Raw genomic sequence first — 56196 nt, 5'->3', positions numbered from 1 at the left:
TCAACTCCCTACGGGGCTATGCCTTCTGCCTGTTGCGGCGGTTTCCGGCAACCATGGAAACCAGGACGAACAGTACGGCGACGACGAACATGGTCGTGCCGATGACATTGATCTGTACGGGCGTTCCGCGCTGCGCCGAACCCCAGACGAACATGGGGAAGGTGACGGTCGAGCCGGCGTTGAAATTGGTGATGATGAAATCGTCGAAGGACAGCGCGAAGGCGAGAAGCGCACCCGCCGCGATTCCCGGTGCGGCGATGGGCAGGGTCACCCGGACGAAGGTCTGGAACGGGCCCGCGTACAGGTCCCGGGCCGCCTCCTCCAATTTCGGGTCCATCGACATCACACGCGCCTTGACGGCCGTGACGACGAAACTCAGGCAGAACATGATGTGCGCGATGAGAATCGTCCAGAAGCCCAGCTGGGCGCCCATGTTGAGGAACAGGGTGAGCAGCGAGGCTGCCATGACGACCTCGGGCATCGCCATCGGCAGGAAGATCAGCGAGTTCACGGCGCCGCGGGCGCGGAACCGGTAGCGGACCAGGGCGAAGGCGATCAGGGTGCCGAGGAGGGTGGCGCCGAGTGTCGCCCAGAGGGCGATCTGGAGGCTGAGGGACAGTGACCCGCACAGCCCGGAGACACCGCACGGGTCCTTCCAGGCGTCCAGGGAGAACTGCTGCCATTCGTAGTTGAAGCGCCCCTTCGGTTTGTTGAAGGAGAACACCGTCACGACGACGTTCGGCAGCAGCAGATAGCCGAGGGTCAGCAGTCCCGCCAGGACGACGAGATTTCTCTTGAGCCAGTTGACGAAGGGCATTTAGACCAGATCCTCCGTCCCGGACCTGCGGATGTAGAGGGTGACCATCAGCAGAATGGCCGCCATGAGGATGAAGGAGAGCGCCGCGGCCGTCGGATAGTCGAGGACTCTCAGGAACTGCGTCTGGATGACGTTTCCGACCATGCGGGTGTCGGTGGAGCCGAGCAGATCGGCGTTCACGTAGTCACCGGCCGCCGGGATGAAGGTCAGCAGCGTGCCGGAGACGACACCCGGCATCGACAACGGGAAGGTGACCTTGCGGAACGTCGTCCAGGGCCGGGCGTACAGGTCTCCCGCGGCCTCGTGGAGACGTCCGTCGATGCGCTCCAGCGAGGTGTAGAGCGGCAGGATCATGAACGGCAGGAAGTTGTACGTCAGACCGCACACCACCGCGAGCGGGGTGGCCAGGACGCGGTCGCCGGCGGTCATGCCGAGCCAGTTGGTGACGTCCAGGACGTGCAGCGTGTTGAGCGCGCCGACGACCGGTCCGCCGTCCGCGAGGATCGTCTTCCAGGCGAGGGTGCGGATCAGGAAGCTGGTGAAGAACGGCGCGATCACCAGGATCATGATCAGGTTCTTCCAGCGGCCCGCCCGGAAGGCGATCAGATAGGCCAGCGGGTAGCCGAGCAGCAGGCACAGGATCGTCGCCGTGCCCGCGTAGAGCACCGAGCGGACGAACTGCGGCCAGTACGCGGACAGCGCGTCCCAGTACGTGGCGAAGTGCCAGGTGACCTTGTAGCCCTGCTCCAGGGAACCCGTCTGCACGGACGTGGAGGCCTGGTAGATCATCGGCAGCGCGAAGAAGACGACCAGCCACAGGATGCCGGGCAGCAGCAGCCAGTACGGCGTGAAGCGGCCCCGGCGCTTGGGGGGCTTGGATTCGGGCGCCTCAGGCGCGAGAGGCGGTGGCGCCTCGGTGAGTGTCGACATCAGGCCGCCTCTTCCACTCCGGCGTCGGCGTCCTGAGCGGCGTCCAGGCCGAAGGTGTGGGCCGGGTTCCAGTGCAGGACGACCTCGGCACCGGGCACCAGGCGGGGGTCGCGGTCGATGTTCTGGGCGTAGACCTCGAAGTCGGAGCAGACCGGGCTGTCGACGACGTACTGCGTGGAGACGCCGATGAAGCTGGAGTCGGCGATCCGGCCCGTGATGCGGTTGCGGCCCCCGGGTATCTCGCCGGCGTCTTCGGCGTGGGTGAGGGAGATCTTCTCCGGGCGCACGCCGACCAGCACCTTGCCGCCGGTGCCGGCGGGCGCGGAACATCGCGCCTCCGGCAGGACGAGCTTGCCGCCGCCGGCCTTCAGCACGATCTCCTCGCCGCTCTTGGAGTCGACCTCGGCCTCGATGAAGTTGGAGGTGCCGAGGAAGTTCGCGACGAACGTGGTGCGCGGGTTCTCGTAGAGCTCGGTGGGCGCGCCCAGTTGCTCGACGCGGCCCGCGTTCATCACGGCGACCGTGTCGGCCATGGTCATGGCCTCCTCCTGGTCGTGGGTGACGTGGATGAAGGTGATGCCGACCTCGGTCTGGATGCGCTTGAGCTCCAGCTGCATCTGGCGGCGCAGCTTGAGGTCGAGGGCGCCGAGCGGTTCGTCGAGCAGGAGCACCTTGGGGTGGTTGATCAGCGCGCGGGCGACGGCGACGCGCTGCTGCTGGCCGCCGGAGAGCTGGTGCGGCTTCTTGCGGGCCTGCTCGCCGAGCTGCACGAGCTCCAGCATCTCCTCGACCTGCTTCTTCACCGACTTCCATCCGCGCCGGCGCAGGCCGAAGGCGACGTTCTCGAAGATGTCGAGGTGCGGGAAGAGGGCGTAGGACTGGAAGACGGTGTTCACCGGCCGCTTGTACGGCGGGAGGGCGGTCACGTCCTGGTCACCGAGGAAGACGGTGCCGGCGGAGGGTTCTTCCAGGCCGGCGATCATGCGCAGGGTGGTGGTCTTGCCGCAGCCGGAGGCGCCGAGCAGGGCGAAGAAGGAGCCCTGCGGCACGGTGAGGTCGAGCGGGTGGACGGCGGTGAAGGCGCCGTAGGTCTTGGCTATGCCCGTGAGGCGGACGTCGCCGCTGGGGTCGGTCTTGTTCGTCATGGTGGTCACGCCCCCGTCAGCTTCGCGAACTTCGCTTCGAACTCGGTCTCTTCCTTCGAGCTCAGCGAGCGGAAGGCGTGGGACTTGGCGGCCATGGCCTTGTCGGGAATGATCAGCGGGTTGTTCGCCGCGTCCTCGTCGATCTTCGCGAGTTCGGCCTTCACACCGTCGACGGGGCACACGTAGTTGATGTACGCGGCGAGTTCGGCGGCGGCCTTCGGCTCGTAGTAGAAGTCGATGAGCCGTTCGGCGTTGGTCTTGTGCCGGGCCTTGCTGGGGATCAGCAGGTTGTCGGTGGACGTCACGTAGCCACTGTCCGGGATGAGGAAGTCGATGTCGGGGCTGTCCGCCTTGAGCTGGACGACGTCCCCGGCCCAGGCGACACAGGCCGCGAAGTCGCCGCTGGTCAGGTCCGAGGTGTAGTCGTTGCCGGTGAAGCGGCGGATCTGACCCTTGTCGACGGCCTTCTGCAGACGGGCGATGGCCGCGTCGTAGTCGTCGGCGGTGAAGTCGGCCGGGTCCTTGCCCATGTCGAGCAGCGTCATGCCGATGCTGTCGCGCATCTCCGACAGGAAACCGACCCGGCCCTTGAGTTTGGGGTTGTCCAGCAGGTCGGATATCGACGTCACCTCGACGCCGTCGAGGGCCTTCTTGTTGTACGCGATGACGGTCGAGATGCCCTGCCAGACGTACGAGTAGGCGCGGCCCGGGTCCCAGTCGGGGCTGCGGAACTGGGCCGACAGGTTGGCGTAGGCGTGCGGCAGGTTGCTCGGGTCGAGCTTCTGCACCCAGCCCAGGCGGATGAGGCGGGCGGCCAGCCAGTCGGTGAGGACGATCAGGTCGCGGCCGGTGTCCTGGCCCGCGGCGAGCTGCGGCTTGATCTTGCCGAAGAACTCGTTGTTGTCGTTGATGTCCTCGCTGTACTTGACCTTGATGCCGGTCCGCTTCGCGAACTGGTCCAGGGTCGGGTGGTGCTTTCCGCTGTCGTCGACGTCCATGTACTCGGTCCAGTTGGAGAAGTTCACCGTCTTCTCCTTGGCCGAGTGGTCCTCTGCCGAGACGCCGCCCTTCGACTGGCCTGCCGCCGGGATGCCGCAGGCGCTCAGCGTTCCCAGTCCGCCGGCCGCGAGCGCCCCGCCCGCCGAGGCGCGCAGCAGGGACCGCCGGGTGAGGGAGGCCCTGCCGTTCTTGAAACTGCGCCTCATGGCGGCCCTTTGGGCCGCGGACAGGCGGTCGGGCTCGTACTGCTCCATGCGCGTGGTGCCCTTTCGGAGGGTGGACGGCCGTTGGTCAGGCGGCCTGCATACGGCTAGGGGGCTTCTGATGGATGTCCGTGGAAGAAGGAGCGGCGTCCGGTGCGTGCGCTCGGCGTGCGCCGTGGACGGTCATGTGGCGGAGCCACCTGTCCGTCCACGGCGTGCGGCGCGCGTGCGCGCGTGCCGGACGACGTGACGCCGCGGAGATCCATCAGGAGCCCGCCCGGTCCCCGAACACGGTGCGGTGCCAGTCCTTGGCCGCCACCGCGGTGTTGTCGAACATGACGTGCTTGATCTGGGTGTACTCCTCGAACGAGTACGCGGACATGTCCTTTCCGTAGCCGGAGGACTTGTGGCCGCCGTGCGGCATCTCGCTGATGATCGGGATGTGGTCGTTGATCCAGACGCAGCCGGCCTTGATCTCGCGCGTGGCCCGGTTCGCCCGGTACACGTCCCGGCTCCAGGCGGAGGCGGCCAGGCCGTACGGGGTGTCGTTGGCGAGCGCGAGGCCCTCGTCGTCGGTGTCGAACGGCAGCACGACCAGGACCGGGCCGAAGATCTCCGACTGGACGACCTCGCTGTCCTGGGCCGCGTCGGCGATCAGGGTGGGCCGGTAGTAGGCGCCCTTGGCGAGCTCCCCCTCGGGTGCCTCGCCGCCGGTGACCACGCGCGCGTAGGCCCGCGCCCGGTCCACGAATCCTGCGACCCGGTCGCGCTGTACGTGCGAGATCAGCGGGCCGAGGTCGGTGCCGGCGGCGAAGGGGTCGCCGAGCCGGACCGTCTCCATGAGCGCCGCGGTCCGCTCCACGAAGGCGTCGTAGAGCGGCCGCTGCACATACGCGCGCGTGGCGGCCGTGCAGTCCTGCCCGGTGTTGATCAGGGAGCCCGCGACCGCCCCGTGGGCGGCTGCCTCCGGGTCGGCGTCGTCGAAGACCACGAAGGGTGCCTTGCCGCCGAGCTCCAGGTGGAGGCGCTTGACGGTGGCGGTGGCGACCTCGGCGACGCGCTTGCCGACGGCGGTGGAGCCGGTGAAGGAGGTCATGGCCACGTCGGGGTGGCCGACGAGGTGCTCTCCGGCCTCCCTGCCGGTGCCCGTGACGATGTTGATCACACCGTCCGGGATCCCGGCGTCCGTGGCCGCCTGGGCGAAGAGCAGCGAGGTCAGCGGGGTGAGCTCGGCGGGCTTCAGGACGACGGTGTTGCCCGCGGCGATCGCCGGGAGGATCTTCCAGGCGGCCATCTGGAGGGGGTAGTTCCAGGGCGCGATCGACCCGACGACCCCGATGGGCTCGCGCCGGATGTACGACGTGTGGTCGCCGGAGTACTCACCGGCGGACTGCCCCTGCAGGTGCCGTGCGGCACCGGCGAAGAAGGCGGCGTTGTCGATGGTCCCGGGGACGTCGAACTCGCGGGTCAGCTTCAGCGGCTTGCCGCACTGGAGCGACTCAACGCGGGCGAAGTCCTCGGCCCGGTCGGCCAGCACCGCGGCGAACCGGTGCAGGGCGTCGGACCGCTCGCCGGGGGTCGTTCCCGCCCAGCCGGGGAAGGCCGCGCGGGCGGCGGCGACGGCCCGGTCGACGTCGGCCGTGCCCGCCAGTTCGTAGGTGAGGACCTCCTCGCCCGACGCCGGGTCGACGACCGCGTGGGTGCGGCCGGAGGTGCCCCTGGTCAGGCGCCCCGCGATGTACTGCGCGCCCTCCGCGAAGCGCTCCTCGGCCGGAAATCGGTCCGGGGTGGCAATGCCCGGGTTGTGCATGTCGCTCTCCTCCGTGTCCCCTGGTGGGGCCGGCGTGGCTCAGGCTCGATTTGAGTGCCGATCCTGACAGAGGTATGCCACTCCAACAAGTGATTCCGTTGTTGATTTTTGGTTACGCGACGGAATCTGTCGACCAGGTGTCGAGTTCACCGCGAAGAGGCAGGACGCTGTGTCAGTGGTGCGTGCCAAACTCGCGTGCATGGAGAAGATCACGGGGGCGGTCGGCTCGCAGGAGGCCCTGATCAGGGCGGTCCGCGAGGGGGCCAGGGTCAGGTATCTGCACTTCTGGGGGCACCGGCCGCGGCCGGACGGCCGGATCGGGGCGAGCTGTCTGAGCCAGTGGTGGCCGGCGCCCTTCACCGTGGACGGCGTTCTCTACGCGACGGCGGAGCACTGGATGATGGCCGGCAAGGCCCGGCTCTTCGGGGACGCGGCGGCGGAGCGTGCCGTCCTGGCCGCGGAGCATCCCGCCGAGGCGAAGAAGGCCGGGCGGCTGGTGCGCGGGTTCGACGAGGCGGTGTGGGCGCGGGAGCGGTTCCGGATCGTCGTGGAGGGCAGCGTCCACAGGTTCGGCGCGCACCCCGAGCTGCTGGGGTATTTGCTGGGCACGGGCGACCGGGTGCTGGTGGAGGCGAGCCCCGTGGACCGGGTGTGGGGCATCGGGCTGGCCGCGGACGACGAAGCGGCGGCCGATCCGCAGCGGTGGCGGGGACCGAATCTGCTGGGCTTCGCGCTGATGGAGGCGCGGGAGCGGCTGCGGGCGGGAGCATGAGCAAGGGACCGGTCCTCGGGACCGGCCCCTTCCGTGGCGCAGGGAGCCGCGTCAGGACGCCGCGCCGAGACCGCCCATGATGCTGGCGAACAGCAGGAAGCCCAGCAGCGGAAGGATCACGGTGGCGATGATGCCGCACACCAGGCCCGCGGTCGCCGCACCCTTGTTCGTGGCCTCACCGCGGGTGGCCCTGCCGCGGCCGATGGCGCCGAAGATGATCGCGAGAATGCCCAGGATCACGCCGAAGAACCACATGATGAACGTGACGCTGCACACCACACCGATGATGCCCAGCACCAGTCCCGTGGTGCCCATGCCGTTGCTGGGCTGCGCGGGCATCCCGTAGCCGGGCGCCTGCGGGTAGCCCACGGGCGGCGCGGCCGGGTAGCCGGGGCCCCCCTGGGGGTAGCCGTATCCCGGGCCGGGCTGCTGCGGATAGCCGTATCCCGGGGCCGGCTGCTGCGGCGGCTGGGCCGGTGGGCCGAAACCACCCGGGGGCGGGTTGGTGTTGGACATGGACGAACTCCCCTCCGTTGTCAGACCAAGGCATCGTAGTGGCCAACTCGGCCGTGACGAGGCCCGGTTTCAGCGGTGGGACGCGGCGGTGGCCACCGGGCCGAGGGTCCCGTAGTACGGGTCGTCGTCGTAGCTGCCGCTGTTGATCGCGGCCGTGATGCCGACAGCGATCAGCACGATCACCGCGATGCCGAGGATGATCCCGATGATGCCCATGATCAGACCGGCCTGGGCCTGCCCGTGGTTGGTGGCCACTCCGGCCTCGGCGCGCTTGCGGCCCTTGATGCCGAAGACGACGGCGAGGATGCCGGTGACCAGGGAGACCACGCCGTAGAGGCAGAAGAGGGTGCAGGCGACGATGCCGAGCACCATCGCGGCGATGCCCAGGCCGTTCTGGGGGGCCGGGGGCATGCCGGGCCAGCCGTAGCCGGACTGGGGGTAGCCCGGGTAGCCGTAGCCGCCGGGCGCTCCCGGGCCGGTGGGGGCCACGGGCGGGGGCGGGACGGCGCCGGTGCCGGTGCCGGACGAGTTGTACTGGGGCGTGCCGGTGGGCGGGGTGAAGCCCGGCATCGACGTGACCGTGGCCTGGTCGTGCACGGACGGCGGCCCCGCGGTGGGGGGCTGGTGCTTGTCGAGCGAGGGTGTGTGCTCCGGGGGTGCCCACGGGTCGTGGCCGGCGCCTCCGCCACCGTCGGGCTGCGTCGCGTCCGTCATCCTGTTCCCCCCTGGGTCGATCGTGTGGTCATGCTACGGGGCGGTTCGGTGCGTGCCACAGTGCGGGTGCGCGGGGGGCTGGTCGCGCCCCTCGGAGCCGCCTGTCGACAGCGTCCCGCGCCCCTGCAAAAGAAGGGCGCCGGACCGCGGCATACGATGAATTCCGAGTCAACGATCAGCCGATCACCCGCGCCCCGCCCGCCTCACGCCGGCAGCGGCGCCGTTCCGGGGAGGAACCCTTGACCGAGCATCTTGTCGACCCCCGTGCCCCACGCGACCTGAAGGCCTTCATCACCGGGCTTCCCAAGGCCGAACTGCATGTGCACCACGTGGGATCCGCCTCCCCCCGGATCGTCTCCGAACTGGCCGCGCGGCACCCCGACTCGAAGGTGCCGACCGATCCCGAGGCACTGGTCGACTACTTCACCTTCACCGACTTCGCGCACTTCATCGACGTGTACCTGTCGGTCGTCGACCTGATCCGCACCCCGGAGGACGTCCGGCTGCTCACCTACGAGGTGGCCCGGGACCTGGCCCGGCAGCAGGTGCGGTACGCCGAGCTGACCATCACGCCCTTCTCGTCCACCCGGCGCGGCATCGACGAGCGGGCCTTCATGGACGCCATCGAGGACGCCCGCACGGCCGCCGAGGCCGAGTTCGGGACCGTGCTGCGCTGGTGCTTCGACATCCCCGGCGAGGCGGGTCTGGAGGCCGCCGAGGAGACCACCCGGCTCGCCACCGACGACCGGCTGCGCCCGGAGGGCCTGGTCTCCTTCGGTCTCGGCGGGCCCGAGGTCGGTGTGGAGCGGCCGCAGTTCAAGCCGTACTTCGACCGGGCGATCGCCGCGGGGCTGCACTCCGTACCGCACGCCGGGGAGACGACCGGCCCGCAGACGGTGTGGGACGCGCTGACCCACCTGCGGGCCGAGCGCATCGGGCACGGCACCAGCTCCGCACAGGACCCGAAGCTGCTCGCGCACCTCGCCGAGCACCGGATCCCGCTGGAGGTGTGCCCGACCTCGAACATCGCCACCCGCGCGGTGCGCACCCTCGACGAGCACCCGGTCAAGGAGTTCGTGCGGGCCGGGGTCCTCGTCACCGTCAACTCCGACGACCCGCCCATGTTCGGCACGACCCTCGAGAACGAGTACGCGGTCGCCGCCCGGCTGCTCGACCTCGACGAGCGGGGCCTGGCCGAGCTGGCGAAGAACGCCGTCGAGGCGTCCTTCCTGGACGCCGCGGGCAAGACACGGATCGCCGGCGAGATCGACAGCTACACCGCGCAGTGGCTCGCCCGGTGACGCCCTTCCCCGTCGCCGTGGCCCACCGGGGCGATCCCTACCGCGTCCGCGAAAACACCGTGGCCTCGCTGCGTTCCGCCCTGCGCCGGGGCGCGGACGCGGTGGAGGTCGACGTACGGCTCACCCGGGACGGCGTGCCGGTTCTGCTGCACGACGCGTCGCTGAAGCGCCTGTGGGAGCACGAACGGCCGGTGAACGCGCTGTCCTTCGAGGAGGTGCGCGGGCTGAGCGGCGGCGGGGTGCCGGCCCTGGCCGAGGCACTGGCCGCGACCGGCGGGCACCGGGTGATGATCGACCTGCCCGGGTCTCCCGATGTGCGGGCGGTGCGCCGGATCATGGGCGTGGTGGAGGAGGCGGGGGCGGCGGAGCGCGTCTACTACTGCGCGGGCGCCGACGCCATGCTCGCCGTGCGCGCGGCGGACGCGGGCGCCGAGATCGCCCTCACCTGGACGACGCTGGCCCCGCCGCGGCCCGTCCTGCTGGAGGCGATCCGCCCGCGCTGGCTCAACTACCGCTTCTCCCTGGTGGACCGCCCCCTCGCCGAGCGCGTGCACGCCGACGGCTACCTGGTGTCCGTCTGGACCCCCGACACCCGCCGCTCCATGCGGCGGCTGCTGGAGGCGGGCGTGGACTCGATCACGACGAACCGCGTCGACGTGCTGCGCGCTGCACGCGCGGGCGCTGCGGCACCGTCGCCGGATCGGCCGGAGTCGCACGCGTGACGTACTGCGGCACCGGCGCGCTGTCCATGCCGGTGTCGCGGACGAGGCCGAAGCGCAGGGCGCCCCGGCCGGGGCCCGTGTCGATGTCCTCGACCGTCACCCCCGTCCTGCCCGGCCGCCCCGCCCCCCCCAGCGCCCCGAGGCCGTCCGGGCCCCCGGCGAGGAGCACGGGATCGACGGCGGCACCGCGTGCCCCCGGTGTGCCACGCGCAACCGCCCGGAGCGGCACTTCTGCGCCCGGTGCGCGATGCCCATGGCCGGTGACGGACCCGCCCCGGTCCAGCTCCCCTGGTGGCGGCGGCTCGGCCCGTTCGGCAGCCGGGAGACGCCCTGGGCGGGCGACCGTCCCCGGCTGCGCCGCACCTTCGACCGTGTCCTGTCCTGGCTGGGCATCGCGATCGTGCTCGCCCCGCTGATCGCGCTGGTGGTCAACATTCCGCAGGGCGTCCAGGCCACCCGGGACCACTTCGCCAAGCGCGCCCCGGTCTCCCCGGACCGCTACAGCGCCTCGCGTTCCTACCCGGGCCACAAGCCCGGCCTGGCCTTCGACAAACTGAACGACACCTGGTGGGGCCCGGGCGTCTCCGAGTCGGCTCAGGGCCAGTACATAGAGGCCCGCTTCGACGAGCCCACCCGGCTGCTGGACCTGATCATCACGCCGGGCACGTCCACGCGCGCCGACCAGCTCTCCAAGTCGGCACTGCCGCACCGCCTCACGGCCACGGTCACCGGCAAGGACGGCCGGACCACGACCCGCAGCCTGACCCTCGACCAGGGAGCGGGCCCGCAGCGGCGCGCCTTCCGCGTCGGCGAGGTGACCGCCGTCCGCTTCACCATCGACTCCGCCTACGGCACCTCGGCGAAGAAGCAGGTCGCCATCGCGGAGATCGAGTTCTTCGGCCCGTCCAGCGCGAACAACACCTGAGCACACGGCGGCCCCGGACGGATCCTGCCGTCCGGGGCCGCTCGCTGGTGTCCGGCGCTTACGCGTCCAGCGACGTCATCACGTGCTTGATCCGGGTGTAGTCGTCGAAGCCGTAGCCGGAGAGGTCCTTGCCGTAGCCGGACTTCTTGAAGCCGCCGTGCGGCATCTCGGCGACCAGCGGGATGTGGGTGTTGATCCACACGCAGCCGAAGTCGAGCTTCTTGGACATCCGCATGGCGCGGCCGTGATCCTTGGTCCACACGGAGGAGGCCAGCGCGTACTCGACGCCGTTGGCCCACTCGACGGCCTGCTCCTCGTCGGAGAAGGACTGCACGGTGATGACCGGGCCGAAGACCTCGTTCTGGATGATCTCGTCGGTCTGCTTCAGGCCCGAGACGACGGTCGGGGCGTAGAAGTAGCCCTTGTCGCCGACCCGCTTGCCGCCGGCCTCCACGCGCGCGTGCGCGGGCAGCCGGTCGATGAAGCCCTCGACCTGCTTGAGCTGGTTGGGGTTGTTGAGCGGGCCGAACAGGACGTCCTCGTCGTCCGGCTGCCCGGTCTTCGTCTCGGAGGCGGCCTTGGCCAGCGCGGAGACGAACTCGTCGTGGATGGACTCGTGGACGAGCACGCGGGTGGCGGCGGTGCAGTCCTGGCCGGCGTTGAAGTAGCCGGCGACCGAGATGTCCTCGACGGCCTTGGCGATGTCGGTGTCCTCGAAGACCACGACCGGGGCCTTGCCGCCCAGCTCCAGGTGGACGCGCTTGACGTCCTTGGCGGCGGACTCGGCGACCTGGATGCCGGCGCGCACGGAACCGGTGATGGAGGCCATCGCCGGGGTGTCGTGCTCGACCATCATGCGGCCGGTGTCGCGGTCGCCGCAGATGACGTTGAAGACGCCCTTGGGGACGATCGAGCCGATGATCTCGGCCATGAGGACCGTCGAGGCCGGAGTCGTGTCCGACGGCTTCAGGACGACGGTGTTGCCCGCCGCGATCGCCGGGGCGAACTTCCACACGGCCATCATCATCGGGTAGTTCCACGGCGCGACCTGCGCGCAGACGCCGACCGGCTCCCGGCGCACGATGGAGGTGAGGCCCTCCATGTACTCACCGGCCGAGCGGCCCTCCAGCATCCGCGCCGCACCCGCGAAGAAGCGGATCTGGTCGACCATCGGCGGGATCTCCTCGGAGCGGGTCAGCCCGGTCGGCTTGCCCGTGTTCTCCACCTCGGCCGCGATCAGCTCCTCGGCGCGCTCCTCGAAGGCGTCCGCGATCTTCAGCAGGGCCTTCTGCCGCTCGGCGGGCGTGGTGTCGCGCCAGCCGGGAAAGGCCTCGGCGGCCGCCGCCATGGCGGCGTCCACGTCCGCCTGCCCGGACAGCGGAGCGGTCGCGTACGCCTCACCCGTCGCGGGATTGACCACCTCGGTGGTCCGTCCGTCGGCGGCGTCCCGGAACTCACCGCCGATGTAGTTGCGCAGACGACGAAGCTCGGTGCTCACTGCCGGCCCTCCAGTTCGGATGTCCAGTACTTGAGACACCCACCCTAGTCGGCCGACCCACGTTTTCAACACCCCCAATCCCTTCGATCGTACGGAATCCGCAGGAGTGGAGGACTCAAACAACGGATTTCATCGATCCAGGCTTGCGGAAGTGTCGAGACCTCGTGCACAGTGACCTCGTGGCCAGTCGAAGCGCAGAACAGAAGGCCTCGCGGGAGTCCCGCGAGCCCTCCCGCGAGTCCAGGAACGGCAGCTCGCCGCAGCTGGACGCCGTCTCCCTCGCCATCATCGAGCAGCTCCAGGAGGACGGCCGCCGGCCGTACGCCGCCATCGGCAAAGCCGTGGGCCTGTCGGAGGCGGCCGTGCGCCAGCGCGTCCAGAAGCTGCTCGACCAGGGCGTGATGCAGATCGTCGCCGTCACGGACCCGCTCACCGTGGGCTTCCGCAGACAAGCGATGGTCGGCGTCAGCGTCGAGGGCGACGTGGAGTCGGTCGCGGACGCGCTGTCGACGATGTCCGAATGCGAGTACGTGGTGATGACCGCAGGCTCCTTCGACCTGATGGTGGAGATCGTCTGCGAGGACGACGATCACCTTCTGGACGTCATCAACAAACGCATACGGGCGGTGCCCGGAGTGCGCTCCACCGAGAGCTTCGTCTACCTCAAGCTCAAGAAGCAGACCTACATGTGGGGAACCCGATGATCGTGAGGACCCGATAGCCGTGAGCAAGGACCTCTCCCAGACCGCGTACGACCACCTGTGGATGCACTTCACGCGCATGTCGTCGTACGAGAAGGCCCCCGTCCCCACCATCGTCCGGGGCGAGGGCACGTACATCTACGACGACAAGGGCAAGCGCTACCTGGACGGCCTGGCCGGCCTCTTCGTGGTGCAGGCCGGGCACGGCCGGGTCGAGCTCGCCGAGACCGCCTTCAAGCAGGCGCAGGAGCTCGCGTTCTTCCCGGTGTGGTCCTACGCCCACCCCAAGGCCGTCGAGCTGGCCGAGCGCCTCGCCGGGCACGCCCCGGGCGACCTGAACAAGGTCTTCTTCACCACCGGCGGCGGTGAGGCGGTCGAGACCGCCTGGAAGCTCGCCAAGCAGTACTTCAAGCTGACCGGCAAGCCCACCAAGCACAAGGTCATCTCCCGCGCGGTCGCCTACCACGGCACCCCGCAGGGCGCCCTGTCCATCACCGGTCTGCCGGGCCTGAAGGCCCCCTTCGAGCCGCTCGTCCCCGGCGCGCACAAGGTGGTCAACACCAACATCTACCGCGCGCCGATCTTCGGCGACGACCCGGAAGCCTACGGCCGCTGGTGCGCCGACCAGATCGAGCAGCAGATCCTGATGGAGGGCCCGGACACGGTCGCCGCCGTCTTCCTGGAGCCGGTGCAGAACGCGGGCGGCTGCTTCCCGCCCCCGCCCGGCTACTTCCGGCGGGTCCGCGAGATCTGCGACCAGTACGACGTGCTGCTCGTCTCGGACGAGGTCATCTGCGCCTTCGGCCGTCTGGGCACGTACTTCGCCTGCGACAAGTTCGACTACGTGCCGGACATGATCACCTGCGCCAAGGGCATGACCTCGGGCTACTCCCCGATCGGCGCGTGCATCATCTCCGACCGCCTGGCCGAGCCGTTCTACAAGGGCGACAACACCTTCCTGCACGGCTACACCTTCGGCGGCCACCCGGTCTCCGCGGCCGTGGGCCTGGCCAACCTCGACCTGTTCGAGCGCGAGAACCTCAACCAGCACGTCCTGGACAACGAGGGCAACTTCCGCGCCACCCTGGAGAAGCTCCACGACCTGCCGATCGTCGGCGACGTCCGCGGCAACGGCTTCTTCTACGGCATCGAGCTGGTGAAGGACAAGGACACCAAGGAGTCCTTCAACGACGAGGAGACCGAGCGCGTCCTGTACGGCTTCCTCTCCAAGGCGCTGTACGACAACGGCCTGTACTGCCGGGCCGACGACCGCGGCGACCCGGTGGTCCAGCTGGCCCCGCCGCTGATCTCCGACCAGTCGACGTTCGACGAGATCGAGCAGATCCTGCGCGCCACCCTCACGGAGGCGTGGACGAAGCTCTGACGCCCGTCGCTCAGATCGTCTTCCTGGATGATCAACACCGGCCCCGGTGCCGCCCGTTCGAGTGAGAAACGGCGGCCCGGGGCCGCGTGCTGTCCGGCGTCCCGCCGCCTTCTGCCTAGCGTGCCCAGTGACCGATCGGCCCTGCCTTCGTTCCCCCGCACGGGGGATGGCACGGGAACTACGGATCTGAACCGAGGTGTACGCGCATGGAGGCCCCGCCGGACAACGACGTGCTCTGGGCACGCGCCCTGCACTTCCAGCACGACGACGGCTCGCCCGCGCTCTGCGGCGTCTCGCTCGGTGTGCGCGAGGGCGAGATCCTCGCCCTGAGCGGCCCGCGGGGCAGCGGCAAGACGACCCTGCTGCGGTGCCTGTCCGGCCTGGTGCCCGTGCGGCGCGGCGAGGTCTGGTTCAACAGCGTGCCCGTGCACACCATGGGCCCGCTCACCCGCGAGCGGCTGCGCCGCGACCGCTTCGGCTGGATCGACCCGGCCCCCTCCCTGGTGCCGGAGCTCAACGCCTGGGAGAACACCGCCCTGCCGCTGATGCTGCGCGGCACCAGCCGGCGCCGCGCCAGGACGGCGGCCCTGGAGTGGCTGGAGCGCCTGGACATCGGCGACAGCGCCCGCAAGCGGCCGCACGAGCTGGTGCAGGCCGAGCGGCAGCGCGTCTGCATCGCCCGCGCCCTCGCCCCCGCGCCGTCGGTGCTGTTCGCCGACGAGCCCACGGCGCCCCTGCACCGCGCCGACCGCGCCCATGTGCTGCGCACCCTCACCACGGCCGCCCGCTCCCACCGCATCACCGTCGTCCTGGCCACCCATGACGCGGACACCGCGGCCCTCGCCGACCGCACGGTGTCCCTGCTGGACGGGCGGCGCGTGCAGACGGTGCACCTGCCGCCGGTCGCCGAGCCCCGCGAGCCGGAAGGCCGGGCCGCGTGCTCGCTCTCCGTCTGACCCGCGGCGCCCACCCCGCCGTCCAGCTGCGCCGCCTGTCGGTCGCGGCGGCCTCGGCGGGCACGGCCTTCCTGCTGCTCTGCGCCCTGGGCTACGCGCTGGGCCACCCCGGCTCCCCCGGCACCGCCCTGCTGCGGCTGGCCTGGTGTGCGGCCCCGCTGGCCGCCACGGTGCACTTCGCGGTCGCCGTGGCCCGTACCGACCCCGGCACCAAGCCCCGCGCGGGCCTCTCGGTGATCGGTCTCGGCCCCGTGCGCATGATGGCCGTCTCGGCGACGACGACGGCCCTGTCCTGCACGCTGGGCGCCATGGTGGCCCTGCTCGTCTTCCTGCACCTGCGGGGCGACCTGACGGGCATGCCCTTCGACGGTGCCGCGGCCGAGTCTCTCGCCGCGGACCGCCCCCTGCCGCTGCCGGGCGCCCTGACCCTGCTGGCGCTCGTGCCGGTCGGCGCGTCGGTGGCGGTGGCGCTGGCCCTGCGTCCGCGCGAGGCGAGGGCCGCCGGGCCCCGGTCGGCCCGCTTGTACGGCCGCTTCGGCGCGTACCGGCGCACCAGCACCCGCGAGACCTTCGGGGCGTACGGCCGGTTCGGCCGGCAGATCATCCGGCCCGCGAACGGCCGCGGCGCCGAGCCCGCCGCAGCGAGTGGTTCCGAGCCCGCCGCCAAGAGCGGCCCGCCCGCGGCCCGGGCCGGCGGATCCGCACCGGCGGCGGTCACGGCTCCCGGCGGCGCCGTGAGCGCGGCCGCGGACCCGCCGGTTCAGCCGCCCGGCCACATGCCGGACGGCCACGCTCAGCCGGGCGCCCCGGAGACGGGCACCGGGGACCCGACCGAGCTCCCCTCAGCCCCTCACCCGGCCTCGCCGGCAGCGGCGGACGCGCACGGCCCGGGCCCCGGCGATCCCGGTCAGTGGCCCAGCCCGCGCGCGGCGGCGCCGGACGCGCCCGGCGCCATCAGTCCCGCCGGTGCCCTGGCCGGGCACCCGGGCCCGCACGAGGCGGCGTCCGACGGCCCCGACGACTCCGCGGCCCCCGACGCGGCCCTGCCGGACACCATCGCCGCCCCCACCGGTCTCCCCTGGGGGATCACCGTGCTGGCCGCGGGCCTCGCCGTGGAGAGCTACACGAGCCGTACCTCCCCGACGCCGCCCGACCTCTCCTTCTCCGGTGCCTCCCCGGGCGTGATGGCGGGCTGGGCGCTCGCCGTTGTCGGCCTGGCGCTGGCCGGCCCCGGCCTGACCCACCTGTGCGGACGGCTGCTGCAGGCGGCCCGCCCCGGTGCTCTGCGGCTGCTGGCCGGCCGCATCCTCATGGCGGAGTCCGTCCGCATCGGGCGTCCCCTGGGCGTCGTCTGCGCGGTCCTGTCCGCCGCGTGGGCCATGGCGCTGCTGCACGCCCCGGACGGGCTCTCGCTCGGCCCGCTCACCACCCTCGGCGTGCTCCTCGTGACCGGCTGCACGACGGCGACGCTCCTCACGGCCGCCGTCGAGGCCCGGCAGGCCCGCGCCGGCACCACCGCCGCACTGCTGCGCCTCGGCGCCCCCGCCACGATGCTGCGCAGCGCCGCCGCTCTGCGCGCCGTCGCGCTGCTCGCCCTGTTCGGTCCGCTCACCCTGACGGTCGCGGAACTGGCGGCGCTGCCCCTGGCGCGCTGAGCCCCGCGGCCCCGCAGGAAAACCCGGACGAGAAAGATCTCCGTACGGCGATGAGTTCCGGACCTGCCCCCGGTCTATCCCCGCGTAACGACACGGGCTTGATGGGAGCAACCTCGCATGTACCAGCAGATGATCTTCGTGAACCTGTGCACCGGCGACCTCGACGCCTCGAAGAGGTTCTTCACGGAGCTGGGCTTCACGATCAACGAGCAGTTCAGCGACGACACGACCGCCTCGGTGGTGATCAGCGAGACCATCGTGGTCATGGTGCACACCAAGGAGAAGTACCTCCAGTTCACCAAGAAGGAGGTCGCGGACTCGACGAAGACCAGCGAGGTGCTGATCGCGCTGAGCTCCGAGAGCCGCGAGAAGGTCGACGAACTGGTCGAGAAGGCGGTCGCGGCGGGCGGTTCCGTCTCGGGCGAGACCCAGGACCACGGCTTCATGTACGGCCGCGCCTTCGACGACGTGGACGGCCACACCTTCGAGGTCGTGTGGATGGACCCCGCGGCCGTCCAGGGCTGACGGCGTGCGGCCTAGCATGGGCGGGTGCAGACGATGCCCGCCCATGCGGCCCACCATGACGACCGTGAGATAGAGACCCTCGAGGAGTTCGACGCGACCGTCTCGGCGCGCGGCACCCTCGCCGGATACCGCGTCCAGGCCGTCGACCTGACGGACCGTACGCGCGAGCTGCTCACCACGGACACCGCGGGCGCGGTCTTCCTCGGCTGCGCGATGCGCGAGGACGCGGACGCGAAGGTCCGGGCGGACGGCGCCCTGGTCTTCCCGCCGGTCCCGGGCCTGCCGTTCGACCCCTACCGCGGCCTGGTGTACTCCCCGGACGAACTGTTCGCGTCGCTGGCCGAGGGCTACGAGGCCACGCCCGACGCCCTCGCCTACGCCTGGTTCCAGCGCACCAAGGCCGACCGCGACATCCACGCGTCCATGCTGCGCTCGGTCCACGACGACTCCGTCTCGGACGCGCTCGACGAACTCCTGTCCGGGGCCCGGGTCGTGGGCGTCATGGGCGGCCACGCGATGGCCCGCGGCACCGAGGAGTACGCCGGCGCCGCCCGGCTCGGCCGGGAGCTGGCCCGCGCCGGCTTCACGATCGCCACCGGTGGCGGCCCGGGCGCCATGGAGGCGGCCAACCTCGGCGCGTACGCCGCCCCCTTCGACGACGAGATGCTCACCGAGTCGCTCGAACTCCTCGGCAAGGCCCCGCACTTCACCCCGTCGATCACCCAGTGGGCCTCGGTCGCCTTCGAGATACGCGCCCGCTGGCCCCAGGGCGGACGTTCGGTGGGCATCCCGACCTGGTTCTACGGCCACGAGCCGCCGAACGCCTTCGCCTCCCACATCGCCAAGTACTTCGCCAACGCCACCCGCGAGGACGGCCTGCTGGCCCGGTCCGACGCGGGTGTGGTGTTCCTGCCGGGCGCCGCGGGGACGCTGCAGGAGATCTTCGACAACGCGACGCCCAACTACTACGAGTCGCGCGGCGAGCCGAGGCCGATGGTGCTGGTGAACCGCGTGCACTGGACGGAGAAGCTACCCGCGTGGCCGCTGCTCCGGTCGCTGGCGGCAGGGCGCTCGATGGAGGCCCGGATCGAGCTGGTGGACCGGATCGAGGAGGCGCCGGAGGCCTTGAAACGTCTCGGCGGTTAATAAGAAGGCAAAGCAAGTGCCCGCACGCTGCATATGCGTTGACACTACTTATGCGGCGCTTATAGACCTGTGAGCCTCACGGTAGTGCTGATATTCAGTCAACACTGCCACAGCCCCCCGCTTTAGCAATCCTGTAAAGGACAAACGTGGCAGTTCTGTCCGTATCCCGCCGCGCACGTGCCGTGCGCGTCCTCGGTGTCGTCTCCGCCTCGGCCGCGCTCGCGCTCGGTACCGCGGGCAACGCGCTCGCCTGCAACATCAGCGAGTTCTCCGCCGAGGCGAAGTGCGATGGCGACAAGGGCGTCATCACCGTCACCGACGTCGACCCCGCCGGCATCCCGGCCACGGTCACCGTGTACCTGCAGAACAACGGCGCCGACGCGAAGAAGGTCGGCACGCAGGTGGTCAAGGGCTCGCGCGAAGGCACCACCATCACCTTCGCCGACGACTGGCAGCCGAACGCCGAGTACCGCATCCACGTCAAGGCCGCCCGCTACGTGGACGAGGACATCAAGCCGAACCTCGTCACCCCGGCCACGGCCTGCAAGAAGGAGGAGGAGCCCCCGGCTTCGGCTCCCCCGGCGACCCCGACCCCGTCGGCCTCCCCCTCCAAGCCGGCGGAGGAGACCGAGACCCCCGCTCCGGAGCCGTCGGAGAGCCGGAGCACCTCGCCGGCGGGCAACGTGCCCGCCCCGGCCGGTGACTCCAACCTCGCCGAGACCGGCGCCAACTCCAACACCGGCCTGATCGCCGGCATCGCGGCGGCCCTGGTCGTCGTCGGTGGCGGCGCGGTGTTCTTCGGCATGCGCCGTCGCGGAGCGAACAGCGACAGCTGACACCCGCGCAGACCGCGGCGTGGCCCGTCCCCCACCAGGGGGCGGGCCACGTCCCGTGGCAGGGGGCAAAGTCCCGCGTCAGGGGGCCACGTCCCGTACGAGGGGGCGGGCCACGCCCCGTCTCACCCGAACGTCGCCCCCTCCAGCCGGAACTCCAGCAGCTCCCGCTCGCCCGCCAACGGCGTCATGCCGCGCACCCTGGGCGGCGGACGATCAGCCGAGCACCGCGATTTCGGCCGCGTCGAACTCCACGCCGACCACGTCCCCGGCCTCCGGCGCGTCCCGCAGCGCGCACGCCGCCTCCAGACGCGGGGCGTCCGGGGGCTGGAGGTGCACGGCGACATGGGTGCCCCGGAAGGTGCGCGCGGCCACGGTGCAGCGCAGGCCCGCGCCGGCGGGCACCAGGCGCACCCCGGCGGGCCGCACCAGCAGGGTCCGGGTGCCCTGCGGGGAGTCCTCCGGCACCGGCACCTTGCCCCACGGCGTGTCCGCGGCCTCGGTCCCCACCGTCGCCTCGACCACGTTCTCGAAGCCGAGGAAGCGGGCGACGAACGCGTCGGCGGGCCGCTGCCACACCTCGAGGGGCGTACCGGACTGGGCGATCCGCCCGTCCCGCATCACCACGACCCGGTCGGCCAGCGCGAAGGCCTCCCCCTGGTCGTGCGTCACGGCGAGCACGGTCGTGCCCAACCGGCCGAACAGTTCCTTCAGTTCGACGACCAGCCGCTCCCGCAGCGACCGGTCGAGCTGCCCGAGCGGCTCGTCCAGCATCAGCAGCCGGGGGCTCGGCGCGAGAGCCCGGGCCAGCGCCACCCGCTGCTGCTCCCCGCCGGACAGTGCGGCGACGGCCCGGCGGCCCGCGCCCGGCAGCCCCACGAGGTCCAGCAACTCCTGCACCCGCTCGGCCTGTCGCCGCTTCGGCTCACCGTGCATCCGCAGCCCGAAGGCCACGTTGCCGCCCACGTCCCGCTGCGGGAACAGCTGGTGGTCCTGGAACATCAGCCCGACGCCGCGCCGGTGCGCCGGCAGGCCCGCCTGGTCGTGTCCGTCTAGCATCACCCGCCCGGCGTCCAGGGGTTGCAGCCCTGCCACCGCCCGCAGCAGGGTCGACTTGCCGCTGCCGCTGGGTCCCAGCACGCACACGATCTCGTGCTCGGCGACCTCCAGATCGACGGCGTCCAGCACGGCCCGGCCGCCGAAACGGACCGTCGCCTCCCGCAGGGCCAGCAGCATCAGAACTCCCCCGTCCGGTCCGTGCGGAGCCTCTCCAGCACCAGCAGGGCCACGGCACACACCACCATCAGAATCGTCGAAAGAGCCATCGCCTGGCCGTAGTTGAGGTCCCCGGGCCGCCCGAGCAGCCGGGCCACGGCCACCGGCAGCGTCGGCCGGTCGGGCCGTGCGATGAACACCGTCGCCCCGAACTCCCCGAGCGACACGGCGAAGGCGAACCCGGCGGCGATCAGCAGTGCCCGCCGCACCATCGGCAGGTCCACCTCGCGCCACACCCGCCAGGGCGAGGCCCCGAGCACCGAGGCCGCCTCCCGCAGCCGCACGTCCACGGCCCGCAGCACGGGCAGCATGATCCGTACGACGAACGGCACACCCACCAGCGCCTGCGCGAGCGGCACCAGGATCCAGGAGGACCTGAGGTCCAGCGGCGGCTCGTCGAGGGAGATCAGGAACCCGAAGCCGACGGTCACCGCGGACACCCCGAGCGGCAGCATCAGCAGCGCGTCGAAGCCGCGCACGAACCGCCCGGCGTCCCGGCGCGTGAGCGCGATGGCGGCGAGCCCGCCGATCAGCACGGCGATGAGCGTGGCGGCGACGGCGTACGACAGGGAGTTGCCGATCGCCTCGATCGGCGGGACCAGGAACACTCCCCCGTCCTCGCTGGTCAGCGCCCGGTAGTAGCCGAAGCCCGGCGCGTGAAGGGACCGCTGCACCAGCACGGCCGGCGGCAGCACCAGCAGCACGGCGACGGTGACGAGCACGCCGCCCAGCAGCGCCCACTGTCCCGCTCCGCGCGGCCGGCGCGCGGTCACGGACGCGTCCACCAGCCGCAGTGCGGTCTCCCGCCGCCGTACCGTCCAGGCGTGCACGGCGAGGATCGCGCCCACCGCGACGAACTGGATCAGCGTCAGCACGGCCGCGGTCGACAGGTCGAAGATCTCCGAGGTCTGCCGGTAGATCTCCACCTCCAAGGTGGAGAAGGTGGGCCCGCCGAGGATCTGCACGACACCGAAGCTGGTGAAGGTGAACAGGAAGACCATGAGCGCGGCGGCGGCCACGGCCGGGGCGAGGGCGGGCAGGGTGACCTGCCGCCAGGCCTTCAGCTGCGACGCCCCGAGCATCCGCGCGGCCTCCTCCTGCCGCGGGTCGAGCTGCGCCCAGAGCCCGCCGACGGTCCGGACGACGACCGCGTAGTTGAAGAAGACGTGCGCGAGCAGGATCGCCCACACCGTGGTGTCCAGGCGCACGCCCCACAGTTCGTCGAGCAGCCCGCCCCGGCCGACCAGCGCGAGGAACGCCGTACCGACGACGACCGTAGGCAGGACGAACGGGACGGTGACGACCGCGCGCAGCACCTGCTTGCCCGGGAAGTCGAAGCGCGCGAAGACGTACGCGCCGGGGAGCGCGACGAGCAGCGTGAGCGCGGTGGAGACCAGCGCCTGCCAGGTGGTGAACCACAGGACGTGCCGGACGTCGGACTGGGTGAGCACCTCCCCGATCCGCCCGAGGTGCCAGGTCCCGTCGGCCTTCAGGCCGCGCGCGACGATCGCGGCGACGGGGTAGGCGAAGAAGACCGCGAAGAACGCGACGGGCGCGGCCAGCAGGCCGAACCGCGCCGCCACGCCCCGCCGCCGGGCGGCTACTTCAGTACGAGTGAGGTCCACGACTTGACCCACTGGTCACGGTGGTCGGCGATCTTCGCCGGGGCCATGGTCTCCGGGTCCTTCGCCTGCGGCCCGTACTTCACGAACTCCGGCGGCACCTGGGCACCCTCGGTCACCGGGTACACGAACATGTTGAGCGGCATGTCCTCCTGGAACCTCTTGCTGATGAGGAAGTCGAGGAGGGCCTTGCCGCCCTTGGAGTTCTTGGCGTTGCCGAGCAGCCCCGCGTACTCGACCTGCCGGAAGCAGGTGCCCTCGGCGACGCCGGTCGGTGCCGCGCTCGGCTTCGGGTCGGCGAAGACGACCTCGGCGGGCGGCGAGGAGGCGTACGACACGACGAGCGGCCGGTCGCCCTTGGCCTTCTTGCCGCCGGCCGAGCCGGAGAACTCCTCGTTGTAGGCCTGCTCCCAGCCGTCGACGACCTTCACACCGTTGGCCTTGAGCTTCTTCCAGTAGCCCTCCCAGCCTCCCCCGCTCTCGGCTGCGCTCGAGCGGGAGGTGTCCCCATCGCCGTACCGGGCGGCGGTGCCGAGCAGGAAGCCGAGGCCGGGCGAGGAGGCGGAGGCGTTCTCGGTCACCAGCAGGTTCTTGTACTGGGGCTTGACCAGGTCGTCGAAGCTCTTCGGCGGCTTCAGATCGTGGTCGGCGAAGTACTTCTTGTCGTAGTTGACGCAGATGTCGCCGGTGTCGATGGGCGTGACCCGGTGCTCGTCCTGGTCGACGCGGTACTCGGCCTTGATCGTGTCGGAGCCCTTCGGCTCGTACGACTGGAACAGCCCGTTGTCGAGCGCCCGCGAGAGCAGCGTGTTGTCGACGCCGAAGAAGACGTCGCCCTGCGGGTTGTCCTTGGTCAGGATGGCCTTGTTCACGGCCTGCCCGGCGTCGCCGTCCTTCAGGACGGCGACCTTGTAGCCGGACTGCTTCTCGAAGGCCGCGATGACGTCCTTGGACACGGCCCACGAGTCGTGGCTGACGAGCGTCACGGTCTTGGAGTCGCCGGACCCCTGACCACCGCCGGACGATCCGCACGCGGCGAGCGTGCCGGCCATGCCGAGCCCGACGACAACAGCCGTCAGCCGCTTCTTCTTGGTGCTCACTGGATTCCTCCTGGAGTGACCAGGAGAAGACGCGGCCCTGCCCGGGACTTCCGTGGTCCCGGGCAGGGCGCAACAGCTCGAGTGGTGACCGATCTCCCTACCCAGAATGACCTGGGCCAGGTTCGGAGGGTCTGCGGCCGTGTGCCGCACTCTCAGCGCTGTGGCGCTCCCCTGTCGGAATATGCAGGTGTGGATGGTGCAGGTGTCGCATATGCAGATGTGCTTACGACAGTCAGACTACCGTTCGGTGGCCGCGAGCTGACCACACGCCCCGTCGATCTCCTGACCACGGGTGTCCCGGATCGTCACCGGCACACCATGGGCGGCGATGGCCTCCACGAACGCCTTCTCGTCCTCGGGCCGGGAGGCGGTCCACTTCGACCCGGGCGTCGGGTTCAGCGGGATGAGGTTCACGTGCACGGGCCTGCCCTTGAGCATCCGGCCGAGCCGGTCACCACGCCAGGCCTGGTCGTTGATGTCCCGGATCAGCGCGTACTCGATGGACAGCCGCCGCCCGGACTTCGCGCTGTACTCGAAGCCGGCGTCCAGCACCTCGCGGACCTTCCAGCGCGTGTTCACCGGCACGAGGGTGTCGCGCAGCTCGTCGTCGGGCGCGTGCAGCGAGATCGCGAGGCGGCATTTGAAGCCCTCGTCGGAGAACCGGTGGATGGCCGGGACGAGCCCGACCGTCGAAACGGTGATGCCGCGCTGCGAGAGGCCCACACCGTCGGGCTCGGGGTCGGTGAGCCGCCGGATGGCGCCGGCGACCCGGTTGTAGTTGGCGAGCGGCTCGCCCATGCCCATGAAGACGATGTTGCTGAGCCGCGCCGGACCCCCGGGCACTTCCCCGTCTCGCAGCGCCCGCATGCCGTCCACGATCTGGTGCACGATCTCGGCGGTGGACAGGTTCCGGTCCAACCCCGCCTGTCCGGTCGCGCAGAACGGACAGTTCATCCCACACCCGGCCTGCGAGCTGATGCACATGGTCACCCGGTCCGGGTAGCGCATCAGCACGGACTCGACGAGGGTCCCGTCGAACAGCCGCCACAGCGTCTTGCGGGTGGTGCCCTGGTCGGTCGACAGATGCCGCACGACGGTCATCAGCTCGGGCAGCAACGCCTCCCGCAGCTTCCCCCGGGCACCGGCCGGAATGTCCGTCCACTGCTCCGGATCATGCGCGTACCGCGCGAAGTAGTGCTGCGAGAGCTGCTTGGCACGAAACGGCTTCTCCCCGACAGCGGCTACGGCCTCCTTGCGCTCGGCAGGGGTGAGATCGGCAAGATGCCGCGGCGGCTTCTTGGCTCCGCGGGGGGCTACGAAAGTGAGTTCTCCGGGCTTAGGCATGGCCGTACCAGTGTCGCAGATCCAATCGGGTGACTCGGGGCCGCCGCTCGCGATGACCGTCGGGACGTTGATGACGCGCCCACCTGAAAGGATGAGGCGACCATCACACGAAATGAGGGTTGAGCATGCTCGTGCTCGTGCTGTCGGTCGTCGTCCTGCTCGTCATCGGCGGCTGCGTCTGCGTGTTCCTGACAGCGCGGGGCGACGCCCCGCGCTGGGCACGTGGTGTGGCCAAGGCGACGCTGCTCGGGAGCGGACTGGCCCGCAGCGCGAGCCGGAACTCTCGCTCACGACGGAGCGGCGGGGACGACTAGTCGTCCGGCGGAACGGATCCAACGAACCTGTTCGACGACCGGGCGCCAGTCGGCGGAACCGGGTGTTCCTGCCGTAGCACCGGGCACGCGCGAGGGATGACCTTCTTCTACGCGGCGCCGGTGCAGCTCGCAGAAGAGTGGCAAGGTCCCCCGTGGTTCGAGTGGGCCTTCCTGGGCGTATGGGCGCTGTGTGGAGTGTTCGTGCTGTTCAAGCTGCGGCAGAACGGCTGGAAGTGCCCCCGGCGGCGGTGAGGGATCCGGCCTGCGCCGTCGGGGGAGCGTGACGTCCTACTCGCCCGTGTGCTCCAGCCGGTCCTTGAGGAGCTGCTCGTTGCGCGGGAGTTCCTTGCGGACCTGGGGGCGTACGACGAGCGGGACCAGAACCTTGCCCATGCCGTGGCCCTCGAAGTCGATGTCGATCGTGACGTGGGAGCGGCGGCCCTCGTCATAGGGCTCGACCTCGCCGTGCACCTGTGCCCGCACGGGGCCGTCGACGCCGCGCATGCCCCAGCTGTGCGGCGCGTCGTACTCGGTGACCTCCATGGTCATCGGCATGACACGACGGCCTACGTGCCGGGTCACCCGGACCCTGCTGCCGATGCCGACGGGCCCCTCGTCCAAGCGCTCCGCGGACACGGCGCTCAGTTGCCACTCCGGCATGTGACCGGCGTCCATGACGTACTGGTAGACCTCCTCGGGCCGGCGGTCGACGTCGATGCTCTCTCGGATGATGGCCATGACGGCCTCCTTTGGGAGGTACACCTGAATCGTCCCACTTCGGCCCCTCGGGGTCTCCCCCAGACGTCGAAGAGCCCCCGCCCGGTCGGGACGCAGCGTCCGGTCGGGACGCAGCGTCCGGTCGGGCGGGGGCTCTCCGGCAAGGCCGGTCGGATCAGCCGGATCCCACGAACAGCACGAGCAGCAGCCACACCACCGGCGCCGTGGGCAGCAGCGAGTCGAGGCGGTCCATGATGCCGCCGTGGCCGGGCAGCAGCGTGCCCATGTCCTTGATGCCGAGGTCCCGCTTGATCATGGACTCGCCGAGGTCGCCGAGCGTGGCGGTGACCGCGACCGCGAGGCCCAGCACCAGGCCCTGCCACCAGGCCCCGTCGGCGATGAGGAACTGCATGCACAGCGCCCCGGCGACCATGGCGAAGGAGACCGCGCCGAGCAGGCCCTCGCGGGTCTTGCCGGGGCTGATGCGCGGGGCGAGCTTGTGCCGGCCGAACCGCCAGCCGACGGCGTAGGCCCCGGTGTCGCTGACGACCGTGAGCAGCAGGAAGGTGAGCACCCGCTGCGGCCCGTCGTCCGCGGTCAGCATCATCGCGACGAAGGTCGCCAGGAACGGCACGTAGAACGCCGCGAAGACGCCCGCGGTGACGTCCCTCAGGTAGCCCTCGGGCGGTTCGGTCATGCGCCAGACCAGGACGGCCAGCGCCGTGAGCGCCATCGCCACCCACGCGCCCTCGGCGCCCCGGACGTACCCGGCGACGACCATGGCGGCACCGCCGAGCGCGAGCGGCACGAGGGGCGCCCGGATGCCCTTGCGCTCCTCCAGCCGCTTGGTCAGCTCCCACAGGCCCACCACCACGGCCACGGCCACGACACCCACGAACACGGCCTTGACGACGAACAGCGACGCGACGATCACCGCACCGAGCCCGGCACCGACCCCTATCGCGGCGCTCAGGTCGCGACCCGCGCTCTTCTTCGGCGGCTTGGGCGCCGGCTGCGAGGCGTCGGGCATGGGCTCCGGATTCGTGTCGTTTCGGACCGGGGTGCCGCTCAGCCGAGCAGCCCCCCGGTCGTCATCCTGGTTTCCGCCGAATTCGGTCACGTCGGGCACGATGGGCATGGGGCGAGTCTGAGGCGCTTCATACGCATCGTATGCGGGACCCGCCGGAGCGGCCCCTTGGACGTGCCCGTGGCCCGGCCCCTGGACGTGCCCGTGACCATGCCCTTGGTCGGTGGGCCCCCAGTACCCGGCCTGTGGCGGCGCCCCCCAGGAAGAGTCGTTCATCAGACCTCGAGCAGCTCCGCTTCCTTGTGCTTCAGGAGCTCGTCCACCTGTGCGACGTACTTCGCGGTGGTGTCGTCGAGCTCCTTCTCCGCACGGCGGCCCTCGTCCTCGCCGACCTCGCCGTCCTTGATCAGCTTGTCGATGGCTTCCTTGGCCTTGCGGCGCACGGAGCGGATCGAGATCTTCGCGTCCTCGCCCTTGCCCTTGGCGACCTTGATGTACTCCCGGCGGCGCTCCTCGGTGAGCTCGGGGAACACCACCCGGATGATGTTGCCGTCGTTGCTCGGGTTGACGCCCAGGTCGGAGTCGCGGATCGCCTGCTCGATGTTGCGCAGCGCGCTCTTGTCGAAGGGGGTCACCACGGCCATACGCGGCTCGGGCACGGAGAACGAGGCCAGCTGGTTGATCGGCGTCGGCGCGCCGTAGTAGTCGGCCACGATCTTGTTGAACATCGCCGGGTGCGCACGGCCGGTGCGGATCGCGGCGAAGTCCTCCTTGGCGACCACGACGGCCTTCTCCATCTTCTCCTCGGCCTCGAGGAGGGTCTCTTCGATCACCACTTGCTCCTGCGTGTCTTGAGTAGGCCCGGCTGCGGTTCCATGTGGGGCGGCGGCCGGCTGCGTCGCGTCTTCTTCTGAACGGTTCCCGACCGGCAGGACATTGTCCATCCCCCGGCCCGGCACCGTCCCGTCCGTCCCCCGGACGGTGTTGCACCCGGGATGTCAGTCCCGGCTGCCGGGGTCCCCCACCAGCGTGCCGATCTTCTCACCCTTGACGGCGCGTCCGATGTTGCCCTCGGCCAGCAGCTCGAAGACGACGATCGGGAGCTTGTTGTCGCGGCACAGCGTCACGGCCGTGGCGTCGGCGACCTTCAGATCGCGTGTGATGACCTCGCCGTAGCCGAGGTGATCGAACTTCACCGCGTCCGGGTTGGTCCTGGGGTCGGAGTCGTAGACCCCGTCCACGCCGTTCTTGCCCATCAGCAGCGCCTCGGCGTCGATCTCCAGGGCGCGCTGGGCGGCGGTGGTGTCGGTGGAGAAGTACGGCATGCCCATCCCCGCGCCGAAGATGACCACGCGGCCCTTCTCCAGGTGCCGCACGGCGCGCAGCGGGATGTACGGCTCGGCGACCTGGCCCATGGTGATGGCGGTCTGCACCCGGCAGTCCACGCCCACCTTCTCCAGGAAGTCCTGGAGGGCGAGGCAGTTCATGACCGTGCCGAGCATGCCCATGTAGTCGGAGCGGGCCCGGTCCATTCCGCGCTGCTGGAGTTCGGCGCCGCGGAAGAAGTTGCCACCGCCGATGACGATGGCGATCTCCGCGCCGTCGCGTACGACGGCCGCGATCTCGCGGGCGATCTTGTGCACCACGTCGGGGTCGACGCCAAGGCCGCCGCCACCGGAGAAGGCCTCTCCGGACAGCTTCAGCAGAAACCGGCCGCGCACTTTGCCGTCGTCGCTCTTCTGAGCCTTGGTCGTCATGGGGGATCCCGCCTCTTTCACGTGTTGCACATACCAAGAAGGCCATTGCCGGTGGGGCGTGTTTCGCATCCCATACGGCAATGGCCTCCTCGTCAGATCTGCTGCCGTCCGCCACTCATGTGACGGCGTACGCGGACGACTGCTGTCGACCCTATAGGGGTCGGGCGTCGATCGCGGTACGGACTCAGATGCCGACCTTGATGCGCGTGAAGCGCTTCAGGGTGACACCGGCCTCGTCCAGAACCTTCTGGACCGACTTCTTGTTGTCGAGCGCGTACGGCTGGCCGAGCAGCGTGGCGTCCTTGAAGAAGCCGTTGAGGCGACCCTCGACGATCTTCGGCAGGGCGGCCTCGGGCTTGCCCTCGGCGCGGGTGGTCTCCTCGGCGACGCGGCGCTCGGACTCGACGACGTCGGCCGGCACGTCCTCCTTGGAGAGGTACTTCGGCGCGAAGGCGGCGATGTGCTGGGCGACGCCCTTGGCGATCTCCGCGTTCGGCTTGTCCAGCTCGACGAGGACACCGATCTGCGGGGGCAGGTCGGGCATCGTGCGGTGCATGTACGCCGTCACGAAGCCGTCGGCGTACTGCGCGAAGCGGTCCAGGACGATCTTCTCGCCCAGGTTGGCGTTGGCCTCGTCCACGAACGCCTGGACGGTCTTGCCGGCCTCGATCTCGGAGGCGAGCAGGGCCTCGAGGTCGGCCGGGGAGGTCTTGGCGACGTGCTCGGCGATGGTCTTGGCCACGGCCTGGAACTTGTCACCCTTGGCGACGAAGTCCGTCTCGCACTTCAGCTCGACGAGGACACCGGAGGAGTTGTCGTCGGCGATGATCGAGACGACGGCACCGTTCTCGGCGGAACGGCCCTCGCGCTTGGCGACGCCCTTCTGGCCCTTGATGCGGAGCGCCTCGACGGCCTTCTCGACGTTGCCCTCGGCCTCGTCCAGCGCCTTCTTGCAGTCCATCATGCCGGCGCCCGTGAGCTCACGGAGCTTCTTGACGTCGGCGGCGGTGTAGTTCGCCATGAGTCTGTGAATCTCTCTCGAAGTCTGGAAGATCGAAGATCTGCGGATGCGCCCCCCATGGAGCCGGAAGGCGCTGTCCTACCGCTGACCTACGGGTCAACGGCGGGAGCGGACTTCACCGCGCCGAAGGCGCTGGTGAGTGCGGCCGCTCCCGCCGTCAACTCGGACTGACGGGTCAGGCCTGCTCGGCCTCGGCCGGCTTCTCGCCCTCGGCGGCCGGGGCAGCCTCGGCGGCCGGGGCAGCGTCCTCGGCCGGCTTCTCGGCCTCGGCGGCCGGAGCGGCCTCAGCGGCGGGGGCGGCCTCGTCGGCCTTCTTCTCGCCCTCGAGCAGGTCGCGCTCCCAGGCGGCCAGCGGCTCGCCGGCGGCCTTGTCGCCCTTGCCCTCGGTGGCGACACCGCTGCGGGCGATGAGGCCCTCGGCGACGGCGTCGGCGATGACACGGGTGAGCAGGGTGACGGAGCGGATCGCGTCGTCGTTGCCCGGGATCTTGTAGTCGACCTCGTCGGGGTCGCAGTTGGTGTCGAGGATCGCGACGACCGGGATGTTCAGCTTCCGGGCCTCACCAACGGCGATGTGCTCCTTCTTGGTGTCCACGATCCAGACGGCGCTGGGCACCTTCTGCATCTCGCGGATACCGCCGAGCGTCTTCTCCAGCTTGGCCTTCTCGCGCGAGAGCACGAGAAGCTCCTTCTTGGTCAGACCGGACGCGGCGACGTCCTCGAAGTCGATCTGCTCGAGCTCCTTGAGGCGCTGCAGACGCTTGTAGACGGTCGAGAAGTTGGTGAGCATGCCGCCCAGCCAGCGCTGGTTGACGTAGGGCATGCCGACGCGGGTGGCCTGCTCGGCGATGGCCTCCTGCGCCTGCTTCTTCGTGCCGACGAACATGACCGTGCCGCCGTGGGCGACGGTCTCCTTGACGAACTCGAAGGCGCGGTCGATGTACGACAGCGACTGGAGCAGGTCGATGATGTAGATGCCGTTGCGCTCCGTGAAGATGAAGCGCTTCATCTTCGGGTTCCAACGACGGGTCTGGTGACCGAAGTGGACGCCGCTCTCCAGCAGCTCCCGCATCGTGACGACGGCCATGGCCGCATCTCCTTGAATTTCTCGGTTGTGCCGCGGATGCCGGACGGCTTCCGCGCCTGACGCCCACTGCGCGCCGTTCCACGAGGGACCGAGGGGCGCTGATACGGGCCCGTTGCCGGGGTTCGTATCGGGGCGTGCGAAGTCGACCCGATGACTCGGGTCGCCACCAGAAGTGTACGGGACCCGTGGGGTGCCGGGTGACGCCGATGTCCACAAGCGGGCGCCCGCCCACAGCCGCGAGCGGCGACACCGTCACTCCGGAACGCTTTCCGCATGCGAGCGAACCGATGTGTGCGTGTCTGTGCACGCCTGATCCTGCTGGTGATCGTCACGGCGACGGCCCTGCTGGCCCCGCCGCCACCGCTGTTCGCGGCGGGTGCGCCCCCGGCCGACGCCGGCCCACCGGTCACCGTGCCGGCCATCGGCCGCGCCTGGCCACTCGGCTCACGCCCCCGTGTCCTGCGGGGCTGGGAGCCCCCGGCGACGGTCTACGGCCCGGGCCACCGGGGCGTGGACCTGGAGGCACCGGCGGGCACACCCGTTCGAGCGGTGGCCCGGGGCCGGGTCGTCTTCGCGGGCCTGGTGGCCGGCAGAGGGGTCCTGTCGGTGGACCTCACGGGTACGGGCGATCCGCCCCTGCGCACGACGTACGAGCCGGTGACGGCCGCGGTCGAGAAGGGCGCGGAGGTGGAACCGGGCGAGGTGATCGGCACGGTGGACGCGAGCGGCTCACACTGCACGGCCACGTGCCTCCACTGGGGCCTGCGCCGCGGCGAGGGCTACCTGAACCCGCTGTCGCTCCTGCCGCCGTGGCTCCTGCACCAGGGCCCGTCGAGGCTGCTGCCGCTGGCGTAGCGGCGGGTGTGCGTGCCGGTGGTGTAGCTGCAGGTGTGTGTACCGTCGGCGTCGCCGCAGGTGTGCGTGCCGCCGGTGTCACCGCAGGTGTGCGTGCCGCCGGTGTCACCGCAGGTGTACGTGCCGCCGGCGTCGCCGCAGGTGTACGTGCCGCCGGCGTCACCGCAGGTGTACGTGCCGCCGGCGTCACCGCAGGTGTACGTGCCGCCGGCGTCACCGCAGGTGTACGTGCCGCCGGTGTAGCCAGAGGCCCGTTGAGGCTGCTGCCGTGGGCGTGCGTACCGCAGGCGTAGCCACGGGTGTGGCGTGCCGCTCGGGGCCGCGAGACCCCGCTCCGCCGGGCCGTGAAACGCCACGGCCTATATCCCCGGGGCCGTCACGCCGCACAGCTCGCAGCGCCAGGCCACGGCCTCGGCCCGAGGCCGTCAGCCCCGCACACCCCGCAGCGCCATCGACACGGCCGCGTCCGTGATCGCCCCGGGCTCCTCCGCGGCCCCGAGCTCGATCCTGCGCACGGCCGCGTCCACCACGCCCTGGACCAACATCGCCGCCAGCCGGGGCTGCTCGTGCCCGAGTTCGCCCAGCGCCTCGACGATCATCGCGACCAGCCCGCCGTGCGCCGCCCGGATCTTCTCCCGGGCCCCCGCGTCGAGCTCACTCGCGGAGATCGCGACCACGGCCCGGTGCCGCCGGTCGCCGACCAGCTCCAGCTGCTGCCGCACATACGCCTCGACCTTGGCCTCGGCTGTCCCGGCCCGCTCCATCGCCGCCGACACGTCCGCCGCCCAGACCGGGAAGTCGACCTCGCACAGCTCCTCGACCACGGCCGCCCGCGACCGGAAGTACTCGTAGACGGACGATCGCGCGAGGCCCGTCCGCTCGGCGAGGGCCGGGAAGGTCAGCGCCTCCGTACCGCCCTCGGACAACAAGGAACGAGCCGCGTCCAGCAGGGCGGCTCGCTGCATCGACCGGTGCTCGGCCACGGAGGCCGCTCGAATCCTTGGCACGTCAACACTCTACGGACGCGTCCCCCCGGGCGGGAGTGGTTGTCGCCGATCCGACGGCATCAGGGCAGGTCAGCGGCCGAAGCTCGCCAGTTTCGCCCTCAGCTGCAGCACCGACTTGGTGTGGATCTGACTGACCCGGCTCTCGGTCACGCCCAGCACGTTGCCGATCTCGGCCAGGGTGAGGCCCTCGTAGTAGTACAGCGTGACCACGGTCTTCTCCCGCTCCGGCAGCGTGTTGATCGCCCGGGCCAGGAACCTCCGCAGCTCCCGGTCCTCGGCGACCTCGACGGGGTTGTCGGCGGCGGTGTCCTCCAGCGTGTCCATGACGCTGAGCCCGTCGCCGCCCTCACCGCCCCCGTGCAGCAGTTCCTCCAGGGCCACCACGTTGGCCAGCGACAACTGGCTGAACACGGCGTGCAGTTCCTCGACGGCGATGCCCATCTCGGAGGCCACCTCGCCCTCGCTCGGGGTCCGCCGCAGCCGGGCCTCCAGCGTGGCGTACGCCCGCTCCACGTTGCGCGCCTTCTGCCGCACCGAGCGGGGGATCCAGTCCAGCGCCCGCAGTTCGTCGATCATCGCGCCGCGGATCCGGGTGATCGCGTACGTCTCGAACTTGATCTCCCGGTCGATGTCGAACTTCTCGATCGCGTCAATCAGCCCGAACACCCCGGAGGAGACGAAGTCCGCCTGCTCGACGTTGGACGGCAGGCCCACGCTGACCCGTCCCGCGACGTACTTCACGAGCGGCGAGTAGTGCAGGATCAGCTGCTCCCGCAGCCGCTCGTCCCCCGTCGCCTTGTACGACCGCCACAGCTCGTCGAGCGTCGAGGGAGCGGGCGGCCGCACGCTGCCACCGTCACGGGCGGCTGGGGGGATCGCCGCCCGGTCGGACCCGGAGGTGTGCTGGGGCATTCGTCGCCTTGTGCCGTTCTGCTGCGGAGTGGTGCTGGGGTGGGCTGTCTGTCTGATGTCGAGTTGCCTGTCCGTGTCGGGATGTTCGTGAGCGTAGCGTGACTGTGGTGTCGCGGTGTGCGAAGAGCGGAGGCCAAGGCGGGCGCAGATACGTTCCTGAGGGCGTTGCGGCGGGGCGTGGCGGTCGCCCGGTGTGATCACCGGATGGCCCCAACTGGGCGCATTTGCAAGGCCTGTCGGGGTTCCCCCGGACGGCCGAACACACACGGTCAACCCGGCCCGCGACCGTCGCGGACCGACATCACCGCCTGGCGTGTCAACTTCCAGCCGTCGCCGTGTCGTTCGACGTAACCCAGTGCTCGGAGTTCGTACAGTCTCGCGATCGCGTCGTCCGGTGCGGTCTGTGCGGAGCGCGCGATCTCGTCGGGCCGGGCCACGCCGCGTCCCGGAAGTGCGGCGAGCACCTGTCGGGCGGCCGGTTCCAGCAGGTCCCGGGGCAGGACGGGGCCGCGCCGGTCGGGGGCCAGCTCCCCGATGTCACCGACCAGTTCGACGACGTCCGCGACGTCGGTGACCAGGGCGGCCTCCCCGCGCAGCAGATCGTGCACTCCGGCGGAGAGCCCGCTGGTGGCCGGGCCCGGCACGCCTATCGTGTGCCGGCCGAGACGCTGCGCGGCCCGCGCGGTGACCAGGGAACCGCTGCGGTGGGCGGCCTCGACGACCACCGTGCCTCGGGTGAGGGCTGCGATCACTCTGTTCCGCAGGATGAAACGGCTCGGCGTCGGATGGTCGCCGGGCGGCAACTCGCCGATCACCAGACCCTGTTCGGCGATCCGGCCGATCAGTTGGGTGTGGCCGCGGGGGTAGGGCCGGTCGACGCCGCAGGCGAGGACTGCGACGGTGGCGCCGCCGGCTCCGAGCGCTCCGCGGTGCGCGGCGCCGTCGACTCCGTAGGCGCCGCCGGACACCACGACCCAGCCGTGCTCGGCAAGGCCGGCGGCGAGGGCCGCGGCCATGTGGGCCCCGTACTCGGTGCAGGCCCGGGCGCCGACCACGGCGACGGACTTCAGCGCCCACATCCGCAGACTGGGCCGGCCGCGCACCCACAGCCCGAGGGGCCGGGCGTCCCCGAGATCGTCGAGCTGTCCGGGCCACTCCGTGTCCCCGGGAGGCACGAACCGCACCCCGGCGTCCCGGGCGGCCTGCAGATCGCGGCCCGGCCGGGCGGCCTCCGCCCTGGCCAGGAGCCCGGCCCACCGCTTCGCGCTCGCCCCCGGGAGGGCGGGCCCGCCCTCCCGTAACCGCCGTACCACGCCCCCGGCCCCGAGCTCCCGCACCCACCGCCCGCCGACCTCGTCACCGGGCTCGAGGACCCGGGTCAGAAGCACCCTGTCGAGCAGTTCGTCGTCCGCTTCGCCGCCGCCGCTCATGTCAGCCCCCCGATGGCCATGGGGACGCCGTGCGACACACCGGTGCGCAGCTGGAGCGCGAGGGCGACGTCCGTGGCGTCGGGTCGGTCGTGGCCGACGAGGTCGGCGACGGTCCAGGCCACGCGCAGGACGCGATCGAGACCGCGGGCGGTCAGGACACCCCGCTCCAGGTTCCGCTCGGCCTCGTCCATCGCGCCGGGCAGCGCATACCAGCGGCTGCGCAGCTCACGGCCCGGCACTTCGCTGTTCGTGTACCAGGGGGTGCCCGCGAGGCGCTCCACGGCCCGCTCCCGGGCCGCACGCACCCGGTCGGCGACCGTCGCGGTCGACTCTCCCCTGGCCCCGAGGGCGGTCAGCTCGGTGCGGGTGATGCGGTCCACCTCGACACGCAGGTCGACCCGGTCCAGCAGCGGTCCGGAGAGCCTGGCCTGGTAGCGGCGGATCACCGACGGCGGGCATTCGCACAGGTCGTCCCGCTGCGAGAAGCGTCCGCACGGGCAGGGGTTGGCCGCGAGCACCATGAGGAACTTCGCCGGGAAGCGGACGACTCCCGCGCTGCGGGCGATCACGACGTGCCCCGCCTCAAGCGGCTGGCGCAGGGCGTCCAGGACCTGGCTGCTGAATTCCGGTGTTTCGTCGAGGAACAGCACCCCGCGATGGGACAGCGACACCGCCCCGGGTCGCGCGATGCCCTGACCGCCCCCGACGAGGGCCTGCATCGTGGCCGAGTGATGCGGGGCGCAGTAGGGCGCGACGTCGATCAGCGGCTTGCCCGGGGGCAGCAGCCCCGCCACCGAGTGGACCGCGGTGACCTCCAGCGACTCCTGCCGGCCGAGCGGAGGCAGGATGGCCGGCAGTCGCTCGGCGAGCATGGTCTTGCCGGCGCCGGGCGGCCCTTCGAGGAAGAGGTGGTGCCCGCCCGCCGCGGCGACCTCCACCGCCGCTCGCGCCGAAGTCTGGCCGACGACGTCCGCCAGGTCGTGGCCGTGGTCGCGCTGGGCGGCGCCGATGGTGTGCATGCCCGTGGCCGCGCCGGTGCCCGGCACGCGCAGTCCGGCGAGGAGCGGGTCCGGGCGTCCCTGCTCGTCCTGTTCCTCATCGGGCACGGGTTCGTCGGCGAGGATGGCGATCAGCTGCCGCAGGCTGCGGACGCCCAGCACCGACACCCCGGGCACGAGGGAGGCCTCGGCGGCGGCGCACTCGGGCACCACCACCTGCTCGTATCCCGCGTCGGCCGCCGCCAGCACCGCAGGCAGCACCCCCCGCACCGGCCGCACCCGCCCGTCCAGCCCCAGTTCGCCGATCATCACGAGGTCGGCGAGGACCCGCGGGTCGACGCGCTCCGCCGCACCGAGGACCGCCGCCGCGACGGCGAGGTCGAAGCCGCTGCCGGACTTCGGCACCGAGGCGGGGCTCAGCCCGATCGTGAGCTTCTTCTGGGGCCAGGCCGCGCCCGAGTTGACGACTGCGGCACGCACCCGGTCCTTGCTCTCCGTGAGGCTCTTGTCGGGCAGTCCCACCAGCGTGAAGGCCGCGACGCCGGGCTCGAGGTCGGCCTGGACCTCGACGACCACGCCCTCGACGCCGACCAGCGCGACCGAACACGTACGGGCGAACGCCATTCAGGCCACCCCCCGCACATGCTCGACCACGGCGGCGCCGCGGGCCGGCAGCAGTACCCCGACCACGTCGACGCGGACCCCGCCGGGCGGCGCTCCCCCGTGCGTCTGGATCCACCGCTCGGCCAGGTTCCGCAGCCGCTCCGCCTTCTGCGGGGTCACGGCCGCCATCGGATGCCCGAAGGGGCCCTCCCTGCGGGTCTTCACCTCGCAGACGACCAGGACGTCCCCGTCCCTGGCCACGATGTCGATCTCGCCGGTCCGGCCGGAGCGCCAGTTGCGCTCCAGGACCGTCAGACCGGTCTCGGCCAGCCGCCGTGCGGCCAGGCTCTCCCCGTACTTCCCCATGGCACTGCGTGCCAGCTGTGCGGTCATGTCGGCACCACCTCCGGCGCCAACGTTCACGCACCCTCACCCAAGAAGTGGATCTTGGTGGACAGCTCAGCGATTGTGGACAACTCCGTCACCCACTCGAGGAAACCTCAGCCGCTCGGCAGCTCCAGGTCGCTCTTGTTCAGCTCCTCGATGTTCACGTCCTTGAACGTGAGCACCCGGACCTGCTTCACGAACCGCGCCGGCCGGTACATGTCCCACACCCAGGCGTCCGCCATGGACACCTCGAAGAAGACCTCACCCTGGACCGAGTGCACCTGCATCTCGTAGTCATTGGTCAGGTAGAAGCGCCGCTCGGTCTCGATCACGTATTTGAACAGACCGACGACATCGCGGTACTCCCGGTAGAGCTTCAGCTCCATCTCGGTCTCGTACTTCTCGAGGTCCTCGGCGCTCATGGCATGTTCCCCTTCAGCCGTGCGATCCCCCCATTGTGCGCCAGTCCCGTGAGCCCCTAGACGATTTCCGGGTCAAGGATCACTGGCCTGGCCGGGGGACCTTCGTCGAGCAGCGTGCGCAGCAGCCCGGCGAGTCTGGTCGGATACACCGTCTCATGTGCCCGGCTCAGTTCCGGACACGTCCACCAGCGCGCTCCGGCGACACTGCGCCGTTCCAGCTCGGTCAGCCCGGTGGCGGCCACCGCCGTGCGGTCCGTACGGGCCAGGTAGTACCACTCGTCCTGGTCCCAGCGGCGGCCGGCGAACGGGAAGGAGCACCTCCGCCGCCACAGCACCGGGCCGAGCTCGACCCCGGTGATGCCCGTCTCCTCGGCGAGTTCCCGCAGAGCGGCCTGTTCACGGGTCTCGTCGCCCTCCACACCCCCGCCGGGGGTGAACCACCAGTCGTCGGCCGGATCGTCCGGTTCGTGCCCGTGCAGCAACAGGATGCGGTCCTGCGGGTCGAGCAGGACGACCCGGGCGACCTTGCGCAACCCGCCCTCGTAGGTGTCCTGGCCCGCCCCCACGGCGTCAGCGGACACCTGCGGACTCCGCGCTCTCCCGTCGGGCCCGGGCCGCACCGGTGCGCTTGGCGATGGGCCCGTAGGCGCCTCCGCCCAGGACGAGCACCGCGCCGGCGATCACGAGGAGGGTGATCGTCCGCAGCGGACCGGGCGAGGAGAGGGCGCCCAGCGGCTCGAAGCCGGTGGGGCGCTCCAGCATGCCCTTCATCGGCCACACGACGGAGTCGACACGGGCGTCCACGGCCGAGCGCGCCACCGTGCCGCTGGCGGCGTCGGTCAGGTGGGCGGTGGAGTCCACGGAGTTGCCGCGCTCGTCACCGAGCAGGAACAGCCGGCCCTTGGGGACGGTCACGGTCGGGAAGTTGCTCATCTCGGCCGGCGTGCCCTGGGGCAGGTACGTTTCGTCGATCTCCTTGCCGTTGACTTTCAGCTTGCCGTCCTGGCAGCAGGAGACCGTGTCGCCCCCGATGGCGACCACGCGCTTGACCATCGGCGCGTTGGCCCACGTCGCGTCCTTGAAAACGACGACGTCACCGCGGCGCACCTCGCCGCCGTCGACGCGCTGCGCCAGGATCCGGTCGCCCGCCCCGATCGTCGGGGTCATCGAGCTGGTGGGCACGGTGTACGGCCGGTAGACCACCGCTCCCCAGGCGAATCCGCCAAGGAACAGCACGAGGCCCAGCCCCACCATCAGTCCCGACAGTCGCTGCCCGAGCCGGCTCCCGACCGGGGCCGCTCCTGTGCTCCCGCTGCTGCGCGGAGTCGTGCGCATCGCGCTCTCGCCACCCATGGAGCCGCACCCTACCCGTCGGTACCGGGGAAGGGCAGCCCGCGCAGGAAGCCCGATCACGCCACGAGGAGAACGCGATGGCCCCCCGGGTCCGAAGATCCCGGGGGCCACCGCGTTCACGGTCGGGCACACCCGGTACGTGAAGCATTTTCCGAAGGGGACGATCGGTCACGTCCTGGTCATCCAGGCGTGGGAACTCAGGGGTTCAGCCCGTTCTGGTCGAAGGTGTCGGGCACGGGCAGCGTGCCCCAGCGGTAGATCGGCCAGGCCTTCACGATGGCGCGTCCGACGACCTCCTTGACCGGGACCATGCCGTGGTACTTCTCGCCCTGGTTGTAGCGGGAGTCACGCGAGTTCTGCCGGTGGTCGCCCATGACCCAGATGTAACCCTGGGGCACCTTGACCTTGAACTGGCCGCCCTGGTCGTCGTTCGAGCAGGGCGTGTTGCCGGGGAAGACGTACGGCTCGTTCAGTGCCTTGCCGTTGACCTTCAGCGGGCCGGTCCCCTTGCACTCGACCGTGTCTCCGCCGACCCCGATCACCCGCTTGATCAGGTCCTTCTCCTCCACCGACGGCATCAGGCCGATCCAGCTGAGGAACGTCTGCAGCGCGTTGGGGTCGGGTGTCGGCTCGCCCCTGAGCCAGTTGCCGGGGTCGTGGAAGACGACGACCTCGCCGCGCTCGGGCTCGGAGCCGAACCAGGGGGTGAGCTTGTCGACCAGGACACGGTCACCCTGCTGGAGGGTGTTCTGCATCGAGTCGGAGGGGATGGAGAAGGCCTGCACCAGGAAGGTCTTGATCAGCAGCGCCAGCACCAGCGCGATACCGATCAGGATCGGCAGCTCCTTCCAGAAGGAGCGCGGCTTCTTAGGTGCCCGGGTCGTGCCGCCCGGTCCCTGGTCATCGGCTGTCGTGTGCTCGCCCGTCACCCTGTCGTCCTCGGCTGCCCCGGAGTCACTCCCGGAGGTCACGGCGCTGTCCGCGGCCGGGACGGCGGATTCCGCGGGGCGTCCGCGATGCTCCTCGCCGTCGTGTCCGGACCGTGCGCCAACCGCCACATCCCCCACGCCAACTCCTCACTCTGTGCCGCCGCCTGCCCCATACACGGCGCAGGCCCACCACTCCCATAACGAGCGGGAGTTCCGCAGGGGTCGGGAGCTGGATCGTCTCGTTCGAATCGTAGGAGGCAACCCTATGCGACAGTTCGGGAGCTGCGGTCGACCCGGAGGCCGAGTCGGACACGGAAGCGTAGGTATTCGGTTCCTCCAGCATGTTCCAGTGTCCGAAGGGCCAGGCGATGACCATGGCGCGGCCCACCACCTCGCTCTCGGAGACCGTGCCCCCGTAGTCCGTGTCCTGGTGGGCGCGGGAGTCTGCGGAGTTGTTCCGGTGGTCGCCCATCACCCACAACCGCCCCTGGGGGACGGTGATGTCGAACGGCGTGTCGGACGGGGCGGCGCCGGGATACAGGTAGTCCTCGACCAGCGGGACGCCGTTGACGGTCACGCGCCCCTGCGTGTCACAGCACTTGACGCGGTCGCCGCCGACGCCGACGACGCGCTTGATGAGGTCCTTCTCGTTCTCGGACGGCAACAGGCCGATGAAGGTGAGCCCTTCCTTGACCTGCTTGATGACGACGGGGTCCGACTTCTGCGTGGTGGGCTGCTCGTCCTGGAGCCAGCCGCCGGGGTCCTTGAACACGACGACGTCCCCGCGCTGCGGCTTCGAGCCGAACCACGGGGTGAGCTTGTCGACCAGGACGCGGTCGCCGATCTGGATCGTCTGTTCCATGGAGCCGGACGGGATGACGAAGGCCTGGACGAGGAACGTCTTCAGCACGAGCGCTATCAGGACGGCGACGCCCACGAGGAGGGGTATCTCCTTGACGGCGCCGCGCCTGCGGCGCCGCTTGACCTTGCGCTGAAGCTTGCGGCGCTCGGCACGCGTACGGCCGCTTCCCGACGGGCCGGCGGCGCGCCGGGCGCCGGTGGGCAGCAGGTTCTCCGCGGGGCCCGCAGGGACGCCGCGCGGTTTGCCGCGGTTACCCATGGGCGCCCGCCTTGCCGGCGGCGGGCACGCGCGCATAGGCGTCGGGGCGGTGCAGCCCGGTGGCGTGGCCGAACGGCCAGATGATCCAGTCGGCGCGGCCGATCACGTCGCCGACGGGGATCATGCCGCCGCCCGGCGAGCCGAGGTGGTCGCGGGAGTCGCTGGAGTCGCTGCGGTGGTCGCCGAGGACGAAGAGGGTGCCGCGGGGCACGACGACGTCGAAGGGCACAGCGGACGGGCTGTCGCCGGGGTACAGGAAGCCCGACTCGTCGACCGGCCGGCCGTTCACCTGGATTCTCCCCTCCCTGTCGCAGCAGACCACGTGGTCGCCCCCCACGCCGACAACGCGTTTGATGTAGTCCGCGTGCCCGAAGTACCCGGTCCCGTCGAACACGACGATGTCTCCCCGCTGCGGCGCGGCACCGAAACGGTACGCCAACTTATTTACGAGAACCCGGTCCCCGATCCTCAATGCCTGCTCCATGGATCCGCTGGGGATCTGGAACGGGCGCACCACGAACGTGCTGAGCGACAGCAGGAACACCAGGCAGAGCAGCAGGGTGAGAGTGATCCGGCCGCCCGGGACGTGGGCGCTGAGGCGCGAGACCAACGCGAAACGCGACCGGTCCTCCGGCCCTGCGGGTTCCGAGGTCGTTCCCTCGGAGCCGGAAGGGCGGGAGGAGCGGTCGCGCTCCGTCGGCTGTGCTTCGGTGTCCATCGGAGCCAGATGCTATCCGGCCCCGACGTGAACCCCGGAGAGCGCTCAGTTCTCGCGCTTCTCCTTGATCTTCGCGGCCTTGCCGCGCAGCTCGCGCAGGTAGTACAGCTTGGCGCGGCGGACATCACCCTTGGTGACGAGCTCGATCTTCTCCACGATCGGGGTGTGCACCGGGAAGGTGCGCTCGACGCCGACGGAGAAGGAGACCTTGCGGACCGTGAAGGTCTCGCGCACGCCGGAGCCCTGGCGACGGATCACAACGCCCTTGAACTGCTGCACACGGGAGCGGTTGCCCTCGATGACGCGGACGTGGACGTTGACGGTGTCGCCCGGACGGAAGGCGGGGACGTCGCTGCGCAGCGACGCGGAGTCGACGGTGTCGAGCAGGTGAGACATTGTGTCTGCTTTCCTCGCTGATGCCACAGGTCATCAACGGAAACTAGGTGTTTCGGGATCAGGTGTGTGCGGGTCGGGGCGGACGTCGTCTCCCCCTGTGGCAGGGGCGCACGCCGGACGGACGCACAACAGCTCGCTATTCTTCCACGCCGTCGGTCCTGCGCCAAAATCGGCCGTACGGCTCCCCCGCCGGGTCGGCTGCCCAGCCCAGGATGGAGAGCATCTCGCGGTCCTTCTTGCCGAAGGCCTTGGGGTCGCACCGCTCGATGAGGTCGGGCCGGTTGGCGGTCGTGCGCTTCAGGGCCTCGTCGCGGCGCCACCGGGCGATCTTGCCGTGGTGGCCGCTGAGGAGCACCTCGGGGATGTCCCGGCCGCGCCACTTTGGCGGCTTGGTGTAGACGGGCCCCTCCAGCAGGCTCGCCATGGCACCGGGCGCGAAGGAGTCGTCGCGGTGGGACTCGGCGTTGCCCAGGACCCCGGGCAGCAGCCGCGCCACGGCCTCCGTGACGACGAGGACGGCCGCCTCGCCGCCGGCCAGGACGTAGTCGCCGATGGACACCTCGTAGACCGGCATCCGGGTCGCGTACTCGTCGACGACACGGCGGTCGATGCCCTCGTAGCGGGCCGGGGTGAAGATCAGCCAGGGCCGCTCGGAGAGCTGGACGGCGAGTTCCTGGGTGAAGGGACGGCCGCTGGGGGTGGGGACGATGAGGGCCGGCGCCCGGGAGCCCGTCTCGTAGCCGTCGGCCAGGACGGAGTCCAGTGCGTCACCCCACGGGCCGGTCTTCATGACCATGCCGGGGCCGCCGCCGTACGGGGTGTCGTCGACGGTGTTGTGCCGGTCGTAGGTCCAGGAACGCAGGTCGTGGACGTGCACGTTCAGCTGTCCACGCGCGCGTGCCTTGCCGACGAGGGAGACGTTCAGCGGTTCCAGGTACTCGGGGAAGATCGTGACGACGTCGAGGCGCATCACGACTCTTCCCGACCGGAGTCGTCCCGGCTGGAGGCGATCTCTGCGCGGTCGTCGATCAGGCCCGGCGGCGGGTTGACGACGGCCTTCTGCTCCTCGAGGTCGATCTCGGTGACGATCTCCTCGACGAAGGGGATCATCACCTCGCTGCCGTCGGGGCGCTCGACGATGAACAGGTCCTGCGAGGGCAGGTGGGAGATCTCCGTGATCCGTCCGACCTCGATGCCGTCCGCGGTGACCACGTCGAGGTCCACGAGCTGGTGGTCGTAGTACTCGTCCTCGCCCTCGGGCAGCTCCTCCGGGTCGATCTCGGCGATCAGGAGGGTGTTGCGCAGGGCCTCGGCGCCGCTGCGGTCACTGACGCCCTCGAAGCGCAGCAGGAGGCGGCCGCTGTGGACGCGGCCCGTCTCGATGGTGAGCGGTCCCGCGCCGGCGGGATCGGTGGCGAGTACGGCGCCGGGGCCCAGCCTCAGCTCAGGCTCGTCGGTCCGTACCTCGACGGTGACCTCACCCTTGATGCCATGGGCACGGCCGATCCGTGCGACTACCAGCTGCACGTGTGCAATCTCCTGTCATACGACTGCGGGCCGGGGACGGCCCTCAGGCCCTCCCCGGCCCGAGCCGGTTGCGTGATAAGCGTCAGCGGACGTGGTCCACGTCGACGAGGTCGACGCGGATGCCGCGACCGCCGATGGCGCCCACGACGGTGCGCAGGGCGCGTGCGGTGCGGCCGTTGCGGCCGATCACCTTGCCGAGGTCGTCCGGGTGGACCCGGACCTCGAGCACTTGCCCGCGGCGCAGGTTGCGCGAGGCGACCTGCACATCGTCAGGGTTGTCGACGATGCCCTTCACGAGGTGCTCGAGAGCCTCCTCGAGCATGCTCAGGCCTCGGTCGAAGCGGACTCGGCGGCCGCCTCGTCCTTCTTCTCAGCCTTCTTCTTCTGGGTGATCGCCTCACCCTTGCCCTCGTCGTCGCCGCCGATGGCCTCGAACGACGGGCGCGCGGCCTTCTCGGGCTGCGTCAGCAGCGGAGCCGGGGCGGGCTCGCCCTTGAACTTCTGCCAGTCGCCGGTCTTCTTGAGGATGGCCATCACGGGCTCGGTCGGCTGGGCGCCGACACCGAGCCAGTACGCCACACGCTCGGCGTCGACCTCGATCACCGACGGGTTGTACGTCGGGTGGTACTTGCCGATCTCCTCGATGGCCCGGCCGTCACGGCGGGTCCGGGAGTCGGCGACGACGATGCGGTAGTGAGGCGAACGGATCTTGCCCAGACGCTTCAGCTTGATCTTGACTGCCACGGGAGTGGGTTCTCCTGGTTTTGACGTGGTTGGGCACGGCGGAAATGCCGCGTGGGGATTTGCGGTACCCGAGTGCCCGATGGACGCGTCAGCCGGAGGCGAGAGGGTTCCTGTGCGACTGTCGAGTACAGCTAGCCATTGTGCCACACCCCGCGGGTCGCTCCGGGCCCGGGCCCCGGGGCCGCCGTGCGGGCATGCCGGGAGCGCACCCGGCGTGAGTGGGGTACGTCGGGTGCGCGTCACGGCCCGAGCCCTGCGCCGCGGACCGGCAGCCACGAGTTGCCGGTGCGGGGCGTCAGCTCGCTACCGCTCCCACGACGTCCGGGATCCGGAACGGCTTGCCGCAGCCGCCGCAGACGATGGGGGCCTGGGCGAGGACCGACGGGACGACGCGGACGTTGCGACCGCAGTCACAGACGGCCTTGACGCGTACGCCGCCGCCGGAGGAGCCGTGCCGGGCGGCCGGTCCCCGGAAGGTGCGGGAGGTGTCGGAGGAGGTCGCGGCGGTGTGTGCCTTGAGGGCGCGCTGGAGACGCTCCATCGTCGGGCGGTAGCGCCGCTTCGCCTCGGGGGTGAGCGTGACCAGGGAGAAGCCGCTGCTGGGATGCGGTTCCTCGGGGTGGTCCAGGCCCAGCTCCTCGGCGATCGCGAGGAATCTGCGGTTGTGGTAGCGGCCGGCACGGGAGGTGTCGCGGACGCCACGCGAGGCGGCGATGCCATGGACTGCCTCATGGAGCAGTCGCTCGAAGGAGAGCTCGTGACCGCACGCGGACGACGACTCCCCGATCAGGGACTCTGGCGCGGCAAGGTCGGGCAGCTCGGGGTGGTACCGCTGAATATCGGCCCACGCCTGTGCCAGCTCTGCGGCGAGTACAGGTGGTGTCTGTGTCGTGCTCACGTAATGACAACGAGCCGGGGTGCCCCAGTGTTCCGATTCCGGGCCATCCCAAATAATTTGCACGTACCCGTCAGTTGCCTCTGATGCGTCCCGACGAGGGCGGGTGCGCATATCTGTGGATAAGCCGCACAGCTCACCGCAATGCGGTGCGTAGTACCGCGTACGCCCGCCCGTCTCCCGCCACCACCCTCAACCGAGGCCCTCCGGGCCACCCTCTCGATCGGCGCGTATTACCTGTCCACACGCCGGGGCGACAGGAGTCCGCTGATGCGCAAGAGGTGTTTCGGTCGCCTCGCGCCCCACCCGGCATGCGCCTGCCCCACCCCCGGTGAGCGCGTGTCCCACCTCAGTAAGCGCGTGCGACGACCGCGACGTTACCGGGTGCGTCGTCGGCGTCCGGCACCGACCCGTCCTCGGCGACCAGACACCGTACGGTCACCGCGTGATCGGCGAGCTTGGACTCGCCCTCCTCGCCGAGCGCGGCCCAGGGGATGCGCGCCCAGCCGCCGGCGGTGGCCGCCTCGACGGCCTCCTCGAACGTGGAGACCTCCGTCGTACGGGACTCGCGGCGCTCGCGGGACTGCCTGAGCAGCGTCGCCTGGTCCTCCTCGAGGATCCCGGGGAGCAGCCCGGCCAGAGCGTCCAGCGCGACCGGCTCCTTGCCGCCGGGGATGCGGCGGGCCAGCATCGCGGTGCCGTTCTCCATGACCATGGTGCCGCGCACCGGACCGTTGTCGGCGAGCTCCGCCTTGGTGATCAAGTCCTGGTACCAGCGAGGGAAATCGTCCGCCCGGGGGGTGAGAACGGGTGCCTTGGTCATGGCGGGATGGTACGGGCTCACGTTGCCGGAATGTGAAATCTCGCCATAGGCACATGACAACTCACAAGCCCTGCCCCATTCCACTGGACGACAGGTCGAGGGGGGAGTTTCCTGGCATACGGGGGTAGTGCGAGCGCACTGTCACGGGGGCCATGGAATCGGGCAAGAGGCAACTCTCGGCGGATTGGGGCGCTTACTTATGACACCTACGCTCGTGCGGCAGCACCTGCCTCACGCGGGGGCGAAACCCCGCGTGGACCTGCGTGCACGCGCGCGTGACTGGTCCGAGATCCAGGAGCGGATGCTGGTACCGCTCTACGAGGCCGTCTACGAGCGACTGGAAGTGGGTCCCGCCACGCGGCTGCTCGGCCTCGGCTGCGGTTCCGGGCTCTCCCTGCTGATGGCCGCCGCCCGGGGAGCGTCGGTCACCGGTGTCGACGTCTCCCCCGAAAGAATGACCCTGGCGCGGGAGCGGCTGCTGCCCGAGGCGCCGGGCACGCGCGCGCGGCCGGACATCCGGCTGGTCGACGGCTCTCCCCGGGATACGGCGGTGCCGGGCGCTCCGGGGTACACCCTGGTGACCGCCTTCGAACCGATCGGGTGCCTCGCGGGCGACTCGGAGGGGCTGGGCGGGCTGCTCGCGGAGGCGGCACCGCTCGCCCGGCGCGGTGCGGCCGTGGTGCTGGCCGGCTGGGGTCCGCCGGAGCGGTGCGCCACGGCGTCCGTGATGCGGGTGGCCACGAAACTGGCGGAGCCGCTGCGCCATGCGGGCAGCTGGCGTCCGGCCTGCCGCGACGACCTGGAGGACGTCGCCCAGCGGGCCGGTCTCAAGCCGGACGGGTCGGGGCGGGTGGCGTGCCCCTTCGGATACGCCGACGTGGACAGCGCGGTACGCGGCCTGAAATCGACGGGACTGTTCGACGCGGCGATGACGGCGACGGACCAGGTGCAGGTGGACAAGGAGCTGACCGAGGCCCTGCATCCGCACCAGCGGCAGGACGGGACGGTATGGATGCCGAACGTGTTCCGGTACCTGATCGCCCGGACACCCTGACGCACGCTTTTCCGGTGCAGGTGTGAACAGTGTGAAGAAGGCACCACGAGGTGCTTTTGGTTTCACGAAGTGGATCATGAACGCCTCATGTGATCCACCGTTCGGGGGACCTACACATCTGCATACAGGAGCTGCTGTGCCGCACCACCGGACCGCGCTGCGCCTCGTCGCGCCCGTCGCCGTCCTCGCTCTGACGCTCACCGCCTGCGGGGGCGGCGACGACACCGCCGACGCGAAGAGCACGGGCACCGCCCAGGCCAAGACCTCGCCGTCGCCGGAGCCCGCTTCCGGCGGCGAGATGGGGACCGGCGAGAGCGCGACGGGCAAGGTCGCGGAGGACCCGGGCGAGGTCACCTACGAGGTCCTGGCACAGAAGGTCGACATGGGCTCCGAGGCGGAGGCGGCGAAGGTCGTCTCGGAGCCCGACAAGGTCAAGGGCAAGGTGCTGGCCGTCGCGCTCCTGAAGTACACCCACAAGAGCGGGCCCGCCCTCACCGACGGTTCCGATGTGCACGACGGCACCACGGTCTTCGCCGACGGGCAGCGCGGCACCGTCCTCATCGGCGCGTCCGAGGACGCGGCGGGCTGCGAGGACCCGTACGACGTCGACAGCTGGAAGCAGGGCGAGAGCCATGTCTTCTGCGAGACGTACGTGATCCCGGCGAACGCCAAGAGTGTCGAGGTTCACTGGGCCGAGGAGGACGGCGAGCCGTACATCTGGAAGTTCCCGAACGGCTGACCCGCGAGCCGCCGGCACACCACTGAGGGCGCCCCCCTGAGACAAGGGGGGCGCCCTCGGTGCGGTTCGGGCAGGACGTCAGCCCATGAACTTCTTGAACTCGTCGGGGAGTTCGAAGTCCTTGCCGCCCTGCTGCGGCAGTCCGAAAGCGCCGCCGCCCTCGGCCGCTGCGGCCCGGCGGGCGGCCTCCTCCTGCTCCTGCTGCTTGCGCTTCATCGGGTTGCCGGAGCGCTGCTTGCCCTTGGCCTTCTTCGGCTGCTTCTTGGTGCGGCCGGGGCCGCCGCCCATGCCGGGCATCCCCGGCATCCCGGGCATGCCGCCGCCCTGGGCCATGCGGGACATCATCTTGCGGGCCTCGAAGAACCGCTCGACCAGGTTCTTGACCGCGCTGACCTCGACGCCGGAACCCCGGGCGATACGGGCGCGGCGCGAGCCGTTGATGATCGTCGGCTCCTGGCGCTCGGCCGGGGTCATCGACTTGATGATGGCGGCCGTGCGGTCGACGTCCCGCTCGTCGAGGTTGTTGATCTGGTCCTTCATCTGGCCCATGCCCGGGAGCATGCCGAGCAGCTTGGAGATGGAGCCCATCTTGCGGACCTGCTCCATCTGGGCCAGGAAGTCGTCCAGGGTGAAGTCCTGGCCCTTCTTGGACGCCAGCTTGGAGGCCATCTTCTCGGCCTCTTCCTGGCTGAACGTCTTCTCCGCCTGCTCGATCAGGGTGAGGAGGTCACCCATGTCGAGGATGCGGGAGGCCATCCGGTCAGGGTGGAACGCGTCGAAGTCGTCGAGCTTCTCGCCGTTGGACGCGAACATGATCGGCTTGCCGGTGATCTGCCGGATCGACAGGGCGGCACCACCGCGGGCGTCACCGTCGAGCTTGGAGAGCACCACGCCGTCGAAGCCGACGCCGTCGCGGAAGGCCTCGGCCGTGTTGACGGCGTCCTGGCCGATCATCGCGTCGACGACGAACAGGATCTCGTCCGGGGAGACGGCGTCGCGGATGTCCGCGGCCTGCTGCATCATCTCCTGGTCGATGCCGAGGCGGCCGGCGGTGTCCACGATCACGATGTCGTGGACCTTGGACTTGGCGTGCTCGATGGAGTCCTTGGCGACCTTGACCGGGTCACCGACGCCGTTGCCCGGCTCGGGGGCGTAGACCGCGACACCGGCGCGCTCGGCGACGACGCCGAGCTGGTTCACGGCGTTGGGGCGCTGGAGGTCGCAGGCGACCAGGAGCGGCGAGTGGCCCTGCTCCTTGAGCCAGCGGCCGAGCTTGCCCGCGAGGGTGGTCTTACCGGCACCCTGCAGACCCGCCAGCATGATCACGGTGGGCGGCTGCTTCGCGAAGCGCAGACGCCGGGTCTCGCCGCCGAGAATGGTGACGAGCTCGTCGTTGACGATCTTGAGGACCTGCTGGGCGGGGTTCAGCGCCTTGCTGACCTCGGCGCCGAGGGAGCGCTCCTTGACGTTCTTGATGAACGTCCGGACGACGGGAAGCGCCACGTCCGCCTCGAGGAGCGCGATCCGGATCTCGCGCGCCGTGGCGTCGATGTCCGCCTCGGAGAGCCGTCCCTTGCCGCGCAGGTTCTTGAAGGTCGCTGAGAGGCGATCGGAAAGAGTATCGAACACGGCGCTCGCGGTCCTCAGGGTTGGTGGCTACAGGGAATCGCCCTCCAGGGTATCCCGGCGTGACAAGTCGCCGGGTCGGCCTCACCCACGCAGTGTCTCCTCCAGCTTCCGCGCCACCGACGCCGCCTCGTCCCCGGGCAGCGGCGCGCCCTCCGGGCCGGTCACGTAGAAGGCGTCGACGGCGTTGGCTCCGAGTGTCGAGACATGCGCGCTGCGCACCTGCACGCTCGCGTCCTCCAGAGCCTGCCCGATGCGGTACAGCAGGCCGGGGGCGTCCTGGGAGCGGACCTCGATGACCGTGGCCAGCCGGGAGGCGGCCGGGTGGACGGACACCCGGGCCGCGGGGGCGACCACGCCCCGGCGACGCGGATAGGCCGCGTCCCGTTCGGCGAGGCGGCCGGCGATGTCCAGGGAGCCGTCCAGGGCCCGGACCAGGTCCGAGCGCAGCCGGGCGGCCTGCGGCAGCGAGCCGTACTCGGCGGCGACCCGCCAGTCCAGCAGCAGGACGGAGCCGTCGATGCCGTCCGGGAGGTACACGGAGCGCAGCTCGGCGGTGCGGACGGTCAGCCGGTGCATGGCGAGGACTCCGGCCACCGCGGGCAGCACCCCGGGCTGGTCGGGTACGGCGATGAGCAGCTCCACGCCCAGCGGCTCGGGGCCGCCGGACGGCTCCTGGCCCGCGGGCGGCTCGGTCTGGGCCCGCAGCGAGAGCACCGGGCTGCCCGTCGCCGCCGCCTCCAGAGCGAGCCGCTCCTGCTCGGCGGTCGGCGCGGCCTCCTCGGGTTCGTCCGGGGCGTCGCCCGCGAGCACCGCCGAGACACGTTTGACCAGGTCGGCGACGAGCGAGCCGCGCCAGGACGACCAGGCGGCCGGGCCGGTGGCGAGCGCGTCGGCCTCGGTGAGCGCGTGCAGCAGCTCCAGGGTGCCCTGTGAGCCGACGGCCTCGGCGACGGAGCGCACGGTGGCCGGGTCCTCCAGGTCGCGCCGGGTGGCGGTGTCGATGAGCAGCAGGTGGTGCCGTACGAGGGTGGCGACGACGGTCACGTCGTGGCGGTCGAATCCGATCCGGGTGGCCACGTCCTTGGCGATGATCTCGCCGGCCACGGAGTGGTCGCCGGGCCAGCCCTTGCCGATGTCGTGCAGCAGAGCGGCGACCAGCAGCAGGTCGGGGCGGCTGACCCGGCGGGTGAACTCGGAAGCCCGCACCGCGGTCTCGATCAGGTGCCGGTCGACGGTCCACAGGTGCACGGCGTTGCGCTGCGGGCGGCAGCGGACCCGCTCCCAGTCGGGCAGCAGCCGGGTGACCAGCCCCTCGGCCTCCAGCGCCTCCCACACCTCGATGGTGGGGCGTCCCGAGCCGAGCAGGGTGACGAGCTGTTCGCGGGCCTCGGCGGGCCAGGGCGTGGGCAGCGGGCGCACGGTGGCCGCCAGGCGCCGTACGGCGTGCAGGGACAGCGGGAGTCCGGCCTGCGCGGCGGCGGCCGCGGCGCGCAACGGCAGCACGGCATCGCGCTCGGGGCGCGCGGCACGGGCGAGCACCACCTCACCGTCCTGCTCCACCACGCCCTCGGCCAGCGGGGAACGCTCGCCGGCCGGTTTCCCCCCGCCCAGCATGGCGCGCAGCCGGGGCCGCACGGCGCGTGACCGCAGGACGCGCCCCACCTCGCGCCAGGTGACGTCACTGGCGTACGAGACGAGCCGCGCGGCCTCGTAGACCTGCCGCAGCAGGGTGTCCGCGTCGAGCAGGCCGAGCTCGGCGGCCACCTGGTCCTGCTCCTGGAGGGCGAGCCGGTCGGTGGCGCGCCCGGTGGCCAGGTGCAGGGCGTCCCGGACGTCGAGGAGCCGGCGCCGGGCGTCGGCGAGGCCCTCGCGCGGGGCGTCGGCGAGCCAGGAGGCGGCGACGGCCCGGAGGGCGGTGGCGTCCCGCAGCCCGCCGCGGGCCTCCTTCAGGTCGGGTTCCAGCAGGTACTGCAACTCGCCCTGGCGCTCGGCGCGTTCGGCGCACAGCTCCTGGAGTTCGGGGAGGCGCTTGGGCGCCTGGTTGCGCCAGTCGGCCAGGATGGCCGTGCGCAGCGACGCGGTGAGGCCGAGGTCGCCGGCGATGTGCCGGGCGTCCAGCAGGCCGAGCTGAACCTTGAGGTCCTCGCCGGCGGTCTTGCGGGCCTCGGCGGGCGTGCGGACGGAGTGGTCGAGGTCCAGGCCCAGGTCCCAGACGGGATACCAGAGCCGGTCGGCGAGGGCCGCGACCGCCTTGGTGTCGCCGCCGTCGTGCAGCAGGAGCAGGTCGAGGTCGCTGCGCGGGGACAGCTCACCGCGCCCGTAGCCGCCGACGGCGACCAGGGAAGCGCCGCGCAGTCCTTCCGAGCCCGCGGCGAACAGGCCGGTCAGCCAGTCGTCCGTCAGTTCGGCCAGGGCCGCACGGCGCGGCGGCCCGGACCGCGTCTCCTCGGTGAGGAGACGCAGCCGGGCCGCCGCGTAGCCGCTGGGTCCCGAGTCCTCTGCTTCCTTCTGCACGTCCGTACCCGTCACCCAGTGGCTCCTGTTCCGTTCGTCTGCTCGAGCTCGGCCTTCAGAGCGCGTCGGGACCGCGCTCGCCGGTCCTGACCCGTACGGCCGTCTCGACCGGGATCGACCAGACCTTGCCGTCGCCGATCTTGCCGGTGCGGGCCGCCTTGACCACCACGTCGATCAGCTGCTCGGCGTCGTCGTCCTCGACCAGGACCTCGATGCGGATCTTGGGGACCAGGTCGACGGTGTACTCGGCACCGCGGTAGACCTCGGTGTGGCCCCTCTGCCGACCGTAGCCGCTGGCCTCGGTGACCGTCAGGCCGTGTACTCCGAAGGCCTGCAGGGCCTCCTTGATCTCGTCGAGCCGGTGCGGCTTCACGACGGCGGTGATGAGCTTCATGCGTCCACCTTCTTGCTCTGGGCCACGGCGGCGGCGACGGCGGTCTTGGCGGCACCGCCACCGGCGCCGCTGAAGTCGTATGCGGTCTCGGCGTGCTCGGCCTGGTCGATGCCGGCGATCTCGTCGTCCTCGGGGACCCTCATACCCATGGTCTTGTCGAGGATGAAGGCGAGGATCGCGGAGACGATCAGGGAGTAGGCCAGCACCGCGAACACACCGGCGCACTGCTTCCAGAACTGGGTCAGGCCGCCGCCGTAGAAGAGACCCTCGACGGTGGACTGGCCCTTGCCGCTGGCGAAGAGGCCGATCAGCAGGGAGCCGACGACACCGCCGACCAGGTGGACGCCGACGACGTCGAGGGAGTCGTCGTAGCCGAACTTGTACTTCAGGCCGACGGCCATGGCGCACAGCACACCGGCGATGGCGCCGACCGCGATCGCGCCGAGCGGGGTGACCGCACCGCCGGCCGGGGTGATGGCGACCAGGCCCGCGACGGCGCCGGATGCGGCACCGAGCGTGGTGAACGCGCCGTGGCGGATCTTCTCGTAGATGAGCCAGGCCAGCATGGCGGCGGCGGTGGCGACCTGCGTGTTGACGAACATCAGCGCGCCGACGCCGTCGTCGTTGCCGAGCCAGGAGCCGGCGTTGAAGCCGAACCAGCCGAACCACAGCAGACCGGCGCCGAGCATGACCAGCGGCAGGCTGTGCGGGCGCATCGGGTCCTTCTTGAAGCCGACGCGCTTGCCGATGACGAGGATCACGCCGAGCGCCGCGGCACCCGCGTTGATGTGCACCGCCGTACCGCCGGCGAAGTCGATGACGCCCAGCTCGAAGGCCCAGCCGCCGGCGCCCCAGACCCAGTGCGCGACCGGGAAGTAGACGACCGTGGCCCACAGGGCGATGAACAGCGCCCAGGCGCTGAACTTCACGCGGTCCGCGAGGGCGCCGCTGATCAGGGCGGGCGTGATGATCGCGAACATCAGCTGGAAGACCAGGAACACGAACACCGGGATGGTGTAGCCGGGCCACAGCTCCGTCAGGCCGATGTTGCCGAGGCCGACCCAGTCGGAGTTCCAGCCGATGAGGCTGCCGGAGTCGGTGCCGAACGCCATGGAGAAGCCGTACAGCACCCACAGGATGGTGACGATCCCGAGGCTGATGAAACTCATCATCAGCATGTTCAGGGTGCTCTTGACGCGGACCATGCCTCCGTAGAAGAAGGCCAGACCCGGGGTCATGAGCATCACCAGGGCGGAACAGATGAGCATGAACCCTGTGTTCGCGGCAGAGAGCTTGGGAGCCTCTGCGGCAAGGGTGATGGCTGGTGCCATCGGCGTCTCCTCGTCATGTGTACGGCCCCGTGCGGGCGAAGCCTCGAGCGGATTGAGGGGCGGGCCGGTTATGCGCCACGAGATTGGCGCAGCGCGGTTTCGGTCGAGGCCCCTCGTTGTTTCGCGACCGTGACGAAGGCGCGTTCTGTGTTACGCGTCGATGAACTGCCGGATTGCGGGCGAGCTGATCGTTATCGTGGCGCAACCTTCGGCTTTCGGACAGCCGGGGGGAACACAGACCGGCCGCGGTCGGCCTTCCGATGACCTGGCATGGGGGGAGCCGAGTCGGGCAGTTCGGGAGGGCCGGCCGCGGCCGGGGTTCTGGGGTGGTGCGGCTTGTCAGACCGCTGCGGCGGTCTCGGGCAGTTCGGCCGAGAGCCGCTCGGTGAGATCGACGACCTCGCCCAGGTCGCCGAAGTCGCGGGCGGCGGTGTCGACCGTCTTGCGGATGCGCGTGTTCACCCGCTCGGAGCGGACCTTCTTGGCGACCTGCATGGCCTCGGTGGCGAAGACCGTGCTCCGCTCGGGCTCGCGCTGGAGGAGGTGGACCGTGGCCATGCCGATCAGGTTCAGCGCGTATGAGCGCTGGTGCTCGTCGTCCTCGGCGAAGAGCTCGACCGCCCGGTTCATCAGGGGCTCGGCCAGCGAGGCGTAGGTGGGGCTGCGCCCGGCGACGTAGGCCAGGTCGCGGTAGGAGTGGGAGTTCTCGCCGTACAGCTCGGCCTCGGAGAAGAAGCGGATCCAGTCGGGGTCCGGCTCGTCCCACTCGTCGGCTTCGGAGAAGGTGTCCTCGGCCATCCGGACCGCCCGCTTGCACTTGCCGGGCTGCCCCATGTTCGCGTAGGCGCGGGCCTCCATCGCATACAGCATCGACTGGGTGCGCGGGCTCGCGCAGTCACGGCTGCCGTACTGCGCGAGGTGGATCAGCTCCAGCGCGTCGTCGGGCCGGCCGAGGTGGATCATCTGGCGGCTCATGCTGGACAGCACGTAGGAGCCGAGGGGCCGGTCACCCGCCTCCTTGGCGGCGTGCAGCGCGAGGACGAAGTACTTCTGGGCGGTCGGCTGGAGCCCGATGTCGTACGACATCCAGCCCGCCAGCTCGGCGAGTTCGGCGGCGACCTTGAACAGGCGGCGGGTGGTGGACTCCGGCTGGGGCTCCTGGAGGAGGTCGGTCACCTCGTGCAGCTGCCCCACGACCGCCTTGCGGCGCAGGCCGCCGCCGCACTGGGCGTCCCACTGCCGGAACATCACCGTCGTGGACTCGAGGAGATCCAGCTCCGGCTTGGAGAGGCGGCCGCGGGCACGCCCGGAGCCGCCCGCGGGCTCGGGTGCGGACCTCGGGGCCGCGGGCGAGGGGACGAGCCAGCGCTGCATGGGCTCGATGAGGGCCGGGCCCGCGGACAGCACCAGCGAGCTCCCGAGGAAGCCGCGCCGCGCCAGCATCAGGTCGCTGCGCGAGAACTCGCTGAGCAGGGCCACCGTCTGCGGGCCCGTCCAGGGCAGGTCGACGCCGGTCGCGGAGGGTGACTGGCGCGCGGTGCGCAGCCCCAGGTCCTCGACGGAGACGACGACGCCGAAGCGCTCCGAGAACAGCTCGGACATGATCTTGGGGATCGGCTCGCGGGGGTTCTCGCCGTCGAGCCAGCGGCGCACGCGCGAGGTGTCGGTGGAGATGTGGTTGGCGCCCAACTGGCGTGCCCTGCGGTTGACCTGGCGGGCGAGCTCGCCCTTGGACCAGCCGCTGCGCACGAACCAGGAGGTGAGCAGCTCGTTCGGGCGCTTGTCAGCGTGCGTCGCGCCCACAGCGTTCCTTCCGCTTCCGCCGTTGCCGCTCACTGGAACGCCCCCATCCCTGAGACCACTTGTCGCCGAGTGCGCCAAGCCCTATCAGCATGCCGGTTCATACGGCCGCCCGTCCGGCCCTTGTCACCCTTCGAACGGAATGACGACTTGCCTCCGGCATACCCACGAGCGCATGTGCCCCCAGGACTCGTGCACACAAAGTAATCCTACGATCACCCGTCCAACCACGGCTCACACGGAAACGCCACCATTCGCCACCCCATCGAATGAACTCACGTACGCCTACGCGCGATTCACTTGACACGGCACGACCAGGAGCGGGTGCAGCGATGCATTCGGGGGCGCGCGTCGTCGGGCACGCCACCCTGGGCACATCCGGGCGCTGAATGAACCGAGCACCGCCGGGAAGGCGAAAACGGAGAGTCACGCATCGCGTCCGCAGCGTAACCACCGCTGCGTCGAACCCGTTGGAGGGGGCATGGGCTTCACGATCGGCATCAGCCGGGGCATGCGCGACATCCGGACCGGATCACGCCGCCGCAGCCGCACGTCGGACGGCACGGCGGTGGCCGAGTACACCGGACTGTGGGGCTGGGACGTGGTGCCGGGCGCCCGGGCATCGGCGGGCGCCTGTTCCTGTGGCCATGACGACTGTCCGGCGCCGGGCGCGCACCCGCTGGACTTCGCGCCGGTGCTCATGGCCGGGGCGACGCTGGACGACGTGACGCGGGCGTGGGGCGAGTTCCCCGGCGCCTCGGTGATGCTGCCGGTCGGCCGGGCGTTCGACGTCATCGAGG

At 70.7% G+C, this 56196-nt stretch carries 58 protein-coding genes, 1 pseudogene and 1 riboswitch (1 of these 60 running past the window's edge); of the genes and pseudogenes, 17 read left to right on the top strand and 42 right to left on the bottom strand.

Annotated features, from left to right (window positions below):
- Positions 1 to 16: 16 nt before the first annotated feature.
- The 5 genes from HDC93_RS19490 to HDC93_RS19470 form a co-directional block, all read right to left on the bottom strand.
- A complete protein-coding gene (locus tag HDC93_RS19490; protein ID WP_185012161.1) occupies positions 17 to 817 on the bottom strand; it encodes an ABC transporter permease in 801 nt (266 codons plus the stop codon).
- Positions 818 to 1747, bottom strand: coding sequence for an ABC transporter permease (locus tag HDC93_RS19485; RefSeq protein ID WP_185012160.1), 930 nt, complete (start codon positions 1745 to 1747; stop codon positions 818 to 820).
- A complete protein-coding gene (locus HDC93_RS19480) occupies positions 1747 to 2892 on the bottom strand; it encodes an ABC transporter ATP-binding protein (protein WP_185012228.1) in 1146 nt (381 codons plus the stop codon). The genes HDC93_RS19485 and HDC93_RS19480 overlap by 1 nt, the downstream gene beginning before the upstream one ends.
- A gap of 5 nt (positions 2893 to 2897) precedes the next feature.
- Complete coding sequence (locus HDC93_RS19475) at positions 2898 to 4145, bottom strand: spermidine/putrescine ABC transporter substrate-binding protein (RefSeq protein ID WP_185012159.1); 1248 nt, start codon at positions 4143 to 4145, stop codon at positions 2898 to 2900.
- 214 nt (positions 4146 to 4359) lie between these two features.
- A complete protein-coding gene (locus HDC93_RS19470; protein WP_185012158.1) occupies positions 4360 to 5904 on the bottom strand; it encodes a gamma-aminobutyraldehyde dehydrogenase in 1545 nt (514 codons plus the stop codon).
- A 199-nt stretch (positions 5905 to 6103) separates the two neighbouring features.
- Between HDC93_RS19470 and HDC93_RS19465 the strand changes: the two genes are divergently transcribed.
- Positions 6104 to 6676: an NADAR family protein gene (locus HDC93_RS19465; RefSeq protein ID WP_185012157.1), complete on the top strand. Its 573-nt coding sequence runs from the start codon at positions 6104 to 6106 to the stop codon at positions 6674 to 6676.
- Positions 6677 to 6727: 51 nt separating this feature from the next.
- Here HDC93_RS19465 and HDC93_RS19460 read toward each other — a convergent pair whose 3' ends face one another.
- The gene (locus HDC93_RS19460) at positions 6728 to 7192 is read right to left on the bottom strand and encodes a DUF4190 domain-containing protein (RefSeq protein WP_031105737.1); all 465 of its coding nucleotides are present in this window, start codon (positions 7190 to 7192) and stop codon (positions 6728 to 6730) included.
- A 69-nt stretch (positions 7193 to 7261) separates the two neighbouring features.
- On the bottom strand, positions 7262 to 7906 hold the full coding sequence (locus HDC93_RS19455; protein ID WP_185012156.1) for a DUF4190 domain-containing protein: 645 nt from the start codon (positions 7904 to 7906) through the stop codon (positions 7262 to 7264).
- A 182-nt stretch (positions 7907 to 8088) separates the two neighbouring features.
- On the opposite strand from HDC93_RS19455, the gene HDC93_RS19450 reads away from it, so the two are divergent.
- From HDC93_RS19450 to HDC93_RS19440, 3 genes are all read left to right on the top strand, one after another.
- The gene (locus tag HDC93_RS19450) at positions 8089 to 9207 is read left to right on the top strand and encodes an adenosine deaminase (protein WP_185012226.1); all 1119 of its coding nucleotides are present in this window, start codon (positions 8089 to 8091) and stop codon (positions 9205 to 9207) included.
- Entirely contained in the window at positions 9204 to 9929 is a 726-nt protein-coding gene (locus tag HDC93_RS19445) for a glycerophosphodiester phosphodiesterase (protein WP_311774577.1), read from the top strand. Before HDC93_RS19450 ends, HDC93_RS19445 begins: the two co-directional genes overlap by 4 nt.
- 253 nt (positions 9930 to 10182) lie before the next feature.
- Entirely contained in the window at positions 10183 to 10854 is a 672-nt protein-coding gene (locus tag HDC93_RS19440) for an NADase-type glycan-binding domain-containing protein (RefSeq protein ID WP_260419656.1), read from the top strand.
- 58 nt (positions 10855 to 10912) lie between these two features.
- Here the strand turns inward: HDC93_RS19440 and HDC93_RS19435 are convergent, their stop codons facing one another.
- Positions 10913 to 12352 (bottom strand): gamma-aminobutyraldehyde dehydrogenase, encoded by a 1440-nt coding sequence (locus tag HDC93_RS19435; protein WP_185012154.1) that lies wholly within the window; start codon positions 12350 to 12352, stop codon positions 10913 to 10915.
- 164 nt (positions 12353 to 12516) lie between these two features.
- Between HDC93_RS19435 and HDC93_RS19430 the strand changes: the two genes are divergently transcribed.
- From HDC93_RS19430 to HDC93_RS19400, 7 genes are all read left to right on the top strand, one after another.
- Entirely contained in the window at positions 12517 to 13056 is a 540-nt protein-coding gene (locus tag HDC93_RS19430; protein WP_185012153.1) for an Lrp/AsnC family transcriptional regulator, read from the top strand.
- Between the two features lie 13 nt (positions 13057 to 13069).
- On the top strand, positions 13070 to 14437 hold the full coding sequence (locus tag HDC93_RS19425; RefSeq protein WP_185012225.1) for an aspartate aminotransferase family protein: 1368 nt from the start codon (positions 13070 to 13072) through the stop codon (positions 14435 to 14437).
- A gap of 206 nt (positions 14438 to 14643) precedes the next feature.
- Entirely contained in the window at positions 14644 to 15393 is a 750-nt protein-coding gene (locus HDC93_RS19420) for an ABC transporter ATP-binding protein (protein ID WP_185012152.1), read from the top strand.
- Positions 15375 to 17048, top strand: a complete 1674-nt coding sequence (locus HDC93_RS19415; protein WP_185012151.1) for a hypothetical protein — start codon at positions 15375 to 15377, stop codon at positions 17046 to 17048. Before HDC93_RS19420 ends, HDC93_RS19415 begins: the two co-directional genes overlap by 19 nt.
- 117 nt (positions 17049 to 17165) lie before the next feature.
- On the top strand, positions 17166 to 17573 hold the full coding sequence (locus HDC93_RS19410; RefSeq protein WP_185012150.1) for a VOC family protein: 408 nt from the start codon (positions 17166 to 17168) through the stop codon (positions 17571 to 17573).
- A gap of 24 nt (positions 17574 to 17597) precedes the next feature.
- Positions 17598 to 18719, top strand: coding sequence for an LOG family protein (locus HDC93_RS19405; protein WP_185012149.1), 1122 nt, complete (start codon positions 17598 to 17600; stop codon positions 18717 to 18719).
- A 146-nt stretch (positions 18720 to 18865) separates the two neighbouring features.
- Positions 18866 to 19555 (top strand): LAETG motif-containing sortase-dependent surface protein, encoded by a 690-nt coding sequence (locus HDC93_RS19400; protein ID WP_185012148.1) that lies wholly within the window; start codon positions 18866 to 18868, stop codon positions 19553 to 19555.
- A gap of 213 nt (positions 19556 to 19768) precedes the next feature.
- Here HDC93_RS19400 and HDC93_RS19395 read toward each other — a convergent pair whose 3' ends face one another.
- From HDC93_RS19395 to rlmN, 4 genes are all read right to left on the bottom strand, one after another.
- The gene (locus HDC93_RS19395) at positions 19769 to 20788 is read right to left on the bottom strand and encodes an ABC transporter ATP-binding protein (protein WP_185012147.1); all 1020 of its coding nucleotides are present in this window, start codon (positions 20786 to 20788) and stop codon (positions 19769 to 19771) included.
- Positions 20788 to 22389, bottom strand: coding sequence for an iron ABC transporter permease (locus HDC93_RS19390; RefSeq protein ID WP_221516913.1), 1602 nt, complete (start codon positions 22387 to 22389; stop codon positions 20788 to 20790). The genes HDC93_RS19395 and HDC93_RS19390 overlap by 1 nt, the downstream gene beginning before the upstream one ends.
- Before the next feature lie 38 nt (positions 22390 to 22427).
- Positions 22428 to 23501 carry a thiamine ABC transporter substrate binding subunit gene (locus HDC93_RS19385; protein WP_185012223.1) on the bottom strand — a complete coding sequence of 358 codons (1074 nt, stop codon included), beginning with the start codon at positions 23499 to 23501 and terminating at the stop codon, positions 22428 to 22430.
- Positions 23502 to 23625: 124 nt separating this feature from the next.
- A riboswitch (TPP riboswitch) is annotated at positions 23626 to 23732 on the bottom strand.
- Between the two features lie 54 nt (positions 23733 to 23786).
- On the bottom strand, positions 23787 to 24893 hold the full coding sequence (rlmN, locus tag HDC93_RS19380) for a 23S rRNA (adenine(2503)-C(2))-methyltransferase RlmN (protein WP_142159051.1): 1107 nt from the start codon (positions 24891 to 24893) through the stop codon (positions 23787 to 23789).
- A gap of 125 nt (positions 24894 to 25018) precedes the next feature.
- Here rlmN and HDC93_RS19375 point away from each other — a divergent pair, with 125 nt between their 5' ends.
- Together HDC93_RS19375 and HDC93_RS19370 are read left to right on the top strand one after the other, a co-directional pair.
- A complete protein-coding gene (locus tag HDC93_RS19375; protein WP_185012146.1) occupies positions 25019 to 25207 on the top strand; it encodes a hypothetical protein in 189 nt (62 codons plus the stop codon).
- Between the two features lie 96 nt (positions 25208 to 25303).
- Positions 25304 to 25459 (top strand): hypothetical protein, encoded by a 156-nt coding sequence (locus HDC93_RS19370; RefSeq protein ID WP_185012145.1) that lies wholly within the window; start codon positions 25304 to 25306, stop codon positions 25457 to 25459.
- Between the two features lie 36 nt (positions 25460 to 25495).
- On the opposite strand, the gene HDC93_RS19365 is transcribed toward HDC93_RS19370, so the two are convergent.
- The 6 genes from HDC93_RS19365 to rpsB all read right to left on the bottom strand — a co-directional run bounded on the left by HDC93_RS19365 (position 25496) and on the right by rpsB (position 30816).
- Positions 25496 to 25945, bottom strand: a complete 450-nt coding sequence (locus tag HDC93_RS19365) for an SRPBCC family protein (RefSeq protein ID WP_185012144.1) — start codon at positions 25943 to 25945, stop codon at positions 25496 to 25498.
- 154 nt (positions 25946 to 26099) lie between these two features.
- Positions 26100 to 27227: a phosphatidate cytidylyltransferase gene (locus tag HDC93_RS19360; RefSeq protein ID WP_185012143.1), complete on the bottom strand. Its 1128-nt coding sequence runs from the start codon at positions 27225 to 27227 to the stop codon at positions 26100 to 26102.
- Positions 27227 to 27784: a ribosome recycling factor gene (frr, locus tag HDC93_RS19355; protein ID WP_006136598.1), complete on the bottom strand. Its 558-nt coding sequence runs from the start codon at positions 27782 to 27784 to the stop codon at positions 27227 to 27229. Before frr ends, HDC93_RS19360 begins: the two co-directional genes overlap by 1 nt.
- A 165-nt stretch (positions 27785 to 27949) precedes the next feature.
- Positions 27950 to 28708: a UMP kinase gene (pyrH, locus tag HDC93_RS19350; RefSeq protein ID WP_185012142.1), complete on the bottom strand. Its 759-nt coding sequence runs from the start codon at positions 28706 to 28708 to the stop codon at positions 27950 to 27952.
- 184 nt (positions 28709 to 28892) lie between these two features.
- A complete protein-coding gene (gene tsf, locus HDC93_RS19345) occupies positions 28893 to 29729 on the bottom strand; it encodes a translation elongation factor Ts (protein ID WP_185012141.1) in 837 nt (278 codons plus the stop codon).
- Between the two features lie 175 nt (positions 29730 to 29904).
- Positions 29905 to 30816, bottom strand: a complete 912-nt coding sequence (rpsB, locus tag HDC93_RS19340; protein WP_185012140.1) for a 30S ribosomal protein S2 — start codon at positions 30814 to 30816, stop codon at positions 29905 to 29907.
- A 273-nt stretch (positions 30817 to 31089) separates the two neighbouring features.
- Here rpsB and HDC93_RS19335 point away from each other — a divergent pair, with 273 nt between their 5' ends.
- Positions 31090 to 31671, top strand: a complete 582-nt coding sequence (locus HDC93_RS19335; RefSeq protein ID WP_185012139.1) for a M23 family metallopeptidase — start codon at positions 31090 to 31092, stop codon at positions 31669 to 31671.
- Here the strand turns inward: HDC93_RS19335 and HDC93_RS19330 are convergent.
- The 19 genes and pseudogenes from HDC93_RS19330 to HDC93_RS19240 form a co-directional block, all read right to left on the bottom strand.
- Positions 31596 to 32027: a hypothetical protein gene (locus HDC93_RS19330; protein ID WP_185012138.1), complete on the bottom strand. Its 432-nt coding sequence runs from the start codon at positions 32025 to 32027 to the stop codon at positions 31596 to 31598. The two genes, HDC93_RS19335 and HDC93_RS19330, sit on opposite strands and share 76 nt — an antisense overlap.
- 69 nt (positions 32028 to 32096) lie before the next feature.
- Complete coding sequence (locus tag HDC93_RS19325; RefSeq protein WP_031103427.1) at positions 32097 to 32654, bottom strand: TetR/AcrR family transcriptional regulator; 558 nt, start codon at positions 32652 to 32654, stop codon at positions 32097 to 32099.
- Positions 32655 to 32747: 93 nt separating this feature from the next.
- Positions 32748 to 33590, bottom strand: coding sequence for an RNA polymerase sigma factor WhiG (whiG, locus tag HDC93_RS19320; protein ID WP_031103428.1), 843 nt, complete (start codon positions 33588 to 33590; stop codon positions 32748 to 32750).
- A gap of 269 nt (positions 33591 to 33859) precedes the next feature.
- Positions 33860 to 35020 (bottom strand): DNA-processing protein DprA, encoded by a 1161-nt coding sequence (dprA, locus tag HDC93_RS19315; protein ID WP_185012137.1) that lies wholly within the window; start codon positions 35018 to 35020, stop codon positions 33860 to 33862.
- Entirely contained in the window at positions 35017 to 36642 is a 1626-nt protein-coding gene (locus tag HDC93_RS19310; protein ID WP_185012136.1) for a YifB family Mg chelatase-like AAA ATPase, read from the bottom strand. The genes dprA and HDC93_RS19310 overlap by 4 nt, the downstream gene beginning before the upstream one ends.
- Entirely contained in the window at positions 36643 to 37044 is a 402-nt protein-coding gene (locus HDC93_RS19305; RefSeq protein ID WP_185012135.1) for a YraN family protein, read from the bottom strand.
- A gap of 77 nt (positions 37045 to 37121) precedes the next feature.
- The gene (locus HDC93_RS19300) at positions 37122 to 37430 is read right to left on the bottom strand and encodes a DUF2469 domain-containing protein (protein WP_003993268.1); all 309 of its coding nucleotides are present in this window, start codon (positions 37428 to 37430) and stop codon (positions 37122 to 37124) included.
- A gap of 56 nt (positions 37431 to 37486) precedes the next feature.
- The gene (locus tag HDC93_RS19295) at positions 37487 to 38011 is read right to left on the bottom strand and encodes an NUDIX hydrolase (protein ID WP_185012134.1); all 525 of its coding nucleotides are present in this window, start codon (positions 38009 to 38011) and stop codon (positions 37487 to 37489) included.
- The gene (gene lepB, locus HDC93_RS19290) at positions 38001 to 38783 is read right to left on the bottom strand and encodes a signal peptidase I (protein ID WP_185012133.1); all 783 of its coding nucleotides are present in this window, start codon (positions 38781 to 38783) and stop codon (positions 38001 to 38003) included. Before lepB (HDC93_RS19290) ends, HDC93_RS19295 begins: the two co-directional genes overlap by 11 nt.
- Positions 38784 to 38980: 197 nt before the next feature.
- On the bottom strand, positions 38981 to 39850 hold the full coding sequence (gene lepB, locus HDC93_RS19285) for a signal peptidase I (RefSeq protein ID WP_185012132.1): 870 nt from the start codon (positions 39848 to 39850) through the stop codon (positions 38981 to 38983).
- The gene (gene lepB / locus HDC93_RS19280; RefSeq protein ID WP_185012131.1) at positions 39738 to 40832 is read right to left on the bottom strand and encodes a signal peptidase I; all 1095 of its coding nucleotides are present in this window, start codon (positions 40830 to 40832) and stop codon (positions 39738 to 39740) included. The genes lepB (HDC93_RS19285) and lepB (HDC93_RS19280) overlap by 113 nt, the downstream gene beginning before the upstream one ends.
- The gene (gene lepB, locus HDC93_RS19275; protein ID WP_185012130.1) at positions 40825 to 41550 is read right to left on the bottom strand and encodes a signal peptidase I; all 726 of its coding nucleotides are present in this window, start codon (positions 41548 to 41550) and stop codon (positions 40825 to 40827) included. The genes lepB (HDC93_RS19280) and lepB (HDC93_RS19275) overlap by 8 nt, the downstream gene beginning before the upstream one ends.
- Before the next feature lie 45 nt (positions 41551 to 41595).
- The gene (rplS, locus tag HDC93_RS19270; RefSeq protein WP_030852073.1) at positions 41596 to 41946 is read right to left on the bottom strand and encodes a 50S ribosomal protein L19; all 351 of its coding nucleotides are present in this window, start codon (positions 41944 to 41946) and stop codon (positions 41596 to 41598) included.
- A gap of 136 nt (positions 41947 to 42082) precedes the next feature.
- A complete protein-coding gene (gene trmD / locus HDC93_RS19265) occupies positions 42083 to 42916 on the bottom strand; it encodes a tRNA (guanosine(37)-N1)-methyltransferase TrmD (RefSeq protein ID WP_185012129.1) in 834 nt (277 codons plus the stop codon).
- Positions 42916 to 43473, bottom strand: a complete 558-nt coding sequence (gene rimM, locus HDC93_RS19260) for a ribosome maturation factor RimM (RefSeq protein ID WP_185012128.1) — start codon at positions 43471 to 43473, stop codon at positions 42916 to 42918. The genes trmD and rimM overlap by 1 nt, the downstream gene beginning before the upstream one ends.
- A gap of 82 nt (positions 43474 to 43555) precedes the next feature.
- Complete coding sequence (locus HDC93_RS19255; protein ID WP_031107040.1) at positions 43556 to 43795, bottom strand: RNA-binding protein; 240 nt, start codon at positions 43793 to 43795, stop codon at positions 43556 to 43558.
- 2 nt (positions 43796 to 43797) lie between these two features.
- Positions 43798 to 44217 (bottom strand): 30S ribosomal protein S16, encoded by a 420-nt coding sequence (rpsP, locus tag HDC93_RS19250; RefSeq protein ID WP_010044494.1) that lies wholly within the window; start codon positions 44215 to 44217, stop codon positions 43798 to 43800.
- A 295-nt stretch (positions 44218 to 44512) separates the two neighbouring features.
- Positions 44513 to 45115: a hypothetical protein gene (locus HDC93_RS19245; RefSeq protein ID WP_031107038.1), complete on the bottom strand. Its 603-nt coding sequence runs from the start codon at positions 45113 to 45115 to the stop codon at positions 44513 to 44515.
- Positions 45116 to 45461: 346 nt separating this feature from the next.
- A pseudogene (locus HDC93_RS19240) lies at positions 45462 to 45842 on the bottom strand (proline--tRNA ligase); the annotation flags it as partial.
- A gap of 292 nt (positions 45843 to 46134) precedes the next feature.
- Here HDC93_RS19240 and HDC93_RS19235 point away from each other — a divergent pair.
- Together HDC93_RS19235 and HDC93_RS19230 are read left to right on the top strand one after the other, a co-directional pair.
- Positions 46135 to 46989: a class I SAM-dependent methyltransferase gene (locus HDC93_RS19235; protein ID WP_185012127.1), complete on the top strand. Its 855-nt coding sequence runs from the start codon at positions 46135 to 46137 to the stop codon at positions 46987 to 46989.
- A 136-nt stretch (positions 46990 to 47125) separates the two neighbouring features.
- A complete protein-coding gene (locus tag HDC93_RS19230) occupies positions 47126 to 47728 on the top strand; it encodes a hypothetical protein (protein WP_185012126.1) in 603 nt (200 codons plus the stop codon).
- A 78-nt stretch (positions 47729 to 47806) separates the two neighbouring features.
- Here HDC93_RS19230 and ffh read toward each other — a convergent pair whose 3' ends face one another.
- The 5 genes from ffh to HDC93_RS19205 all read right to left on the bottom strand — a co-directional run bounded on the left by ffh (position 47807) and on the right by HDC93_RS19205 (position 55432).
- Positions 47807 to 49357 carry a signal recognition particle protein gene (gene ffh, locus HDC93_RS19225; protein ID WP_185012125.1) on the bottom strand — a complete coding sequence of 517 codons (1551 nt, stop codon included), beginning with the start codon at positions 49355 to 49357 and terminating at the stop codon, positions 47807 to 47809.
- Between the two features lie 81 nt (positions 49358 to 49438).
- On the bottom strand, positions 49439 to 51886 hold the full coding sequence (locus tag HDC93_RS19220; RefSeq protein WP_185012124.1) for a [protein-PII] uridylyltransferase: 2448 nt from the start codon (positions 51884 to 51886) through the stop codon (positions 49439 to 49441).
- A 40-nt stretch (positions 51887 to 51926) separates the two neighbouring features.
- Positions 51927 to 52265 (bottom strand): P-II family nitrogen regulator, encoded by a 339-nt coding sequence (locus HDC93_RS19215; RefSeq protein WP_030231663.1) that lies wholly within the window; start codon positions 52263 to 52265, stop codon positions 51927 to 51929.
- Positions 52262 to 53596 carry an ammonium transporter gene (locus tag HDC93_RS19210; RefSeq protein WP_185012123.1) on the bottom strand — a complete coding sequence of 445 codons (1335 nt, stop codon included), beginning with the start codon at positions 53594 to 53596 and terminating at the stop codon, positions 52262 to 52264. Before HDC93_RS19210 ends, HDC93_RS19215 begins: the two co-directional genes overlap by 4 nt.
- A 339-nt stretch (positions 53597 to 53935) precedes the next feature.
- Positions 53936 to 55432 carry a hypothetical protein gene (locus HDC93_RS19205; RefSeq protein ID WP_185012122.1) on the bottom strand — a complete coding sequence of 499 codons (1497 nt, stop codon included), beginning with the start codon at positions 55430 to 55432 and terminating at the stop codon, positions 53936 to 53938.
- Positions 55433 to 55877: 445 nt separating this feature from the next.
- On the opposite strand from HDC93_RS19205, the gene HDC93_RS19200 reads away from it, so the two are divergent.
- Positions 55878 to 56196: the start of a bifunctional DNA primase/polymerase gene (locus tag HDC93_RS19200; RefSeq protein WP_185012121.1), read on the top strand. Its footprint extends 347 nt past the window's final position; only the first 319 of its 666 coding nucleotides appear in the window; it begins with the start codon at positions 55878 to 55880; the stop codon falls past the right edge of the window.

The organism is Streptomyces sp. AK010, assembly GCF_014207295.1.
Taxonomy (GTDB): domain Bacteria; phylum Actinomycetota; class Actinomycetes; order Streptomycetales; family Streptomycetaceae; genus Streptomyces; species Streptomyces massasporeus.
This window is presented reverse-complemented; position numbering and strand designations above follow the sequence as displayed.

Coding starts and splice junctions, on each gene's coding strand:
- HDC93_RS19210 (WP_185012123.1), bottom strand. CDS start 53,596: ATGGCACCAGCCATCACCCTTGCCGCAGAGGCTCCCAAGCTCTCTGCC.
- HDC93_RS19365 (WP_185012144.1), bottom strand. CDS start 25,945: ATGGCCATCATCCGAGAGAGCATCGACGTCGACCGCCGGCCCGAGGAG.
- HDC93_RS19335 (WP_185012139.1), top strand. CDS start 31,090: ATGCGAGCGAACCGATGTGTGCGTGTCTGTGCACGCCTGATCCTGCTG.
- rlmN (WP_142159051.1), bottom strand. CDS start 24,893: ATGCCTAAGCCCGGAGAACTCACTTTCGTAGCCCCCCGCGGAGCCAAG.
- HDC93_RS19255 (WP_031107040.1), bottom strand. CDS start 43,795: ATGCTCGAGGAGGCTCTCGAGCACCTCGTGAAGGGCATCGTCGACAAC.
- lepB (WP_185012133.1), bottom strand. CDS start 38,783: ATGGGTGGCGAGAGCGCGATGCGCACGACTCCGCGCAGCAGCGGGAGC.
- HDC93_RS19385 (WP_185012223.1), bottom strand. CDS start 23,501: ATGGCCGGCACGCTCGCCGCGTGCGGATCGTCCGGCGGTGGTCAGGGG.
- HDC93_RS19420 (WP_185012152.1), top strand. CDS start 14,644: ATGGAGGCCCCGCCGGACAACGACGTGCTCTGGGCACGCGCCCTGCAC.
- lepB (WP_185012131.1), bottom strand. CDS start 40,832: ATGGGTAACCGCGGCAAACCGCGCGGCGTCCCTGCGGGCCCCGCGGAG.
- HDC93_RS19440 (WP_260419656.1), top strand. CDS start 10,183: ATGGCCGGTGACGGACCCGCCCCGGTCCAGCTCCCCTGGTGGCGGCGG.
- HDC93_RS19490 (WP_185012161.1), bottom strand. CDS start 817: ATGCCCTTCGTCAACTGGCTCAAGAGAAATCTCGTCGTCCTGGCGGGA.
- HDC93_RS19485 (WP_185012160.1), bottom strand. CDS start 1,747: ATGTCGACACTCACCGAGGCGCCACCGCCTCTCGCGCCTGAGGCGCCC.
- HDC93_RS19470 (WP_185012158.1), bottom strand. CDS start 5,904: ATGCACAACCCGGGCATTGCCACCCCGGACCGATTTCCGGCCGAGGAG.
- lepB (WP_185012130.1), bottom strand. CDS start 41,550: ATGGACACCGAAGCACAGCCGACGGAGCGCGACCGCTCCTCCCGCCCT.
- HDC93_RS19360 (WP_185012143.1), bottom strand. CDS start 27,227: ATGAACGACTCTTCCTGGGGGGCGCCGCCACAGGCCGGGTACTGGGGG.
- HDC93_RS19465 (WP_185012157.1), top strand. CDS start 6,104: ATGGAGAAGATCACGGGGGCGGTCGGCTCGCAGGAGGCCCTGATCAGG.
- HDC93_RS19455 (WP_185012156.1), bottom strand. CDS start 7,906: ATGACGGACGCGACGCAGCCCGACGGTGGCGGAGGCGCCGGCCACGAC.
- trmD (WP_185012129.1), bottom strand. CDS start 42,916: ATGCGCCTCGACGTCGTCACGATCTTCCCCGAGTACCTGGAACCGCTG.
- HDC93_RS19300 (WP_003993268.1), bottom strand. CDS start 37,430: ATGAGCGCCGAGGACCTCGAGAAGTACGAGACCGAGATGGAGCTGAAG.
- HDC93_RS19460 (WP_031105737.1), bottom strand. CDS start 7,192: ATGTCCAACACCAACCCGCCCCCGGGTGGTTTCGGCCCACCGGCCCAG.
- whiG (WP_031103428.1), bottom strand. CDS start 33,590: ATGCCCCAGCACACCTCCGGGTCCGACCGGGCGGCGATCCCCCCAGCC.
- rplS (WP_030852073.1), bottom strand. CDS start 41,946: ATGTCTCACCTGCTCGACACCGTCGACTCCGCGTCGCTGCGCAGCGAC.
- HDC93_RS19370 (WP_185012145.1), top strand. CDS start 25,304: ATGACCTTCTTCTACGCGGCGCCGGTGCAGCTCGCAGAAGAGTGGCAA.
- HDC93_RS19475 (WP_185012159.1), bottom strand. CDS start 4,145: ATGGAGCAGTACGAGCCCGACCGCCTGTCCGCGGCCCAAAGGGCCGCC.
- dprA (WP_185012137.1), bottom strand. CDS start 35,020: ATGAGCGGCGGCGGCGAAGCGGACGACGAACTGCTCGACAGGGTGCTT.
- pyrH (WP_185012142.1), bottom strand. CDS start 28,708: ATGACGACCAAGGCTCAGAAGAGCGACGACGGCAAAGTGCGCGGCCGG.
- HDC93_RS19235 (WP_185012127.1), top strand. CDS start 46,135: ATGACACCTACGCTCGTGCGGCAGCACCTGCCTCACGCGGGGGCGAAA.
- rpsB (WP_185012140.1), bottom strand. CDS start 30,816: ATGGCCGTCGTCACGATGCGGGAGCTGCTGGAGAGCGGCGTCCACTTC.
- HDC93_RS19310 (WP_185012136.1), bottom strand. CDS start 36,642: ATGGCGTTCGCCCGTACGTGTTCGGTCGCGCTGGTCGGCGTCGAGGGC.
- HDC93_RS19215 (WP_030231663.1), bottom strand. CDS start 52,265: ATGAAGCTCATCACCGCCGTCGTGAAGCCGCACCGGCTCGACGAGATC.
- HDC93_RS19410 (WP_185012150.1), top strand. CDS start 17,166: ATGTACCAGCAGATGATCTTCGTGAACCTGTGCACCGGCGACCTCGAC.
- HDC93_RS19395 (WP_185012147.1), bottom strand. CDS start 20,788: ATGCTGCTGGCCCTGCGGGAGGCGACGGTCCGTTTCGGCGGCCGGGCC.
- HDC93_RS19375 (WP_185012146.1), top strand. CDS start 25,019: ATGCTCGTGCTCGTGCTGTCGGTCGTCGTCCTGCTCGTCATCGGCGGC.
- HDC93_RS19480 (WP_185012228.1), bottom strand. CDS start 2,892: ATGACGAACAAGACCGACCCCAGCGGCGACGTCCGCCTCACGGGCATA.
- tsf (WP_185012141.1), bottom strand. CDS start 29,729: ATGGCGAACTACACCGCCGCCGACGTCAAGAAGCTCCGTGAGCTCACG.